The organism is Ruminococcus sp. Marseille-P328 (assembly GCF_964249465.1).
In the GTDB taxonomy this organism is placed as follows: Bacteria; Bacillota; Clostridia; order Lachnospirales; family Lachnospiraceae; genus Blautia_A; species Blautia_A faecis.
In genome coordinates this window covers 57,672-115,342 of sequence record NZ_CAXUBQ010000003.1, presented here as the reverse complement: position 1 = coordinate 115,342, position 57,671 = coordinate 57,672, and the positions used below count along the sequence as shown (strand labels likewise).

Below are 57,671 nucleotides of genomic sequence, written 5' to 3'. Positions count from 1 at the left end.
CCGCTTTCCGGACCAGGCCTTTTCCTCAATGGAAGCCTATGGAATGCTGGTCATGCAGGTTTGTCAGGCAAACCACCTTGACTATTATTATGGTCCTGGAAAGATTGCGTATACCAGCTGTTATTTATTAAAGTGAAACTGGGAAGATGAAATGCAGGTGGTTAGATATTTCGCAAAGAAAAGTTGTATATGTGTCAAGTGAAGGAGTGTAAGCACAAAGAAATGAAAGTTTATATAGTATTTTACGATGCTTTGCTCTGAAATCCTGCATATGCATTAAGCTGTGAAATTATTCACAGTAAGATAGTATAATCGAATGAGAAAATAACAGAAGAGGAATTTCCCCCAATTGATATAAAATGAATTTGTAAAAAGCAAGTCCTTTTAGCGGAGGACTTGCAGCGGAGAGAACGAAACTGTTACAGCTTGCGGAGAAGATTGTGACAGAAAATTACAAGTTACTGGTCACGGAGTGAACAGTAGCAATTACAATTTCATATTGGAGGGAAAATGCCATGATTATTATTGGTGAGAAGCTGAACGGATCCATTCCGTCAGTTGCAAAAGCCATTGCTGAGAAGGATGCGGACCTGATCAGAGAAAGAGCCAGAATGCAGGCAGAAGCGGGAGCCACATTTCTGGACGTATGTGCCTCAGTAGAAGAGGCTGTAGAAGTAGAAACCTTGAAATGGATGATCGACCTTGTACAGGAAGTGACAGATACACCAATCTGTGTGGACAGTCCAAGTGCAAGATCCTGTGTGGCAGCCATTCCATTTTGTAAAAGACCGGGACTTATTAACTCTGTTTCCCTTGAAGGAGACAAAATTGACACGATTTTTCCAGTGATCGCAGACACAGACTGGGAGTGCGTAGCCCTTCTCTGCGATAACGATGGAATTCCGGATTCCGTAGAGCGTCGTATGAAAATTTTCTTCGGAATTATGGAAAAAGCGAAACAGTACGGCATTGCACCAAGCCGTTTACATATTGACCCACTGGTTGTAACCCTGGGAACAGACCAGACTGCGCTGACTGTATTTGCAGACTGCTGCAGAAGAATCAAATACGAATATCCGGAAATCCATATCACCAGTGGACTTTCCAACATTTCCTTCGGACTTCCGGTGAGAAAAAATATTAACCAGGCATTTATGGTTCTTGCTATGAATGCTGGTATGGATAGTGCCATCGTAGATCCGACCAACAAAAACATGATTGGTATGATCTATGCAACAAACGCACTTCTGGAGCGTGATGAATACTGCCTGCAGTATATTGATAAATTCGGAAACAAAGCATCCGAGGAAGCCGCTCAGCCGGCTCCTGCATCTCCGCTTGATGAGAAAATGCAGAAGGTTTTCAAATTAACCCAGGATGGAAAAAATAAAGAAATCGGACAGGCTGTCCAGGAGGCACTTGATGCAGGATGTGATCCAACTGCAATCCTCAACGACGCCATGATCGGCGCCATGGCAGTTGTTGGCGATAACTTTAAGAAAGAGATTATTTTTGTACCACAGATGCTGGCTGCAGCCAGAGCCATGAAGGCTGGTGTGGAAGTACTGAAGCCATATCTTGCAACCGGAGAGGCCGGAAGCGCAGGAACCATCATTCTTGGAACGGTTGCCGGAGATCTTCATGACATTGGTAAAAATCTGGTTGGAATGATGTTCGAAAGTGCAGGCTTCGAAGTAATTGACCTTGGTGTTGATGTGCCGATCCAGACTTTTATTGATGAGGTAAATAAGCACAAAGAAGCAAGCATTGTAGCACTTTCCGCTCTTCTTACCACTACAATGCCGTCACTTCGTGACACAGTAGCGGCACTTCTGGAACAGCCATTCAGAAGCAGGATTAAGATCATGGTTGGCGGTGCGCCGATCAGCCAGGAGTTTGCAGATGAGATCGGAGCAGACGCATACACAGAGGATGCAGCTTCTGCAGCAGAGTGTGCAAAAAAATATGCGGAATCCGGATTCTGTGCAAAGGCAGCAGCCGGGGAATTTGACCAGGTTTCAGTAAAGGGCGAGGAAAGCGTAACTGTAGGTGCGGAAGACAAGGAGAAAAATATTGCGATGACTGATGCGCAGACAAAGTCAGAGCCGGATGCAGAAGAAACTTCGGAAAATGATTACTACGAAACATCCGAAACTAATGGTACCTGGGTACGCAGACCGCTTCATGAGGCACCTCATTTTGTGAAGGATAAAGTGGATCTGAGCAAAATTCAGCTTCCAAAACCTGGTGAAGGCTACAAAGTAAATATGGAAGCTGCCAAAGAGAAATTCCGCAACTACTGGGCGCATAAGAACACGGGAAGACCGCTTATGTGCGTAATCGCAAGAAGACCTGAGGTGGAGCAGTACTCCGACGGAACACCTGTAGAGGGCGGTTATCTGGATCAGATTTGTCAGGGAAAATACTATAATATGCCGGAAGAACTGAAGTGGAAAGATATGGAGGACAAATACCAGAACCCTCAGAGAATTGTTGACCGCTATCGTTACTTCTGCCAGACACATGCATTCCTTGGAGAGAGCTTTCCGAATCTGAATATTGATTTTGGACCAGGCTCACTTGCTTCTTATCTTGGTTCTGAAATTGGGTTTAAAGAAGATACAGTATGGTTTAACAAATGTCTGGACGGTTGGGACGGTGTGCCGAAGCTGACCTTTGATCCGGAGAATAAATGGTTTAAGAAACATCTTCAGCTTGCAAAGGATTGTCAGGCACTTGCCGGAGATGACTTCTATGTGGATATGCCGGATCTTATGGAAAACATTGATGTTCTTGCCTCTCTTCGCGGAGCGCAGGATATTCTGTTTGATCTTCTGGATGAGCCGGAAATGATCGGGGAAAGAATCCAGGAGGTAACGGACATTTATTATGAATATTATGACCGTTTTTATGATGTTATCAAAGATGAAGAAGGCGGAAATGCATACACCGTATTCCAGATCTGGGGACCAGGCAGAACGGTGAAGCTTCAGTGCGATTTCTCAGCAATGATGTCACCGGAAGATTTCCGTAAATATATCCAGCCGTCCTTACGCAGTCAGTCTGAAAATGTAGATCATGTACTTTATCATCTGGATGGTCCGGCTGCAATTAAGCACATGGATGCGCTTATGGAAATTGAGGGAATTGATGCTCTTCAGTGGACCAGCGGTGATGCCGGTCCGGACGGAACCCTTCCGGATTGGGATGTGATCTATGATAAAGCAATTGCAGCAGGCAAATCCATCTGGGTAAAGGTATATTCCGGTGAGTTTGAAGACTGGATTCGCAACGTAGACCGAATTGTAAATAAATACGGCTCCCACAGCCTTTTCCTTCTTTTCCCGGAAATGTCCATGGAGCAGGCTGCATATCTTCTTGATTATGCAGACCGCAACTGGAGCGATGTGAAGGGAACTTTTGTAGAGTCTCTGGGACGCTGAAACATATGCAATCCTATTGACGGAAGCAAACTCATATTCAAATTAAGTTTATTTTGTTAACTCCATAATAAAAACCACAAAGCGCCGGCAGGTAAATCTGTCGGCGCTTTGCGTTGTCTGTATGAGATATACAACGTGCAATAATTCATATAAAACTAATAGGAATAATTATAATATTTGTGTAATTAGTACAAAAAACAATAAGAAAGTATAAAGTAACAGGAAGAAAATAGAAGAAAAAGTTTTTTTAAAAGATATAATTGAAATTAATACGCGGGGGAAACACAAAAATTGAATGGGGAAAAGAGGTATTTCAAACTATGAAACAGAAAGCTATGGATGTAAAACTTGTTGTAAGACCATTGATCGGTTGTCTGACACATACTCATTTCTGGGAGGGACCGTGCCGTGCCGGACGAAAAGAAGACATGACTGTAGAGGCAGAGACAAAGGTTGCTGATGAAACCTTCAAAAGCTCTGTAGAGTCCCTGAAGGACGTGATTAGCGAGGTTGAATTTAAAGAGGCATTGGATGTAAGATATAATGAATCCTTTGTTGTAGAAAAAGAAATGTTCGACAAGATCGGTGAAGATGTAGATGAAATTGACTGCTTCCTTTGCATGGGATGGAGAATTCCGAAGCTGGAACGCTACAGAAAACCGGTCATTATCTGGCAGAATGGAAATGAGGGCATTGATTTTGCAGCATATTGCCGCTCAATTGGCGTGGAAGCATATGTGGCAATGGATCTTCAGGATGTAAATGAAATCGCACATATTCTCTGGGTAAGAAAAGCAGTTCGCAATACAAGAGCACTTGTGCTGACCGCAGGTTCCCAGCCTACATTTGGAATTCAGAGCCTTATCCGTGATCCGGAGGTTCTTCGTCAGCGTTATGGATTTGAAGTGATCAAGCTTCCATTCACATCTATTTTCAAATATATGGATGAGATTACGGATGAAGAGGCAAAGCCAATTGCGGATAAGCTGATTGCTGGTTCTACAGATACTCAGGTAAATACCGACTGGTTTATCAATGACATTAAATATTATCTTGCAGCAAAGAAAATGATGGATATTTATGACTGCAATGCATTTTCCACAGCCTGTCATGAGCTTTGTACGACGGAAATTCCACAGAACCGTAAATTTACACCATGCATGTGTCATTCAATTATGAAGGATGAGGGAATTCCAAGTGGATGCGAGGAAGACTTGAATGCACTTATGGCAATGCTGATCATGCAATACGCTGCAAACCGTCCGGCCTTTATGGGAAATCCAAATCATGAGACAGATGAGCTGCTCAGGATCCATCATGCAGTTCCGGCACTTTGTATGAACGGATACGGAACAAAACCGCTGGAATACAAGCTGTGGGCATTTACCGGACAGGGCTTCGGCGGTAAGCTTCAGGTTGATTTTACACAGAACGAAGACGATTATATTACACTTGGTCGTTTCAATCCGGCAGGTGATACCATGTGCATTAAGAAAGGAAAAGTAATCCGTTCGGAATATGCCGAGACCTATTGCAGCCCGTATTACTATATCCAGATGGATGATGCAAGGGAGTTTATGCACAATCTGGCTGGCTTTGGACATCATCAGGTTCTGATTTTTGGTGATTATACCAGGCTGATCAAAAAAATTGCAAAGGTTATGGATTTCAATATCCTGGAAGGATGAGTTAGATGATCTATCTGAACAATGCGGCCACTTCCTGGCCTAAGCCTTCCTCTGTATGTGAAGCTGTACAGGCGTGTCTTATGGACACGCCTGCTTCGCAATTCCGGGGAGGAAGCGATATATTAAAAAAAGATGCAGAAGAGCTGTGCAGGGAGAAGCTTGGAAAGCTTTTAAATATCAGTGACTATCATCGGATTTTTTTTACCTCAGGCGCAACGGAGAGTATGAATACATTGCTTTGCGGCCTGAATTTCGGGGAAGAAGGTCAGGCTGTTCTTGCAACACAGACAGAGCATAACAGTGTACTTCGGCCGCTGATGAATCAGACAGTGAAAGACACACATCCTGTATGGATCGTTCCCTGTGGGAAAGATGGGGCAATAACAGAACAGGCTCTTGAGAATACATTGAAGAAAGCAACAAAAACAACTGGAAAAAAGCCATCTGCCATGATCATCAATCATTGCTCCAATGTGACCGGATATATACAGGATATGAAAATGGCAGCTGATTTTGCCAGAAAAAACAACCTGCTTTTAATTACAGACATTTCCCAGAGTGCAGGATGTATTCCTGTGGATATAGATGGCTGGAATGCAGATGCCGTTGTTTTTACAGGGCACAAAAGTCTTCTTGGAATCCAGGGAACAGGCGGGTTTTATATCAGAGAGGGCATTTCCCTGAAACCATTAAAATACGGAGGTACAGGGCGAAACAGTCAGCAGCTCACCTATGAAAATGGTGATTACGAATATGAAGTGGGAACACAGAATATTCCGGGAATTACAGGGCTTCTTGCAGGGACTGAGTATATACTCCAAACAGGGCTGGACTGGATACAGAAAAAAGAAGAAATGCTTATGGAGCTATTGTATGAGGGACTGAAAAAAATAGATGGCATTCAAATTTACGGCAGTCCAAAAGGGCGCAGAGGGCCTGTTTTGAGTATGAATTTCGATGGCTTAAAGGCTTCTGATGCAGCTTATATACTGGAAAGCGGATATGGGATCACAGTCCGCGCTGGACTGCACTGCTCGCCGCTGATCCATCAGGCAATGGGGACAGAAAACGGTGGAACTGTGAGAGTCAGCATCTCCTGGTTTACCGGGGAAAAAGATATTCAGGCTTTTCTGACAGCTGCCGGACAGATTGCAGCTTCCTTAAAAAGGTAGCTGAATCTGATGAAATCGTGTGGAAAAATTATCTGAAGGGAACAAAAGTGAAAATGAAAATTCTTGGGAAACAGCCTTCAAGGGAGAAATGCGCAGAATCCGGATGGTTTGCAACGGATTATCTGCTGGATCAGCCAATAGACAGAGAGTTTATACTGAGTCTGAAACCTCTTGGAAGCTTTGTATATCTGGATATGCTTAAAGAGCCTTTTTTCAAAATAGAAAGTGATTATTATATGATAAAAGGTGTCCAGGGAAAGGATTATTTCAGAATCGCAGTTCACGGAAAGCATGAGGAAGAACTGGAAAAACTGGAAAGATTTCTGGGATAAGGAGTCCGGAAGGGAGATTGCAGGTCAGCAGGAATTCTGCTATACTGTGCATATGACACAGCTACAGGAGGCAGAAGATGAAACTGGAACGTGACAGCATTCCTCTTGATAAGGAGTTTCCTTTTCAGATATCAGAGGTAGAATTAAATCAGGCTAACAGCCGCCCGGGAACCTGGCACTGGCATAGTTATTTTGAGATCACCTGGGTTCTGGAAGGCAAGGGGAATTATTTTGTCAACGGCCAGGAATACACAATGGAGAAGGATGATATTATCATTTTTAACAATGTGGAGCCTCATGGATGGAAGCTGCTTGGCGGTAATATGAAGCTTCTGGTAATGATTTTTTCTCCGGAATTTGTAGCTGAGAAGATCAGTGTGTTTGATGCAGAATATCTGAAGCCGTTTGTGGAGCGAGGAAGTAATTTCAAGAACAGAGTTGGGCGGGAAGAGAAGGTAAATGAGGAAATCCGGATCAGTATCCGCGAAATCCACCAGGAGTGGAATGAGCGTAAAGAGGGCTATCCGCTGATGATCAAGGCTAATGTTCTTCGAATCCTTACCATGCTGATCCGCGCATATCAGGATGAGACCAAGTCAGGGGAAATGCTTAAGGAAAAGAAAAACGCAATGAAACGCCTTGAGCAGGCTTTCACATACATAAATGATCATTATTGTGAGAAGATCACCCTGGAGGAAGTGGCAGCCTCTGTTTATATGAGCTCCAATTATTTTTCCTCCTATTTTCGCAGGGTGGCCAATATCAGCTTCAGCGATTACGTAACACGGCTGCGGGTTAACAGGGCGCGTGAAATGCTTCGGGAAAACGGGGCGAATGTAACGGAAATTGCCATGGAATGCGGTTTTAATAATATTTCAAATTTTTACAGACTGTACAAAAAACATATGGGAAAAACTCCTGGAGATGAGAAGAGTAAAAATAATTAAAATTCAGGAGCGGATATGACATAGACCGATCAAAGGCTGGCATGTTAGGATGAAAGTAGGAAAGTTTGTCCTGATATGGCGGCCTTTTTAACTGATTTAAGGAGGAAAAGAAAAAATGATAAAAACGGAAAGCTATGTGCAGGAAGCAGCCGGGGGAATGGTTTATCGTCTTATTCCGGTGACAGAGGAAATTATCCGCTGCGTGATCGGAAAAGAAGAGATCAGAGAACCGGAGTCGCTTATAATTGAAAAAAAGGATTATCCTGAAGTTGCTTTTGAAGCAGAAGAAAAAGAAGGCAGGCTGAATGTAAGAACAAAAAAGGTTCTGGTTTCTTTAAATCTGTCTGAGGGATGTGTGGAATGGAAGCATGCGGATGGCAGCAAATGGTGCACCCAGAATAAGGCAGATCTGACGAAAATTGATGTGGTACGTTACACGACCGGTGGAGAGAAGCCGATTATCAATCGCGTGAAAACTGTAGATGGAGAGCGTAATTTTATTCAAAATCTGAAGCCGGAAAAGGTACGCGAGGGCTATCGCGCCAGAGTTTTCTTTGACTGGAATGAGGAGGAAGAGATTCACGGCCTTGGACAGGCTGAGGAGGGAATTTATAATTACCGCGGTCATAATCAGTATCTCTACCAGCATAATATGAGAATTCCCATGCCTCTTTTTGTTTCCACAGAAGGATATGGAATCCTGTTTGACTGCTGTTCTCTTATGACCTTTAACGATGAGGGGCGGGAGTCCTACCTGTTCCTGGATACAGTGGAGCAGATTGATTATTACTTTATGGGCGGCGGCTCTATGGATGGAATTATCCGCGATTATCGTTATCTGACGGGAAAAGCGCAGATGCTGCCGAAGTGGGCTTACGGATATATTCAGTCAAAGGAGCAGTATTATACAGCGAAAGAGCTGGAGGAAATCGTCCGTCATTACAGAGAACTTAATGTTCCGCTGGACTGTGTGGTCCAGGACTGGAACACCTGGGATCCGGGAAACTGGGGCGAGAAAATTCTGGATCAGTCCCGTTATGGGGATAACAAGGAATGTATAAACCGGATCCATGAAATGCATGCACACACCATGGTTTCCGTATGGCCAAATATGAATGCCGGCGGTAAAAATCACCAGGAATTTTTCGATGCAGGTTATCTGCTTTATGATTACGCAACTTATGATGCATTTAATGAAAAGGCCAGGGAAATGTACTGGAAGCAGGCAAAAGAAGGATTGTTTGACCAGGGCTTTGATTCCTGGTGGTGTGATTCCACAGAACCTTTTTCCGGTCCTGACTGGGGCGGCGCAGTAAAAAGAGAGCCCTGGGAGCGCTTTTTGATGGTTGGAGGCGAGCATAAGAAATATCTGGATCCGGCTGTGGCAAATGTTTTTGCGCTGGAGCATGCAAAGGGAATTTACGAAAATCAGAGAAAAGACCGTGAGGATATGCGTGTATTAAATCTTACACGTTCCGGTTATGCTTCCGGACAGAAATATGCAGCCATGTTGTGGTCCGGGGATACCTGTGCTGACTGGGAAAACCTGAAGATCCAGATTGTGGAAGGCCTGAATATGGGACTGAGTGGTTATCCGTACTGGACTCTGGATATCGGAGCATTTTTCACTGTGGCAGATAAATGGCAGAATCGCGGCTGCGGATGTAATACAGATCCTGAGCCTAAATGGTTCTGGCAGGGGAAATATAATGAGGGAGTGAAGGATAAGGGATACTGTGAGCTTTACACCAGATGGCTACAGATGGGCACTTTTCTCCCTATGTTCCGTTCTCATGGAACAGACACACCAAGGGAAATCTGGAATTTCGGGGAAAAGGGAACCATGTTCTACGACGCCATTGAGAAGTTTATTAAGCTGAGGTATCATCTGATGCCGTATATTTATTCCCTTGCAGGGGCTGTGCATTTTGAGGATTATACCATTATGCGAAGTCTGCTGTTTGATTTTCCAGAAGACAGGGAAGCCAGAAAGGTGGAAAATGAGTTTATGTTTGGTCCGTCCCTGCTTGTTTGTGCAGTCACAGAGCCCATGTATTATGGACCTGAGAGTACGCCTGTTGACCGTGAAAAAACATGGAAGTGTTATCTTCCGGCAGGAACCGGCTGGTATGATTACTGGACAAATGAAAAATATAAGGGCGGCCAGTATGTAACAGTGGAAGCACCTATCGACAGGATTCCGGTTTTTGTAAAAGCAGGAGCGGTAATCCCTGTTGCAGACGGGCTGGTTTATGCTCAGCAGGAGCCCAAAAAGCCGATTCAGCTTATGGTTTATCCTGGGGCAGATGGTGAGTTTGTACTGTATGAGGATGAAGGAAATAATTACAATTTTGAAAATGGCGCGTATGCAATTACAAAGCTTGTATGGGATGAAAGCGCCGGCAGGCTGAACATTGGAGAAAGAGAAGGAAGTTTCCCGGGAATGAGGGAAGCAGTGTACCAGACTGTGATTGTAAAATAATCGGGGGGTTTATATTATATGATAGCAGAACGAAATAAAGCGGTATTTACCCAGCCTCCGGAATCAGTGCCGGATGGCAATGTGGATGTATCCGGCGGTGGAAGATGGAAAATCTGGCAGAATGCCGGAACGAAGATTGATGCTCCCATTCTTGGAAATGGAGATTTGCTGGCTGCTGTGGCAGGAAATGCAAGGTATCCGCAGTTCTGGTTTACTACAAATGATTTCTGGCAGATGGAAAGTGCAGCGAACTGGGAGTTTTTTCATGATAACAATTCTGCCAAATGTGATCCTGCTGTAAGTGGGGGCAGTCCAAGACCTGTTGGCCGTATGGTGTTTGACATTCCAGCTATGGAGGATGCGAAGTGGTATACGGAACAGAATTTTGCAACGGCAGAAACTATAACAATATTAACAAATCCTAAAGGCGAGAAATGTGCTCTGAAAAGCTGGATGGCAGCAGATGAGAATGTTCTTGTGGTGGAGTTTGAAACGGAGACAGACCTGGATCTGGAATTTGATTTTTATTTTCCGGATGAAACGGGGAAAGGCTGTGATAAAGCAGTTGATATCTGGGGAAGCGGTGAGTCAGAGAAAATTCAAAATGGAATGTTTGTAGGGCTTGTGACAGGACGGCCGCTGCAGGTGAAGAAAACCGGAGGTGGTATTGTAAGTGGCTACAGGCAGTTTTCCGATCATGTGGACATGCCGACGAAGGTTGGATTCGCAGGGGGATTTCTGAAAAAAGAAAAGGCAGAAAACAATGTGTCCGCTGAAAAATCCAGAGAATTCGGAAATGCTTATGACTTACGTGACAGAAGCACCAGAAGAAGAATAAAAGCCGGTGAGAGGGCAACTTTTATTTTGGCAGTGCGTTCCTGGGCGAAATGCAGCAGACCTTATGAATATGCTTTTTCAAGAACAAGGTGGATAACTGCAGAAGATGTGGAAAATCTCCGCACCCGTCATCTGGCATGGTGGAAAAGATTCTGGAGCATGTCGGAAATCTCTCTGGACGATCCGGTGATCGAGCAGAGATATTATCTGTCAAAGTATATGCTGGCAAGTTTGTCACGGGATCCGGATTATCCGCCGAATATTCTTGGAATCAGTACTTTTGACCGCCCTGCGTGGAATGGAAATTACAAGATCAATTATAACCATCAGTCACCTTACCTGAACCTGATGGTTTCCGGGCACTTTGAACAGTCCGATCCACATGATGCACCTTATCTGAAATTAATGGAGATTTCAGACGAGATGTGTAAGCGCCTTCTTCATCATGAAGGGCTTTATTATCCGCTTGGACTTGGTCCTGATGGGGTGGTCAGTGAGGCATTGCTCCTGCATATGAAATCACCGGCACTTCACGGTGCACTAAATATGATCTATCGCTATGAAATCAGTCAGGATACAAGGTATGCCTGGAAGGTTTACCCATATCTCAGAGGAGTGGCTGAGTTCTGGGAAAAGGATCTGGTTCTTCGGGATGGCGTTTACCATGTGGTTGGAGATGGCATGCATGAGCGTACAGATGGAAATATCAGGGAAAATGGTGTGCCGGAGGATCCTGTAAATACTCTGGGGTATCTGAAAACATTTTTTACTAGGCTTCCAAAAATCAGTGAGGCATTGGAACTGGATGAAGAAAAACGAACGAAGTGGCAGGAAATTGCCGAAAATCTGGCACCATATCCAAAGGGAACCATTCGGGAAATTCAGGACAATCCTACATTGTGGAAAGAAGTGGATGTGAAGCTGGAGGATTTGCTTCCCCAGGAAATGCTGGATAAAGAAATTTATTATGATGAGGGTGTTGGCGGAAAGTGGTCCTTCCATTTTCCTGGAAATATAATGCATATTTATCCAGGGAATGCAGTGGGTCTTGGAAGTGATCAAAAAGAGCTGGAAGTGGCGAGAAACACAGTGCATATTCACAGCCTGGTGGAGAACAAGCTGGGCGAGCTGGAGTATAAAAAGGCTCTTGAGAGAGCTGCTGATGAGAAAAAAGAAACAGTTGTAAAGCATGCCCATTTTTATAAAGCAGGGGCATTTAATGCGTCTAATCTGAGCTGCCTGTTTTTTACTGCAGCTGTCCGTACAGGCTACGACCCGGATATTATCTGGAATGAAATGAGGGATATGATTATTCATCGTGGAATTCCAAACGGCTTTCTGAAAGAAAATCCGCATGGAATTGAGCAGTTGAACACTATTCCGGATGCAATTCAGGAAATGATGCTTCAAAGCTATGAAGACGTCATCCGCATTTTTCCTGTATGGCCAAGAAAAAAACATCCAAATGCTTCTTTCAGGAATTTTCGCGCATGGGGTGGCTTTGAGGTAAGTGCATCCCTTAAGGATGGGGAGATAGAAAAGGTCACTGTGCTAAGCCACAAAGGGAATACCTGCCGCGTGGAAAACCCCTGGCCCGAAAAAAGTGTTATAGTGAAATACGGTTACAGTGGACGGGAAGAGGTGTGTTTTGGGGAATACCTGAGTATTGAATTACAGAAAGAGGAACAGGTTTTGCTGTTCGTATTGTAATAAGCAGGCTGTCGGGATACTATGATTTTTATCCCGACAGCCTGTTTTATCCCCGGAATTCCAGAGGACTTTTCCCTGTGTATTTTTTAAAAATTCTGCTGAAATATCCCTGGTCATGGTAGCCGCACATTTCTCCGATCTGTTTAATGGACAGCCCCGGTTCGTGGAGCAGAAGTCTCTGGGCGTGGCTCATTCGCAGGTTGATCAGATACCTGGAAGGTGTACAGTCGTAGACCTGGCAGAAAATTTTGGTCAGGTAGCTGGGACTGTAGTTCATATTATCTGCGATCAGGTTCAGATTAATGTCCTCGCTGTAGTTTTTTACAATGAAATCTTTCAGTAATGTGGCAATCTGAGTTGGCGTCATGGCAGCAGTCCGGGCATTAAACACCTCTTCGTAATCATTTCCGGCAATCTGAAATTCCTGTTTGATCTTGGAGAGAGCTTCTTTAAGCTCCTCTGAATCAACTGGCTTCAGCAGATAATCAGAAACCTTTAAAGTGATGGCCTTTTTTGCATATTCGAAATCTGAAAATCCACTGGTGATAATAAATTTAGTAAATGGAAACTGCTCCCTTACTTTTGTGAGCAGGGTGATTCCATCCATCACAGGCATACGGATATCCGTAACTACAAGATCAGGGCTGAGCTTTTCTACCAGAGCCAGAGCCTGATCGCCTGTTTGTGCAGTTCCTGCCACCTGAAAATCCGGATCCGCTTTCTGGATTTTCTGGACAAGATTTGTGAGCAGAAGTTCTTCATCATCCGCAACGATGACAGTGTACGTCATACTGTTTTGATTCCTCCTTGCTTATTCACTTATGCAGTCAGTTTCATCTGCTGATTTAGCTGTCTTGGAAAAATACCGTCCAATAGACACGATTCCGTGCCCATCAGCGGTATTTCCATATCTGAAAATAATGTCTCCTTTACAGAATATTTTCCATCTGAGATACACATTTATAGTTCCCAGCCCATTTATTTTTAGTTCCGGAAGTCCCGGATTCTGAATGGCTTTCATAATGTTGGCAGTGATCCTCTCTTTGGCTTCCTCTGTAAAGCCAGGACCGGAATCCGTTACTTCAATCTGCCAGCTTCCTTCCGTGACCATGCTGGTGATCGAAATGTTCCATGGCGGTGCACAGTTCGAACCATAGCGAATGGCATTTTCCACAATAGGCTGGATGATCAGCTTGGGGACTGGTTGGGAAAGAAGGCTTTCATCTACATGGATGCTGTAATTCAGGCTGGACTGATAACGGACCTTCATACAATACAGATATTTCTGTACATAATCCAGTTCATCCTTTAAAGTGACCGTTGTCTCTGTGGTATTGGTAATATAACGCATGATCCGGGAAAGATTCCGGCACATTTTTACCACGGTCTCAGAATCTCCGTTCTCTGCCAGAACTATAATGCTGGACAAGGTATTGTAGTAAAAATGAGGATTGATCTGTGTCTGCAAAGCCATGCTTCTGGCTTTCATTTCCTGCTCCTTAGCCTGATTCAGCTGCTCCATGGAATCCTTCAGATTGTCGCTCATCAGCTGAAAGGCCTGGTAGAGCTCTTCCAGTTCATTAACGGAAACCGGATATGCAGTTACCTTTTCCTGTCCAAGTGTATCAAGCTCCATGCGCTGAATAATATGCTTCAGATGCTTTACCGGTTTTACGACTGAACGGGAAAGCCGGTAGGAAATAAAGATGGAGATTGTCAGAAACAGCGCAACAATTGCCGCAAGAATACGAAGCAGATTGTAAACCGGAGCCAGAACTACAGATTCCGGCTGAATTGTAAGATAGGTATAGCCGGTATAAGAGGATACGGCCTCTGCTGCATACTCTGTTTTTCCTGTAAGAGGACTGATAAAAGTGAGGGCTGAATCATCTCCCTTGGTAAGTTCATAGTAGGGCTGAAGTGCTGCTTTGTATTCCTGGGAAATATCGTAGGGATAGATCAGATCGCCATTGCTGTCAAAAACATAGATGCTGGCAGCATCTTCATGGTTCTTTTTTTTATAAGTGATGATACTTTTAAAAACAGATTTGCACTGCTTGGCTGTTTCAATCACACCCACGCCACGTTTATATTGATTATTAAAGGATCGGTACAGGGAAATAAACCACTGGTCATAGGTGGCTGTTTTTGTATATTCTCTGGTACAGTAGGGTGGAGTAAGGACTTTTTTTCCCTCCAGTTCACGGGCGACCTCAATCCACTCATCCTTTGAGCCATCCGTCTTTTTGACTATAGTTGAGATGCCGGCTTCCAGAACATATCCGGAAAAATCATAGAGATTTACCTGATCTGCCTTCAGCTCGGTTCCGGAAAGGGAAATAAACAAATCAGACATGGCAGAAAGCATGTTGCTGGAAATATTTAAGTTGAAGGAATTGTCCAGAATGGTTTTTGACTGATTGCTGTAGTTAATGTTTACAGATACTGCATCCAGATTGCGGATCGCGGAATCTACCTGAGTCTGAAAGCTGGAATTGAGAGTGTTCATGGCACTGATCTGACTTTGCTTGAGCTGTCTGGAAACAAAAGCATAGAAAAAAACAGCAAAAGAAAAAAGAATCAGGCAGGCCAGACTGATATAGGCAAAAAAAAGCTTGGATTGTAAACTGCGTGATTTCATCTGGCGATACCTCCTGTAATTGTTTTGCCCGCGCTGCTGACTATATTATGAAAGCAGATGCAGAAATCCATGTGTGAAACATTAAAAATCAGTATATCATATTTGTTTAAAAAGTACAAATAAATGCTCGAAAACAGAGAAAATATATATAAGAATTTCGGGTGACTTTTCGAAGAAACATAAGCTTATGTGAAAAAAGTATAATATGTGGTGAAAAAAGTACAAATTGAAAGTAAGAATATCCATGGATTAAAAAGCATCTGGCTGATAAAATAATATCATCAAAAGAACAGAGGAATCAGCGGAGATTCCTGAATGAGGTAAATGCCATTTTATTAAAAGGAGGATATGTAAATGAAAAGAAAGAGTTTTGTGGCAGTGGCTTGTGCAGCAGCAATGATCGCGTCCATGACAAGCGGACTTACCGTATTTGCAGAGGAGACTGCAGATTTTTCCGGTGAGGAGCTGAGTATTCTGGTATCAGCAGGCTGGATGGATAACAGATATGATGCAACAATCGAGCGTTTTGAAGATACTTATGGTGTAACAGTTGACCTTCAGACTATTCCGGCTGACCAGTATTCTGACCTGCTTCAGTCCAAACTGGCTACTGATTCCTGTGCAGATATTTTCTGGATTCAGTCCAACCCATTTGCAATCGAGTCTACAATCGTTGATCCAGAGAAATACTGTATTGATTTCACAGGAGCTTCCTGGGAAGATCTTATGCCGGAAGCAAGAAAAACATCCTGTGTATACAATGATAAATTATACGGACTTCAGATCTGGCACAATTCACCAGAATATGTAATGGTTTATAACAAAACATTGTTCGAAGAGAATGGTTGGGAGATACCATCTACTTATGCAGAGCTGAAAGACCTTTGCGCTAAGATCGCAGAACAGGGAATTACTCCATGGTTTATGCCAGGTGCAGATGGATGGCAGCATCAGCTGGCATTCTTCCAGATCGGTGGTGTTTACGAAGAAGCTACACCAGGACTTTACGATGCTTTGAATACAAATCAGGCTACATTTGCTGACAATGAGAAAATGCTTGAGGTTCTGAACGAGTTCAAAGAGCTTTCCGATGCAGGATATTTCGGAGAGGACTGGATTGGAACTGACAGCACCAACCTGACAAATGAATTTGGCGACAGAAACATTGCAATGGCTATGGCAAACTCCAGTTACATTCAGCAGATCAAAGATGACACAGGCACAGAGGATGAGTTTGGTATGTTCCTGATCCCACTTGGCGATAACACCTGGTATCCGACCAACCCGGCTGGACCTACCATGTTTGGTTACAAGGGAACAGAGCATGAGGATCTTGTAAAAGAATTCTTCAATTTTGTTACAACCACAGAGAGTCTTCAGGAAATCCTTGACAACTCTCCTGCATACACAAACGTTGATATGAACGATGATGCAATTGAGCAACACTGGCTGCCAGAGGAAGAAGAGTTCCTTGCAACAGTAGATGACAGCAAGAAGAGCGTATCTGTTCTTCAGACTGGTACCAAATATACAAACGACTACTGGATGCAGTTCGGTCAGGATATGGTTGCGTTCTGCCAGGGCGAAATGGAAGCAAATGACGTTCTTGCAAATATGGACACCAACCGTGCAGAGGCTGCCAAGACAGTTGGCGATGCAAACTGGAACTAAATAAAGTTTTTCGGTAAGAAATTGACATAATTATTTAAGCATAAGATATTTAATAAGGGTATATCTTCAGTGCGAAGGAGTGATTCCTTCGCACTGTTTGATAAAGGGGAGGTATCGCCTTTGAATAAGAAGAAAATTTATCCACAGTGGTTTCTGATACTGCCGCTGGCTTTGTACATTATCTTTTTCCTGCTTCCCAGTATAATGGGTGTTGCATATTCATTCACTGACTGGAATTCAAGAAGTGTATTAAATGGTATTCATTTTGTCGGACTTGACAATTTTAAAGAGATTTTCACATCAAACAAAGATTACTTAAGCGGTATTGGAAATACATTGAAATTTACCATTATTTCCAATATTGTGAAGCTGATTCCGGCACTTCTGATTGCCATCATGCTTCAGGAAGGACTGAAAGGAAAGGGACTTTACAGAACACTTTTGTATCTGCCGTCTATCCTTCCTTTTGTTATCATTGGTCTTGTTTTCAAGTCCATTCTCAACTATAACAATGGTCTTTTAAATGCAATTCTGGATGGTCTGCATCTTGGAATCCTGAAACAGAAATGGCTTTCGGATCTTGGCGTTGTGTGGAAATCCATTTATGGTGTGGATGCATGGAGAGGTATTGGTTATGTAATGACGATTTTCCTTGCCGGTCTTAATACCATTCCGAGATCCTACTATGAGGCAGCTGAGATCGATGGGGCAAACTTCTGGCAGAGGCTTCGGTATGTGACACTTCCAATGCTCAGCGGCGCCATTATGATCAACCTGGTATTTGGTATTACCTATGGCCTGAAGGTATTTGATATTGTTTACGTTCTCACAAACGGTGGCCCTGGACATGCAACAGAGGTTCTTACCACCTATGCATTCCAGCTTTATTCCAGAGGTCAGTACGGTATGTCTTCTGCTTTGAACAGTATTCTGCTTCTGATCACAGCAATTGCTGGTGTTGTAATTGTTAAAACTTTAGGAAAACAGGAGGTACAGCAATGACAAAGAAAAAAGTTCAGAATCTGCTGAAACATCTGGTCTGCATCCTGCTGTGCCTGACCGTTATCCTGCCTTTTTATATGGTAGTTATAAACTCTTTCAAGAGTAAAGGCGAGGCTTCCCGAATGAGTCTTGCCCTGCCGAAGGAATGGCTGTTTTCCAATTATACCGAGGTTATTGACAAAGGAAACCTGATCCAGGGATTTTCAAACAGTTTACTTTACGCACTGGTCGCAACCACTCTTGGTGTTGTGCTCTGTGCAATGGCTGCCTTTGTAATGTGCCGCAAGCGTACCAGATTAAATGTATTTTTATATTATTTCGTACTTTGCGGACTGTTTTTCCCGGTTAACTATGTAACATTGGTGAGAGTATTAAGCACCCTTCATCTGAACGATACACGACAGGGAATTATTATGGTGTTTACAAGCGCCATGATTCCGTTCTGTGTGTTTACTATCCGCAACTTTGTGGTTTCCGTTCCGGTGGAACTGGATGAGGCAGCTGTCATTGACGGCGCAGGCCCTATCAGCCTGTTTTTTAAGATTATCATGCCTCTTCTGAAGCCAACTATGGTGACCTGTTTTATCCTGCAGTTCATGGGTGTGTGGAGCGATTTCCTGACTCCATTGTATCTGTCAAGCAAGAGTAAAATGTTCCCGATGACTATGGCTGTTTATCAGTTCTTTGGAAAAAATAAAAGCTACTGGAACTATATTTTTGCTGATATTGTACTTACCTGTATTCCGGTTGTAATCGTGTATATGATCGGACAGAAATATATTGTGGGCGGTATGACATCTGGAGCAGTGAAAGAGTGATAAGTTTTTTCTGACAAATAATAAATTCCTTCAGGAGCGTGCGAAAAATCAGGCTCCAGGCCGGAAGTATTTCTTTGAGTTATCAAAAGAAATATTTCCGGCTATTTTTATGTAATAGGAAATTCCGTTGGAATCTCCTATTACATAAAAAGCCCTGCCGGGTAGGATCGCACTGCGGCGGAGAGGCAGATGTCGCATGAAGCGACCCGCCGCAGGCGGAGAATCCTGCAAAGCAGGATTCTTTCATATGTAATAGAAAATTACAAAAATTTGACGGAAAGAGGTATTTAAAATATAATAAACAATAAATGGGTACGGTGCCTGTCAGCTTGGCTGGCGGGTGAAAGAGGAAGAAATTTGTGATGGAAGTGGGGCGGAGTTTTTATGCTAAAATTCAAGGAATTATTAAGGGTTGCAATTGTAGAGGATGATGATTCCTATGCAGAAACCCTGCAGGAGTATCTGAATAAATATGAGCAGGAGAATGAGGTAAGATTTCAGGTTGTCCGCTATGAGGATGGAGCAGACCTGGTGGAAAAGTATCATGGGGATTTTGACATCCTGATCATGGATATTGAGCTGAAGTTTATGGATGGAATGACGGCAGCCCAGCATATCCGTAAGATGGATTCCAATGTTATCATTATTTTTGTGACAAATATGCCCCAGTTTGCCTTGAAGGGCTATCAGGTTGACGCATTGGATTATGTGCTGAAGCCAATTTCCTATTATGCTTTTTCCCAGAGGCTGGAACGGGCATTGGAGCGTATGGAGAGAAGAAGTGCGAAAAAATATATCACACTTCATCTGAAGGGAAGGGTTCAGAAGGTCAATATTTTAAATATTATGTATATCGAAGCCTTGCAGCATGACCTGATCTATCATATGGATAAGGACGGCGTTACCTATACGGTACGTGGAATCATAAAAGATCTGGAAGCTACCTTGAAGGACTATTATTTCTTCCGGTGTCATAAAGGGTATCTGGTGAATCTGGCCTATGTGGAAAGCGTAGGAGAGGCAACTGTGCAGATCGGAGAAGAGCAGATTCCGGTGGCGAAACTACGCAAGAAGGAATTGCTGAATGAATTTAACCGGTATATCAGTGAGGTGAGCAAATAATGACAACGACAGATGGAACCCCAGGACTTTATTATGCATTTGCATATGCGCTATATTCTGCACTGGTAATGTTGCTTCTAAATAAAGACAGAAAATGGAAAAAAGAGATTCCAGGAACTATCCTGATGACGTTCCTTATCTTCTGGATCATTATCGTAACGGATGGTTATCAGAATATCAGCCAGGCCTTGTATGTGCCCATCAGTGGATTTATTGTTCTGGTGCGTTTCTTCTATTTGAAATTTGCATGTGAAAGAAGCTGGATGGAAACCTGGTATTATACTGCGTGGGCGCTTATGCTGTCAGAATGCTGTGCCGCGATCCAGTGGCAGCTGTACTACTTCTTTGTGGATGGAGATGTAAAGTCGCAGACACTTTTGACACAAATTCTGATGTTGCTGGTTATTCATGGCATTCTTCTGGTGATCTGCTGTGTGGCAGGACGCGAAATCCTATATAAATGGGAACAGCCTGAGATCCGTCTGCATGAAGTTTTCAGTACCGGATTTATTGTACTTCTGGTGCATCTTGCCAGCAACATCAGCTGCTTTTGGTCCAACACCCCGTTGTCAGCGGCGACATCCAGGGAATTTTTTCTGCTGCGTATGGTAATAAATCTCTGTGGCGTGGCGGCTCTTTATGTGATACATATGCGGATGATGGATGAAAAATGGCGCTATGAAGTGCAGATTCTGGAGAAGACATTGCAGTTCCAGAAGGATAACTATCAGACAATGGAAAACAGCACTAATCTGGTAAATCAGAAATATCATGACCTGAAACATTATCTCAATGTATTAAAGTCAGAGGCTGGTGAAGAAACGGTACGGCAGCGTCTGTTGGAAATGGAAAATGAAATAAAAATATATGAGGCACAGAATAAAACAGGAAATAAGGTTCTGGATACAATTTTAACTGCGAAAAGTATTGAATGTCAGAGTAAGAAAATTCAGATGAACTGCATTGCAGATGGCAAGATCCTGTCGTTTATGGATCCTTTTGATATCAGCATTTTGATCGGAAATGCCCTGGATAATGCAGTGGAAGCAGTTATGAAATTCCAGGATCCGGATAAACGTCTGATCTATATTACCATTGAACAGGTGAAGCATTTCGTGAGAATCCGTATCGAAAATACAGTTGCCGAGGTTCCGGCATTTGACCACGGCATTCCTCTGACAACCAAAAAAGATAAAGAAAATCACGGATTTGGAATGAAAAGCATGGAGACCATCGTAAATAAATATGACGGTTCCATTATGGGAAAAGTAAATGGGGAATGGTTTGAACTGCAGCTGCTTTTGCAGATGCAGGAAAGGATGTCCGTAAATTAAAATCAGAAAAAGACCAATAAAAAGTAAGCGGTTTGTACAGCAGGCAGACCGCTTACTTTTTTCGTATCTGGAGTAAAAAATGTGAATCTCTTCGCAACAGAATTATTTGTGTCAAAAAAAGGCGATTATATGACAAAGCCGGAAATATCTGACTTTTATAGTGTATGCTTGAAAAAAAGGAGGAGGAAGAGATGTACCATAGTTTTAAACCAGGGAAGAAGTGGCTGGATACTGAAGGAAAAGCAATCCAGGCTCATGGCTTTTCGGTTTTTTACAGTGAAGAAGATGGAACGTATTACTGGTATGGCGAAAACAAGGAATATACCAAGGGCGGCCCTTCTAATACGATCTGGCACTGGGGTGTAAGAGCCTATTCATCGAAAGATCTGTATAACTGGAAAGACCTTGGCCTTATCATTCACCCGGATCCGGATGATCTGAACAGTCCACTGCACCCTACCTACTGTATGGACCGTCCGCATATTGTGTATTGCAAAAAGAGCGGAAAATATGTGGCATGGCTCAAGATCATGGCCGGTGTGACAAGCCAGTTTATGTGTGTGTTGCAGGCAGATGATTTCATGGGACCCTATGAATATGTCCATAAGGTGTACAAGCCGCTGAAAATGGACACCGGGGATTTTACCATCGCAGTAGACAAAAACACAGGAAAAGGGTATCTGATTTTTGACAGACCACACTTTCAGCTTGTAACGGCTACACTTTCGGAGAATTTCACAGAGGTGACCGGAGAGTATTCCGTTCATTATGACGGGCTGCATCCGCCATATACCAGAGAAGCCCCCACTTATTTTGAAAAAGATGGAAATTATTATCTTTACACAAGTGGAACTACTGGTTATTATCCAAACCCAAGTAAGGTGTGCCGGATCACAGACTGGCATGGGAAATATGAGGAATTAGGGGATCCATGTATAAAGGATACTACGAAAAGCTCATTTTTCAGCCAATTTACCAGTGTGTTAAAGGTACCGGGGACAGAATTGTATATCGCAATGGCTGACCGCTGGATGCCTACATTTCTGGGAAAGGCAATCACAAGGCTGTCCTATCCGTTTGCAGAGCGGACCTTGAAAGCGAGCGGAGCATGGACGGTGGACACTTCGGAGAAAGAAGCGGTTGAATTGCCGGGTGTAGAAATCAAACATAAAGAAAATACAAGCATTTCCACATACGTATGGCTGCCGGTAGAATGGATCGACGGTAAGCCAATGATCCGCTGGTATGATGAATGGAAATGGGAAGACTTTGGAGGGGGAAAGAAATGAAACATTTGAAAAAGCAGGCAATGCAGGGACTTGCAACCGTATCGGCGTCTGTATTAGTGCTGTCAATGGGCGTAGAGACGCTTGCAAACAGCAGAGCACAGTTTATCAACGGTAGATTGGGAACGACCAATTACCAGGTAATCCAGACAGACAGTGAATCAGATGGAATTTATTATAAATCTGAGTTTAACAGTCTGGAAGAAGTATTAAATGCAAAGAAAGAGCTGGCAACACAGTTAAGTGCAGAAGGTTCCGTATTATTAAAAAATGACGGAGCACTTCCGGTGAAAAAGGACAGCGAAAATATTACTTTATGGGGATTAAACTCCATCAATCCTACTTTAGGTGGAATGATCGGTTCCTCTGTCGCTGTTGATGAAGAGAATGGACAGACTGCATATTCCCTGCAGCAGGCACTGGAAGAAAAGCAGTTTACCCTGAATCAGACTATGCTGGATCTCTACAGCAGTGAAGAAGTAAATGGAACTTATGGAAGAGCAGGAGGACATTCCTCCATGCCAAGCTTTGGAATGACATACGAAAATACACCAATGTACAAGGTTGGTGAAGCTCCGGCATCTGTTTATACAGACGAAGCGTTAAAGTCCGCAGATGATACAGCAGCTGTTGTCGTACTTTCCCGTGACAGTTCAGAAGCAACGGATTACAATCCAAATATGGTAAGCGGAGATGAAAGTGACAGCTTTGAGCGTCCGCTGGCATTGTCTGACAATGAGAAGGCTATGATCGAGCTTGCGAAAGCACATAGTACAAAGGTTATCGTACTGATCAATTCAGACAACCCTATGGAACTTGGTGATCTGGAAAATGACGCAGAAATCGATGCGATCCTCTGGGTAGGTGAGCCTGGAATGAACGGCTTCCTTGGAGTAGCAGATGTGCTTTGCGGAGATGCCAATCCGTCTGGTCATCTTTCTGACACTTATCCGGCTAACACTGCTTCTTCCCCATCTATGGTAAACTGGGGCGTTTATCTTTACACAAACAGCACACAGGCTGGAAAAGATGCTGTCCTGACAGAAGCAAATAAAGCAGACTGGTATCTGGTGGAATCCGAAGGTATCTACAGTGGATACAAGTATTATGAAACAAGATACGAGGATCAGATCCTGGGACAGGGTAATGCAGATACCAAAGAAGGTTCTTCCACTGGTGACGGATGGGATTATGCAAATGAAATGGTATATCCATTTGGCTATGGACTTTCCTATACTACTTTTGAACAGAAATTAAAATCTGTAGATGTAGCCATCGGCGGCGAAGGAACTGCTGTGGTAGATGTAACCAATACAGGTGATGTAGCCGGAAGCAGTGCTGTAGAGCTTTATGTGCAGGCTCCATATACAGAAGGCGGAATTGAGAAAGCGGCTGTTCAGCTGTTAGACTTCGGAAAAACCAAAGTACTGGAGCCAGGTGAAACAGAAACCGTTACCATTACCTTTGATCCACAGTATATGGCAAGCTATGATGAGGATGCTGTAAAAGAAAATGGAACACAGGGTGCATGGGTACTGGATGCAGGTGATTATTATTTTGCAGTTGGAAATGGTGCACATGAAGCATTGAACAACATTCTTGCCAAAAAGACAGGAAGCACAGATAATCTGATCGCTATCAATGAAGATGAGAATATCACAGCAGATAACGCAATTGTATGGAATCTGGGCGAGAAGAACCAGGAAACCTATTCTGTAGGTGTTGAAAATGCCCTTCAGGATGCAGATATCAATAACTTCATTGAGAACACAGTAGAATATACCACACGTTCTGACTGGAGCAAGGGCTGGACACCTGTAGAAGCAATCACTCCTACTGAGGAAATGATGGTTGGTCTGACCAATAATACTTATTCATTAACTGAAAATAGTGATTATAACGAAGTATGGGGAGCTGACAATGGATTACAGCTTGCTGACTTCATTCTTACAGATGAAAATGGAAACACTACCGGAGTTCTGGCATACGATGATCCACAGTGGGATCAGCTTCTGGACCAGGTGACACTGGATGAGGCGATTAATTTTGTGGAAGCTGGCGGTGATGATTTCGAGAATATTGACAGCATCGGATATCCAAGAACTTACGCAAATGATGGACCAATTGGTTTTGTAAGAGACCAGGTTCCAGGGTATTTTGTAAAATGGAATAAGACAAATTCAGATGAGCCTACTTATGTAGCAGAAGAGGATGAATATTCCGGATATGGAATGGCAGGAATGCCTACAGAGCCGGTAGTAGCAGCTACATTTAATAAAGAGCTGGTACAGCGTGAAGGTGAGATCTTTGGCGAAGACAGTTTATGGAGCAATATTGCATCAATCTTAGGTCCTGGCTTAAATAACCATAGAACTCCGTATTGCGGAAGAAACCATGAGTATTATTCTGAGGATTCCATGCTTACCAACTTAATGGGAGTTGCAGTCTGCACAGGTGGAACTTCAAAGGGACTGATGATGACTCCGAAGCATTTTGCATTTAACAATATGGAATTAAACCGTTCCGGATTATCTACCTTTATGACAGAGCAGGCCGGAAGAGAGATGGAATTAAGAGGATTCCAGGGCGCAATGCAGAAGAACGTTGCAAAAGGAATCATGACGGCATTTAACCGTGTTGGTACTGTTTTTGCAGGTGCAGATGAAGGTGTTCAGACACAGATCGCAAGAAATGAGTGGGGATACACTGGCTGGATCGTTACCGATATGATCAATGGTGCCGATTATATGAACTGGAAGGATTCCCTGCTGGGCGGTGGTGGAACGATGCTGTCCAACCCGACTACTTATGAAGATACAGAATGGGGTGCTATGACTTCTGATAAGAATATGAAGAAGATCAAAGCAGATTCCCTCTTCCAGCACAAAATGAAAGAAATACTTAAGACTTATGTCTATACAACTGCCCAGAGTAACGCCATGAACGGCATTTCTGCAGGTACCCAGATCGTCTATGTAAATACCTGGTGGCAGAATCTGATCGTAGGTATCAAATATGCATTTGGTGCACTTACAGTTATTTTGGTAGTACTTTATCTTGTAAGTCTGAAAAAGAACGGAAAGGAAAAGGAGTAAACAGTTATGAAGGAGACGAAAAAGCTTTCAACCAGTAGCTGGCTGACTCTGGCAGCAGCGGTACTTGGGATTATCGGACTGGTAGCATATTCCACTTCAGAGGTTGCAGTAAAACAGATTGGAATCATTGCAGCAATTGCTATTGTATTAAATATTATTACCATTGTAGTTAACATGAAATATTCTTTTGGTATTTTGAATCTTTCCTCCACTGTAAGTGCAATCCTGTTTTCCGTTGCATTTGTATATGGCTTCGCATCACAGCTTGATCCGCTTGGATGGGCTGTCTCCGGGCTGTATACATGGGGACAGGTAGCCGGATTCCTGATATTCGCGGTACTGACCTTTGCAGCCCTGATCTTAGAATTTGTAGTGTCATTTAAGGGATTGGTAAAATAGCTTATGTTAAAAAAAGATTCTGTTTCGTTGCCGGAAATGGCGCTTGGATATTTTTTAGGACCATTTGGTGTACTCATCGTGAATGCAGTATTCACCTGCTTCCTGAACCGTTTCTACACAGATGCCCTGGGCTTGTCTGGAAAATTTATTACGGCATTACCTCTGGTGTGCACGATTTTTGTAACAATTGCAAACATCATTCTGGGAATCCTTATTGACAGGACCAGAACGAAAATGGGAAAGGCAAGACCTTACCTGCTAGTTGCGGCTCCGCTGATGGTTGTTTCATGTGTACTGATGTTTTCTGTTCCTACAGGAAACATCAGACTGGAGCTGGTCTGGATCACAGTGTCCTATAATCTGTACTTTGCAGTTGCTTACCCGATTTATTTCCTGTCGCACAGTATGATGGTTCCGCTGTCTACCAGAGACAGTGCTGCAAGAGGAAAGCTTTCTGTTATCAGTAATGCTGCCAATATGGGGGCTGCCGGATTATTTGCATCCATTCTGTTTCCGATGCTGATTTATCCCAGACTGAAAAACCAGAGGGCATGGCTGATCTGCATGAGTATCATGGGAGCAGTGGCGCTGGCAGGAGCACTTGTGGAATTCTGCTTTACCCGGGAACGTATTACAGAAGAGCTGTATCTCAAAAAACAGGAAGATCTTTCCGGTGAAAAAGCTTCAAAAGAAGAGCTTCCCCTGAAACAGCAGCTGAAAGGTGTTGTAACAGATAAATACTGGTGGCTGATCATTGTATTTTACCTGTTGTTTAATTTATCAGGTGGAATGAAAAATCTTTCCATGAGTTATTACTGTGATTACATCGTTGGAAAATATCAGGATGGTATTACCCAGACGCTTTTGGCTGTCTTTTCCGGTATTCCTATGGTTCTTGGAATGTTTACCGCATGGCCGCTGGCAAAGAAATTCGGTAAGAAAAATTGTACAGTTGCCGGTTTATGGCTGGCAGTTGCCGGGGGAGTGATCAGTTTTATCAACCCTACCAATTTTATAATGGTTGCCATCGGGGTTACTATTAAAACACTGGGAACGATTCCTGCCTGCTATGTTATGATGGCATTGTTTGCAGATGTACTGGATCATCTGGAAAGAAAAAATGGTTACAGAAGTGATGGACTTTCCATGTCACTTTATAGTATTATCACAGTATCTGCTGGTGGAATCATGACTGCAGTATTTAACGGACTGATCTCTCTTAGCGGATATCAGCCGCCACAGCTGGTAAACGGTGTTATGGAAGCTGCTGTACAGAATGATGCTACGAAATGGGTGATCATTATGGGCTTCCTTGGGGCAGAAATGATCGCGTATGCGATTCTGGCAGTGACCACATCATTTTTGAAGGTTGAGGAAGAACAAAAGGAAGTACAGAAATAGATAAGCTATTTCCGGAAATTTGAGAAAATTAAAAATCCGTGCCAGATGCCTTTTCAAATAGGCTCTAAGCACGGTGTGAGAGGGAGGTAAATAAGACGATTATTTACCTCCCTTTTAAGCTGCCGCTTTTGCGAGTATGCGGGTACTTTATTTCTGGCTTGTGCCGGAAATCTGATTCCGGAAGTCTGCCGGTGTGATTTTGTATTCCTTATGAAAGGTACTGGAAAAATAGGACGGTGAATTAAAGCCGGTGGTCAGGGCAATCTCACTGATGGAAAGCTCAGTGTTTTTCAGCAGATGTTTTGCATAATTGAGACGTTCCTGACGGATATAATCAGAAAGATTCATTCCGGCTTTTTTCTTAAAAATTCTTGTAAGATAATCTGGATTCAAATGCACGTAATCTGCAATTTCCTGTCTTGAAATCTCACTGGCAAGGTGTCTTCTCACATAGGTGGAAACGCTGTTTAGAAGACTGGTGCTGGAAAGAATGTCATATTGTTCAGAAAGCTGGGCTGAGGAATCTACCAGGAAAAAGCCAGGGGTATTATCTGTCAGCTGGTCGAAAAATTTCTGGAAAACGGCGGACATTTTTATAAGCTCACCGATGGATGTGTAATGGTTCATACAGCCATAAAGATCCAGCTGGTTCATATGCAGCTCTGTGGTTATTTTCTTCATCTGGGCATAAAGATAAGGAATGCTCTCAGAATCCTGCGCAGAAGAATTCCAGCCTACAATATGATAGTTCTGTGGGGCATTGGAAAAAATGGAAAAGTCCATTTTTAAGTATGAAAAAGCCGGAATTACCTGTTGCTCCAAAAGGGCAATAATGTCGTGGGCCTGAAGCGTCTGACTGGTTGCGATATGCCGGAAAGAGATAAGCAGAAATCCGGCATCAGAAGGAATCCCGAGCTCATTCATTTTTTCTGGTGTGTAAGAACCGGAAAAACGGAAATAATCCTGCCAGAAGGCACGAATCGTGGAATCCAGATGCTTTTTCCACAGCTGTCCGTCCTGTATCTGCTGCTGGTCGGAATAAAGCTTTTCGTATTCTTTTACAGCATTTTTCAGAACCTGTGTCAATTCCGGATAAGCGATGGGCTTTACCAGGTAATCATATACACCCAGCTGAATCCCGGCTTTCGCATAATTGAAATCGTCGTGGCAGGTGAGAAGAAGAGAAACTGTACTGCCGGAAATATTTTCTTTTACCCATTTCAAAAAGTCCAGGCCATTTTCCCCTGGCATTTCAATGTCACAAACCAGGAGCTGAATGGAAAAGGTCTGAAGCAGCTGCCTTGCAAAACGTGTGTCATTGGCAGTATATACCTGATCAATTCCAATCTCCTGCCAGGGGATTTTTTTCTGAAGCATTTGAAGGGTCAGTGGTTCATCGTCTATAAGCAGAATGTTCATTTAAACTCTCCTTTTGGAATCAATAAAGTAATCAGTGCGCCGTGGGGCCGTTGGTTTTCAAAAGAAATACGTGCCTGGCCCTTATAGAAAATCCTGAGGCGCTTGATGGTATTGGAGATACCAATATGATCGCCGGAGTCACTGGAAAGTGCTTCCGGGTGGCACAGCATGTCCAGAACATCCGAAGGGAAGCCAGGACCGGTATCTGCTATTTGAATCTGAATATATTTTTCGTCAAGTAGTGTTGCAGAGATAGAAAACTGGATTGGGCCAGAGGAGGCTGCGTGCTTCACCACATTTTCTGCAAAAACGTGAAGCACCAGAGGCGGAATCTGTATGTTTTTCAATTCAGTATGAAGGGAAAAATCAATAAAAAACCGTCCTGGATAGCGCAGCTGCTGAATATGCAGATAATTTTTTATATGGGCGATCTCATCCTTCAGAGATACTGTGGAAAATGAAGATTTCAGCATATAGCGGAAATACTTGGCCTGAGCCATACAAAGCTCCTGAATCAGCTCGTATTCGGCACCTTCTGCAAGATTATATATAATGTTCAGGCAATTGAGATAAAAGTGAGGCTTTACCTGTTGCTGCAGCTTTTCCAGTTCAAGCTGCTGGTTAAAGATTTTCTGCTCATAATTGTCTATTTTTAAATGCCGTATTTCGGAGACCATGGTATTAAAGGTCTGGGATACATTCTGAAATTCTTCTGCACTGTCCGGGAGATCAATTGTGACAGAAAGATTTCCGTCCTGTACTTTTTCCATAGCGCCTGTGAGAACTTGCATGGGGCGCAGAATCATCAGTGTAAGGTAATAAAGCAGTATGGGGATGCACAAAACAATGAATAAAAGCAGGAAAACCTCCACGATCCGGATCATATTTAACTTCGCAAAAATAGTACTGTAAGGAATGCTGAGAGTAAGGTACAAATCAGGTACGGAGGCAATTCCTACAGATAGAACCAGGTTTGTTTTGGAATTAAGCAGGTCATCTGGTGAAAATGAATCCTGATCCTGACTGAGGTAAGTGAGAATATCCGTATTGGAGTCTGTGAAAAATAAGGTACTCTGCTCTGCAAAATTATTTCCTGCATAAAGCTGGAGCGCGTTGGAAAGAGAAATCCACGCACCGAGATACTGGTTATTTACATTATAATAGCAAGTCAGAAAGGCAAGGGAATCCCTTTGGATGATTTGCCAGGAGGAAGAGGCTGCTGTGTCATTTAAATCATAGAAATACCGGGAAAAGCTCTGGCGCTCTTTGAGGGTAATGTTAGATGCTGTCTGAAAAATATAATTCTGACTGGCCGGATCACTGTAATAAAAAGAAAACTTGTTATTGTAAAGAAGGATGTCCTTCTCCAGCTCCTGTGTCAGACTGCCCAGATCAAGGGCGTCAGGGGAAAAGTTAGTGTTAATGGTTTTTTCTGCAAGACAGCGGTTTACATCTGTGCACAAAGTGTTTAACTGGTCTGCGTAGAGATTCAGCATATTCTGGTTGGTTGTCTGTATTTCAGAAATCAGAAGCTTTCTGGTAAAATTCGCATAAAAGCTGATCGTAATGAAAAGCAGTACCCAGATTGCGAAAATGACTGCAAAAATCCGGAAACGCAGAGAGTTGGATTTCAATTTGGTAGATAACATGGCGCTAGAAGTTCCTTTATTGTTTTATAATGACCAGATATTGACTTTATCTGGAAGGCTACGGTATAGTTAAAGTCTAATAAATGAAGTTAGTGTCAAAAGGTCTTTTGACACTAACCGGATATCACGGATTGCTCCGCAGCTACGCTGCTCCCACAATCCTTCAAATATTATAAGCAAAGACAATTTTATTTTCAATGGAAAAATAGCTGGTGGGAAAAATGAAAAAATGGAAGCTGATACTTTGTCTGGCTGCAATTACCGTAATCGTGGTTGTATGCAGCGTTTATTTTCAGACAGGCATATCTGAAGAAAAAACAAAAAAATACGAGGAAATTACCATGGTATTGCCTACATACGGTTACATTCCGGATGACATGGATCTGGTTACCGGTAAAATGAATGAAATTACTATGGATAAATGTGGTGTGAAGGTAAACTACATATACACAAATGTTGCCGAAATGTATCTGAACTGCGCAGTACGTCTGAAAGCAGGGGAAAAGATCGATCTGATGCCAGGTATGAATGAAAATGAACTGAATTCTTACATTGCAGATGGAATGATCACCCCTCTGGATGCTTATGTGGAAAAGGATGGAGAAGTGCTAAGGGGAGCTTATCCGGAAAAATTGTGGAACATGACAGAAAAGAACCAGAAACATTACAGCGTATGTGCATTGGATCATGGCGCGGTCAAAGAAGGTCTGCTGATCCGAAGGGAAGTACTTAAGGCGATTGATGTTGATGAAGAAGAAATCTTACATGCGTGGAATTTAAAGGAAAAGCATGATTATGAAGCTCTGGATGAAATATTTGCCCCCATATTTGAAAAAATAAAAAACTCAGATGCAGTTCTGGAGGATGGGACGAAAGTAAAGGACATGTATCTGGGAATCGGTTATGACGGTATTTTTTCACAGTTTCAGTTACTGGAATTTGACGGATTCGGAAATCCTTTTGGCGGAACACTAGGGGATGATGAAGGGCTTGTGAATCTGTTTGGTTCAAAAGAATATAAAAGTATGCTGAAGGTAATCCGGAAATGGGTTGAAAATGGATACGTGCATCCAGTTGACGCGCAGATAAATGAGAGCACTGTACTCTGGTATGAAACCGGCTCCTGTTTTGGAATGTTTACAGATACTTCCGCCGAAAACCAGGCGCGTATTTCTGAGAAAGCAGGTGTGGAAACGACAGGAATTACTCTGTTGGAGGGAAAACTCAATACAAGCCAGCTGCAGGTAGGAAACTGGGTGATTCCTGCCAATTCAGAACATAAAGATGGGGCAGCGAAGATCCTGGAACTGATGTATACAGATCCGGAGTTTGTTACACTGTATATTTATGGCATTGAAGGTGTACATTATAAAGTACTGGAAAACGGTGAAAAAGAAATTATTTCAGATCGTTACAGGCAGGATCTGACATGGGTGTTTGGAAATATAAAGCTGGCAGATGAGGGAACGGCTGCAATTGATGAGGTAAAGGAGCTGTATGAAAATGCCAGCTATTCCGCATTCAATGGATTCCAATATGATGACCGAAATTATCATACGGAAATTGAGAACATGAATAACTGTCTGCAGAAGACGGTTTCAAAGCTGGAGGCAGGAGAAATTCCCAATATAGATGCAGCCTTAGGAAATCTGAACAGAGAACTTTATGAACAGGGGCTGCCTGAGGTAATGGTGGATAAACAGAAACAGTTAGAAGAATGGATTTCGGAACAATAAAGACATTACAGGAAAAGTGGTCGGTATTTTTGAATTTGTGGTCAGCAGATTTAATGCCGGCCACTTTTTTTATTTATATAATGGTTCTATCAAAAGATACCAGAGCGTGTAAATCGAAGGAATGCTTTTTTACAGACTCTGGGATATCAATATTATAAAACAGGAGGAACGGTATGAAGTTTAAAAAATTAGCAGCACTGATGGCAGTAATGACTATGGTAGCATCTTTTTCTGTAGTAAATGTAAGTGCGGAAACGGAAACCGCGGAAAATGAGACCGCAGCAGAAGAGACTACAAACGGAGCAGTGCAGAAAATTGTTGCAAACTGTGAATCTGATTCTTACGGAAAAGCAATCCATTCTTTTACTTTTTATGTAGATTCCGTAGAAAATATTCTTGGATTAACAGCAGATGATTTTGAAACTTCCGGTATGGTTTATGATGGAAATGAAACCCATACATATAAATCCGGAAAAGCATTAAATGTTACTTTTACCGCAAATACAATGACGGTAGAAATTGATCCATTTTATCCAGGAAGCAGTTTCAGCAGCGAAGGCTTCTGGACAATGACATGTACAAATCCGGATTTTTCCGTAGATGCGGAATCCACAATTGAGTTTTCAGATCCGGTTGTAGAATCCTTTGAGCAGCTTACGCTTACCTCAGGAAGTTCTACCATGGAAAGTTATCTGTATTCCCCGGAAGATGCAGAGGGACCACTCCCGATTGTGATCTTTAATTCCGGCGGAACTGGAATTTCCGTTTCAGGAGATTTATATGGAGCAAACTATGCGGTATCCTATGCAAAAGAAGATGCGCAGAGGGTTATGCCGTGCTATGTTTTGTATCCACAAAGAACAGAGGGAAGTGTAGAAGAATTCTGTGATGCGATCAAAGCAGAAGTAGACGAGCTGGTCGCAGCAGGAAAAGTTGATGAAAACAAGATTTATATGTGCGGCGAATCTGCTGGTTCTCTGTTCACTATGAATTTCTGTGCAAGATATCCAGGCTACAACAGTGCCATTGTAATTTTCGATGGCGGCGGAGCTTATGAAGGAACCACCTTAGAAGAAACCATAAAAGAGGATGCGGATTCCCCATTCTCAGATGCTGATACAAAGACACTGGCAGAATCCGGTACAAAGGTAATGCTGGTACAGAGCATTGGAGATACCACATCACAGCCAATCAAGTATGCAACTACATATGAGAAACTGGTAGCGGATGGTATGAAACCAGGCGTGGATGTTCTGTATCATACATATACAGCAGAGCAGTTTAATGCATTGCTTGAAGATGATACAAAGTGGCTGCCAATGGCAGATTCAGAGTATGTTACAGATCCGGAAACCGGAATTGTGACATACAATTATCAGGAAGGAAAACTTCATAATAGTTCTTATCCGGCAGCACAGGATGAGTATATTAAATTGTGGCTGTTAATGCAGTCCAAGGGTGAGTATGAGGTTGAATTCCAGGAAGCATATTCTGCAGCACATGGAAGTGATATTGATTATTCTGTAATTCCAGACCGCTATACAAAAGTTGCAGTTCTTGAGGATGCACCTGGAGTGCCTGCTGGCAGCAAAACTACATTGACTGTGTATACTGATGATGATGAGAGATTCTATTATATTGAATTTAAGACACCATTTAAAGAAGAAATGCAGTATGTAGAGGCAATTGCAGTAGCTGGTGAAGGCCATACTGTTATGGATTGCTCCGGTTCCTGGTGGACTGGTGATATCAATGGTTCTGTTATGCCATATATCTTATCTCTGGATAATATTGACTGGCAGCCATACGAGAGATAATAAAAAGAAATAGGCCGCTTAATTTGTGAAAGGATTGATGATAAAATGAAAAAAGAAATACTGACTGTAATTGGAGCTTGTGTGATTCTTGGAGTATCTGCCTGGGGAGGAAGCCGTGAGGTAAAGGCTTCCGAAGCCCCGGAAGGCGTATCCTTTGTTCAAAATATTTCATATATGAATGATGAGAATGAAGATCATATGCTGGATGTTTATACGCCGGCAGATTCCGGAAAAGCCAATCCGGTTATCATTGAGGTTCACGGCGGCGGATATATTGGTGGTAATAAAGAAATAAACAGTGAACACAGTGAATTTTATGCTGAAAATGGTTTTTCTGTTGTGAATGTAAATTATACACATCTTCCGGAAGGCAATTTCAAAACAGTCGTTCAGGAACTGTTTACTGTTCTGAACTGGGTCGAGGAAAATCAGGAAGCATATAATTTTGATCTGGATAACGTATTTATGAGTGGCGACAGTGCCGGAGGATTTTTTGTAAATCTTATGGCTGCAGTGCTTACTAATGAGGAAGAACAGCAGTATTATGAGGTTTCTCCGGCAGATTATGAAATTAAAGGATATGTATTGTCCTGCCCGGGTACGGATATTATGGCACTGAGAGACGGGCTGAATGAAGAAGGCCCGGCTGGATTCACTGCGAAATCCATAGGAGAGGAAATCCTGATGGATGACGAGATCATGGGACATGCTGATTTATATTCCATTATTAATAAAGAAACATTTCCGGAAGTGTACATTCTTACCACACCAACGGATTCCCTGCTTTACAATGAGGCAGTGAAATATGACCAGTTTTTAAGTGAAAACAATATCGCCCATGTGTATAAGGAATATGTTGGAAAAGAAAATGAAATCGGACATGTTTTCAATATTAAAAATATGGATTATGCAGAGAGTATAGAAGCAAATCAGGATATTGTAAGTTATCTGCAGGAAAAAATAGGGCAGTAATTACAAAGACCTGAAAATGGAGAAGAATATGAAAAAAAGAATTGCCATGCTGCTGATTATGGCAGGCGTTATAGCAGGGGGAACCTGTGTATCGGCAGAAGCACAGGAGAATGAGACCTGGAATATCTGGGAAGGAAAGGCAGCAGTAGAGAGCGCTGCTTCCGGATATGATTTTTCCGACGCATTTGATGATGGTGATTTTCAGCCAGGTATGATTCCATACCTGGTTGAAGATCAAAGCCAGGTAAAAGGAAATATCATTGTCTGCTCTGGCGGCGGTGACCGGGCAAGAAGTAATGACTACGAGGGTGTTCCGGCCTGTGAATATTATAACAGCATCGGATATAATGCCTTTTTACTTAATTATCGTGTGGCACCTTACGAAACGGTGGATGCAACTCTGGATCTGCAAAGAGCTATCCGTTACCTGAAGCATTATGGAGAACAGCAGGGAATTGGTTCCCTGGACAAAATTGCAACAATGGGATTTTCAGCAGGGGCAATGCATTGTTATGCACAGGCTCTGGCTTTCGGCGGGGCTATTACACCAGATCAGATATACGAAGACTATACCTGTGACGAAGTGGATGAGGAAAATGCAGATGTTGCAGCTGTAATGGCGATTTATGCGGCTGGTATGCCCCATGATGCCAGCGGAAATGCCATAGATGTGAAGGAGCCTGTACTGGTGCCGAAAATGGCAGAGGATGGTGAGGAACAGCTGCCAGCTTTCTTCTTTGCAGGTGCTTCCGGACATTTTGCTTCAGGATTCTGTGTAAAGGCATATGAGGCGCTGAATGACCTGACAACATGTGAACTGCATATGTATGGCGGAATCTCAAAGCCGTTTGGGATGGGATACGAATTTGCGGGCTCAGACGAAATGACTTCACAGATAGAGACATTTCTGGATGTGCAATTCGGATACCGTCCACTGGAAAATGAAGTGGAGTAGTTGAAATTTGCAAAAAAATGCATGACAGATATGCTACACCGACGAAATGGGTAACATTTTGGAGGGTGGCTCTGAATAATTACAAAAATATAAAGGAGAATTCATCATGAAAAAAAGATTCGTTACAATGTTACTTGCAGTAAGTGTTATGGCATCTATGGGAAGCAGCTATGCTGTTTTTGCAGAAGAAGCAGCTACAGAGGCAGCAGACACAAAAGATGATGCCGCAGAAACTGAAGCAGCAGATGAGAAAAAAGAGGATGCAAAGGAAGATGCTGCAGATGAAAAGAAAGATGATGCTGCAGACAAAGCGGAAACAGATGGTGAGAAAAAAGGCGTAACAGAAGATAAACTGCCGCAAAAACCAGAATTTGAGCCAAATAAAGACTATGATAAATATACAGTTGTGGAATATACAATTGAGGATATCCAGGCAGATCTTGTGTGCACAGTATCTGCAAAAGAGGATAACAGCGAATTTTATCTGGAATGTAATTTCTACGGCGATGATCAGATGGTAAAAGCAACCTATGATGGAAAAGAATTTAAGGTTGAGGAAGATAAAACTGGATTTATGGGTACAGATGCACCGATAATTCTTCAGAAGGCAATTGACCAGGATCTCTGGGTATACGAAGATGGTGCTGCAGCTGCACCGGCAGACGGAGAACTGGTGACAGCAGATGCGCTTCCTGCTGAGGCACAGTTCGATCCAAACAAGGATTATGATAAATACACAGTTGTAGAATATACAATTGAAGATATTCAGGCAGATCTTGTATGCACAGTATCCGCAAAAGAGGATAACAGTGAGTTCTATCTGGAATGCAATTTCTATGGAGATGACCAGATGACAAAAACAACCTATGACGGAAAAGAATTCAAGATAGAAGAAGATAAGACTGGATTTATGGCAACCGATACTCCGGCAATTCTGGAAAAAGCGCTGGAGCAGAATCTTTGGGTTGCAATTGAAAAATAATAACTATAGCGGATGCTGACGCTATTGTTATAAATTTACCGTGCTTTTTGATAGGTATAAAACTGAAAACGCGGGAAACAAGTGCTAAAATTCACAACTTATTCATGAAGATAGCAGTGTATGGATAAGTTGTGAAAAATCAGTTGAAAGTTAATATAATCAATGGAGGGTGCAGGCAAATGAAAAGACTACTTACAATTTTTGCTGTTACTCTTATTATAGGTTTTCTGTTGCCAAATTCAGCCTTAGCCGAAGAAGTGTCTCCAGAGCATCAGGAGGGATATGTACAGCAGGGCGATGGCTGCTACTATGTAGTATCATGGTGCAAAGGGCATGAAGAAAACAATAGCCGCAGTATATATGGCGAGTTTTGCTTTCCTGATTCTTATGAAGAGGGGAAAACATATCCGATTGTAATTTTCTGCCATCAAAATATGGGCTCTTATAAAAGCTTTAAAAATCCAGGATGGCTTCAGGATCTGGCAGCAAAAGGTTATATTGGATATTGTTTTGATTTTAGCGGTGGAACAAAAGCTCCCAATTGTTTAAGCAATGATCTGGATTATGAGGAATCTACAGATGAAACGCAGGTGGCTGATCTGGATGCACTGATTTCATTTGTAAAAGAGCAGCCTTTCTGCGATCCTGATAATATATATCTTTTGGGAGGAAGTCGTGGAGGAAGAGATATTGCATTAGCTGCACCTTCTCATAATGAAGATCTGGCAGGGATTATTATTTTATATGGTGCAGTTACAGATGATGAATCTGTTGAAAAAGCCAGTGGGTACGAAGGGGATGCATTATTGATTCACGGCTTAAATGATCAGGCAGTTCCATATACTGCTTCTGTAGAAGCGTTAGCCAATCTGTATGGTGAATCCAACTCAGAACTTGTACTTCTTTCTGGAAAAAAAGCGGTTCATAGCTTTGATGGTGTCCAGCCGGAGTTAAAGTCAATTGCAGTTGATGCAGTTTTGGATTTTTTAGACAGACACGTTGAGAGTTCTAAAACAGAAAAGGACAATTAAATACGGATTAAATTTAAGTATAAAAGAGTTGCTGGTTTGACGAATTTTTATTGTCAAGGTGGCAGCTCTTTTTGTTTGTGCCTGAAATCGGGTTATATTTGCCAGTGTAATACAAAAGTGGAATTCGGTGAGATATAATACAATATACGTTGTAGAGGATGCAGAATGCGAATTTTATAAAAAATAATTTGTAAAATCTGTTAAACTGATTCCAATAGGGGGAGTGAAAATGAAAAAAGAACTTGAAGAAGAAAAGAATATAAAAGAAGAGGCTGATGGAAAGGAAGAAAATAGTTGGAAAGATACTTGTTTCATACCGGCTGTTGTCCTTGTATTGCTGTCTTGTATTGATATCCTTCGGTTCGCGATTCTGGGAGATAAAACTGCATTTATTACATTTGCCCTGATTGCGGTAGTGTTTATATTTGTGGCATATACAGCCTGGAAAAGCAGGATGCCGGTTTTGTATCTGGTGATTGCTGTGGCGGCATTTGTTCTGTATTTTAATACAAACTTCTCGACCAGCACGTATTATTTCAACTGGCTGTTTCTGGTAGAAGCTGTTGTGGCAGCGATTAGTGGAATTCTGGGGATTGCAGCAATAATCAGGATGAAGATAGTGGCAGGAATGATTTCTAAGGGAAAGACTTTAGAAGGAAAAACATCGGCAGAGAAGGTATTGACGAATAAAAAAACGGAAGAGAAAGTTCTTTCTGCGAGAATGTTATCGGAGAAAAAGCCAGAAGAGAAACGGTTAAAACGAAACACACCCCTAATGGTATATTTCCCGGCGATGGTGGCAGTCGTTATCCTTGCAGGTTTTCTGGGATTCTGGAAAGTGAGATACGAAGCAGCACACAATGCCCAGGGACAGGCAAGAGACGAGCTGTGGGCAGTTCCTGCCAAATATGACGAAACAGAACCAACACAGCCTGGAACAGTAGAAGAAGTAGTTTATAATACAAAGGCTTATGCAACAGACGAGCGGGATGTAAAAAAGACTGCTTATGTTTATCTTCCCTATGGCTATGACAGCGAAAAAGAGTATAATATTCTTTATCTGATGCATGGAACCGGGGATGATGAGAAATACTGGCTGAAAACCAATCCATATAATAAGATCATGCTTGACAATATGATTGCGGATGGAGATATACAGCCCTTGATCGTCGTGACACCGACTTTTTATGTGGAAGATGACTGCGCGGATGATCTGGATCAGCTGACCTATTCTTTTGCGAAAGAGCTTCGCAATGATCTGATGCCGGAAATTGAGTCTTCTTATTCAACTTATGCGAAATCAGCAGATGATAAGGGCTTTTCCGAGAGCAGGGATCACAGAGCGTTTGCAGGCTTATCAAGAGGCGCGGTGACGACTTATCACTCTGCAATCTGTCAGAGCCTGGATTATTTTTCCTGGTTCGGTACATTCAGCGGCAGCAGAACAGATGCACAGCAGTTTCAAGATACCATTCAGTCAGGCACGTTTGCAGATTTGCCAATCCATTATCTGTATGTGGCAAGCGGCAACTTTGATTTTGCATTGCCAGGACAGGTGCAGGACTATCAGGCACTTCTTGACATAGAGCCAAGACTCCGGGCAGGAGTGAATACTTGCTTTGATGTATTTCCTATGAGATATCATTCTATGGGAAACTGGCATCTGGCGTTGTATAATTATTTGCAGAAGATATTTTGAAAATAATAAGTGCATTTGCGAAAAAAGTAATTAAAAATTTAAATAGTAATTTAGTAAAAAGCTAACAGGGAGGGTGTTGATATGGACAAAATCATAGGAACCAATCTTGGCAACTGGCTGGTACTGGAGAAATGGATGCAGCCATTTATCTTCCAGGGAACAGGTGCGGAGGATGAAACCTGGCTGAACCGTAATGTGCCAAAGGAGAAACTCTGGCCGATGGTGAAGCAGCACAGGGATACTTATGTGACAGAAGAGGATTTCCATAATATTGCTTCTCACGGACTTAACACAGTCCGCATTCCGGTTCCGTATTTTATTTTCGGAGACAGAGAACCATATAGTGGCTGTATCGAATATCTGGACAAAGCTTTTGACTGGGCAGAAAAGTATGGCCTGAAGGTTCTTGTAGATCTGCATACGGCACCTGGCTGTCAGAACAGTTATGACAATGGCGGCTTGATGGGAGTTTGTAAATGGAGCCAGATGCCGGATGAGGTGGAATTTGTATTGACTGTACTGGAAAGACTGGCAGAAAGATATAAGGACAGAGAAGGCCTGTTTGGAATCGAGGTTTTGAATGAGCCAATCAGTTTCAGTGTTTATATGACTGCGCCAAGCAGGAAAATGGCTGCGGACAAAGACGAGGCGAAGGGTTCCCATCATGTTTCTACAAGATTTCTGAAAAAGTTTTATGTGGATGCTTACAAGAGATTGCGCCGGATTTTGCCGGAGGAGAAAGTAATCGTATTTCACGATGGCTTCCGCCTTGGTGTATGGAAAGACTTCTTTGTAAAGCAGCATATGAAAAACGTAATGCTGGATACTCATATTTATATTCAGGCAATGGAGGATGTGACGCACATCCACAAATTCTGGGCATATCGGGCATTTATTGCATATCAGCATCATCTGTTGAAAAAAGCACAGAAATATACACCAGTTTTCGTCGGGGAATGGTGTGTGTGCAATGAGCTTGCAGATAAGAAAAAAGGACATGAAGTAATCCTTGACAGCTACGAGGCTTACCGTAAAAAATGGTATAAAAAGGCTGCTGTGCTTCAAATGAATGCATGGAAGGATACCGCCGGATTTTTCTATTGGAATTATCAGTTGTACAGAGACAAAGAGGTTTCCATGTATGCCAGCAGACTTGATTCCTGGGATCTTTGCAGATGTTGGAAGAAGGGCTGGATGCCTGCAAGACTGGACAAATATATGGAGAAATTGTAACAGTTTGCGTGTATTTTATAGCAGGTTGCGCTTTGAATAGTGCAGCCTGCTATTTGTTTGGTAAAATCCAGGTATAAATTATGTGAAATATTGTAACTGTTCAGAGACTGTCTCCGAAATGGTTTACATTTTGTTGGTGCGGTGAATCCACCAAATGGATTGAAAATAGCAATTTAGCTGTTAAAAAGAAATATATGAATTTCAGGAGGTAATTATGAAGCTGTCATTTAACGAGAATTGGATATGCTATAAAACAGGGGAAAAAGAAGATGCTTTTGCGGTTACACTTCCCCATGATGCCATGCAGCTGGATGAGAGAAGAGAGACAAGCGCAGGCGGAGTAAATACCGGATGGTACGAGGCGCAGGATTATACCTATGAGAAAACTTTTACACTTCCGGAAGAAGCAAAAGAAGAAAAAGTAATCCTGGAATTTGAAGGCGTTTATCGTAAAGCAACTGTATATATCAATGACGAGAAAGTAGCTTATCATTCCTATGGATATCTTGGATTTTATGTAGATGCAACAAAGCATGTGAAGTTTGGTGAGGAAAATGTGATTCGTGTAGAAGTGATCAATCATGACCAGCCAAATAGCCGCTGGTATTCTGGTACCGGAATTTACCGTCCGGTATGGCTTTACACAGTACCGAAAAAGCATCTTCGTTTTGACAGTGTGAAGATTACAACCCTTGATTATAAAGAGCCGAAGATCCGTGTGGAAGCATGGCCAAATGAAGCCGGTGAAGTGAAGGTTGAGATTCTGGAAAGAAAAGTAAATCAGGGTGTTTCTAAGACAGAAAATGAAGTGGATCTGGCAGATAATATCGTAGCTATGGAAATCCTCCAGGCAGACGGCAAATGTTCCTGTGAGCTCGCACTTCCTGGAGCCAAATTATGGAGCCCGGAAGCTCCAAATCTTTATACCTGTCGTGTAACCTTCGGGGATGATGTCCAGGAAGAAGCTTTCGGAATCCGTATGGTAAGCTGTACTCCTGAAAAAGGACTTCAGATCAATGGGAAAAATGTCCTCTTAAAAGGCGGCTGTATCCACCACGACAATGGACTTCTCGGAGCATGTGCATATGAATTTGCAGAGCGTCGTAAGATCCGCATTCTTCTGGACGCTGGTTATAATGCAATCCGCTCCGCGCACAATCCTTGTTCCAAAGCACTTCTTCGTGCCTGCGATGAAATGGGAATGTTGGTAATGGACGAGTATATTGACGGCTGGTATATTCACAAGACCAAATACGATTATGCAGATGAGATCCTGGATAATTATAGAAAAGACTTAAAGGACATGGTGGATAAGGATTACAATCATCCATCAATCATCATGTACTCTACAGGAAACGAAGTATCCGAGACTGCCCAGAAGAAGGGAATCGCTCTTACGAAATCTCTGACAGACCGGCTTCACGAGCTGGATTCCACCCGTCCGGTAAGCTGCGGAATTAATATTTTCTTTAACTTCTTAAGTTCTATGGGCTTTGGTGTTTACAGCGACAAAAAAGCAGATGAAGCAGCTGAAAATGCGAAAAAGAAAAAAGCTGTAGGAAGTGAGTTTTATAATACGGTTGCCGGAATTTTCGGCGCCGGATTTATGAAAACAGGAGCAACTCTTTACCCATGTGATGTGAAAACAAGAGATGCTTATGCAAATATGGATGTTGCAGGATATAACTATGGAATCAAGCGTTACCGTCATGACCTGAAAAAATATCCGAAGAGAATTATTCTTGGAAGTGAGACTTTCTGTGCAGATGCGTATCAGTTTATGCAGGAGGCAAAAAGAGATAAACGTATCATCGGAGATTTTGTCTGGGCTGCACAGGATTATCTGGGCGAAGTAGGAATTGGTGCATGGGAATACAAGGATTATGCACCACGTTTTGACGGTGGCTGCGGCTGGGTAAGTGCAGGCTCCGGAAGAATTGACCTGACTGGAAAGCCGCTTGGAGAGATGGCTTATACCAGGGTCGCATTTGAACTGGAAGACCTGGCAATCGCAGTTATGCCGGTAGATCATACAAAAGATGTCCATTCCCCATCTGCATGGAAAATGACCAATGCCATGGAAAGCTGGTCCTGGGACGGATGTGATGGAAATGCAGCTAAGGTCGAAGTTTATACCCGCGCAGATCATGTAAAGCTTTATGTAAATGGAGATTGTGTAGGCACCAAAAAGCCGAAAAACGACTGCAAGGTATTTTTTGACACTACTTATCATAATGGTGAGATCAAAGCAGTTGCATATGACGCAAATGGCAATGTGATCGCTGAGAAATCACTGAAAACAGCTGGAAAAGAGACAGTACTTCGTGCAGAACCGGAACTTACAAAAGTGAATGCAGACAGTGATCTTTGCTATGTAAGAATGCGTTATACAGATGAAAACGGCGAGACGAAGCCACTGGCACGAGGCCGGATCAAGCTGGAGGTAGAAGGCGGAGAGCTTCTTGCATTCGGAAGTGCATGCCCATATTATCCGGAGAGATACCAGAGCGATGAGACGAACACCTATTATGGCGAGGCTTTGGCAATCATCCGTCCACAGGCTGGCGCTGAAAAAGTGGTTGTGAAGGCACAGGCCAAGGTGGGTGAAGCTGCGGCAGAAGTGGAAATTCTGGGCTAAGAACGTACATTGCCAGGGAAAGAAAAATAAAGACGGCACTATTATAAAAAAGTAAGATATATCGAAAGATAAATGTAAAGTGGCGTGTTATGCAATCGGTTCATTCCAGGCATAACATGCCATTTTAATTTCCCGTATTACTATCATGTACTATTGGCATCCCGAAAAATAGGTTGCTACATACAAAAAATAGAATTAAAATCATAAGTAAAAGATATAGATAGTGTTAAAAAAAGTGCAGAAAGCCTTTTTCAAATATACCCGGGTAAAGTGGAGAATTGGTTTTATCTTAGAAACAGGAGGAGTCAAGTTATATGCTCACAATTGCAATCGTAGAAGATGATCTGGAATATCAGAAGCAGCTTCAGAAATACATAGAACAGTACGGAAAAGAACACGAACTGCAATATAAGATCACAGTATTTCAAAATGGATTGAACTTTCTGGAGGATTACAAAGGCGACTGTGATCTGATCTTTATGGATATTGCAATGCCTCATATGGACGGTATGGAAACAGCAGCCAAGTTGCGCAAAAGAGGGGATGAGACCTGTCTTATTTTCATTACAAGTATGGCGCAATATGCGCTGAAGGGATACGAGGTGAACGCTTTTGATTTCCTTGTCAAACCGCTGGTTTATGAACTATTCTGTATCAAATTTGAAAAAGCACTGTCACATATAGACAAAAAAGAAGCTTACTACATTAAAATACCAAATGGCGCCAAAAAGGTTTCTCCCGGGCAGATCGCATATATAGAAAGTAATAAACATTATCTGGAATTTCATGTCCATGGAGATGTTTACAAAATGCGTGGGACAATGAAAGAGATACAGGAGTATTTTCTGGCAAGCCATTTTGCATTGATAAACAGCTCAGTTCTGGTGAATCTTTCTATGGTGGATGAATGGAAGGGAAATGAGATCAAAGTGGCAGAGCAGATGTTTGTGATTTCCCAGAAGTATAAGCGGGAATTCCTGGACAGGCTGACAGTATATATGGGGCAATAAAATGGGAAAATTGGATTTATTTAAAATTACGCAGGCACACGGATATATTTTTCAGATCCTGGCTGCTGAAGCATTGTGTATAGGACATTTGCCCAAACGAAAAAATTATTTGCTGCGTGTACTTGCGGGAGGAACTATCTTCCTTTTGCTTGCTGTTATTTTGCCGAATATCATAACCTATTATGTGTCAGGACTGTTTTCCGCTACAGTATTTTTTCTGAGTCTTGGATTCTGGCATTTTTGCTGCCAGGCAGATACCCGGGAAATTTTGTATAGCGGCATGCTGGCACTATTTATCCAGAATCTGTCGTCCAATGTGTATAACCTAGTTTTTTACTCTATGTTCAGAGATATTTCTATAATGAGTCAGTTCCTTCTTTCTGTATTTCTGATGGTGCTGATATATGGAATTTTTTATTTCCAGATCGTAAAATGGCTTGCTCGGGAAAGTCTGGAAAATATGCTGAGTAACGTAGCGTGGATCTGGCTGATTGCAGTGGGAATCTTTGTGTTTTTTCTGCATTATTTATTCTGGGTTTATGGAATTAGGGAGGTATGGGTGGTATATCCACCGCTGATCTTGTGTGATATTCTGGGGCTTGGTGTTGCCCTTGGATTTGTGGAGCTACGGACGAGAAATGCAGATAATGAAAAGCTGCGGCAGCTTCTGGAACTGGAAAAAAAGCAGTTTGAAATGACCAAAACCAATGTGGAATTTGTGAACCGGAATGCCCACGACCTGAAACATTATATCCATAAGTTGCAACGTCTGGAAAATCCTGAAAATCAGGAACTGGAGGAAGTTCTGACACAGGTGGAGGCGTATGAAAGTGCATTTCAGACTGGAAATGCAGCGCTGGATATTGTATTGACGCAGAAGAAAATGGTATGTCAGCAGGAGAAGATTTCTTTTACCTGTATGGCAGATGGCACAGCACTTCATTTTATGAAAACATTGGATATTGCTTCTTTGTTTGGAAATGCGTTGGATAATGCCATTGAACATGAGAAAAAAGAAAAGGCAGAGAACAGATATATCTTCTTAAAAATTCTTCGAAAAGGGAAAATGGTAAGCATAAGAATTGAGAATTACTGTGAGACTTTTCCGGAACTTTCCGAAGCAGGACTACCGGTCCACTCTTCAAAAAAAGATTCTGAACTGCATGGCTATGGAACAAAAAGCATGCAGTATATTGCAGAAAAATATGGAGCAAATTTCAGGATCTTTTCGGAGAAAAATCTGTTTGTGGTGAGTATGCTGTTTCCTATAGAGTAATATATCTCTTGATAAAGCTATAGTGTAAGGAGTAGAAGAATCCATTTTATAGATGAACGATAGTCCAGTAAATTAGATTGATAAAAATGATAGCCTGGTTTTGATATGTACCCCTTTTGTTGGACAGCAGTGAAATGGGAACAATATCATTTGAGGGAACGGGGCGATTATTTCGGTGGCGCTTCACAGGGATGAGACAATAATTTTGCCAGAAATCCATGTGAATTTGCCACCTTTTTCGATACAGGCTCTTTTCGTGATAATGTAGAGACAAATATGCGGGAAACGCAAAGAAAAGGAGAAGAGCCAATGAAAAGAAAGGCAGTTATTATGGCAATGATAATGTGTATGATGGGTACCACAGTTGGGGGAGCAGGTACAGTTCTGGCGCAGGCCGAAGCGGCAGACACAACAAATGCGGTCGAAGAAGGCCAGGTACTTCTTCCGGCAGCAGATGCTACATTCACAGAAGGGGAAGGCGTTGGCCCGGATAACGAAAAAGAGCCAACCTCTTATGACGAAGAAACCGGTATGATCCGGGCAGCAGCACAGGGCACCGAGATTGTATACACGGTACCAGAAGGTACAGAGGGAACTTTTGATCTGTATCTTACAGTATCTAAGGTTCTGGCAGCATTCAGTTCCCAGCCATTTACATTTACGATCAACGACGGGGAAACCTTCTCCGTACCGGTAGATCTTCAGGTTCCGGCAGATTCACCAGCTTCTTATAAAGACGACGGAGAGTATGATGAAGGAAGCCTTACAGATTCCGGAAGATTTCTTATTAAACAGAATTTGGAATTAAAGGCAGGGGATACCATTAAAGTGACTTGTGCATTTGGCTGCAAAGCGCCGACCTTAAAGGGAATGGTTTTCCCATATGTAGGAGATGTGCTTCTTGCACCAGCTGGAAGTGAAGTAGCAACCGGATATGATAATACGGTAAAAACGATTCCAGAGGCAGACCCATCCGATCCACTTGCCGGACTTGACATTATCTGGCTTGGCTCTTCCGTAACTTATGGAGCACAGGCTGGCGGACATTACTCCATGGTAGATGCGATTCAGGACAACCATCCGGGAACTGTGTGTGAGAAATATGCGATCAGTGCTACTACACTGGTAAATGAAAAAGAAGATTCTTATGTTTCCAGAATGAAGCTGATCAGCAAAGACGAAACACCAGATCTGTTTGTGGTTCAGTTATCTACCAATGACGCAACTACAGGCAAACCTATGGGTGAAGTGACAGACAGTACAGATCCGGCTGACTTTGACGATACCACAATCGCAGGCGCTATTGAGACCATCATTTCCTATGTACAGGAGACCTTTGGATGCCCGGTCGTATTCTACACCGGAACCTATGCAGAGAAGGAAAACTATGAGAAAATGGTAGATCTGCTTCTTAAGATTCAGGAAAAATGGGGAATCGGAGTTGTAGATATGTTCCATAATGAAGAAATGACAGCAGTTTATGGTACAGATCTTTATAACGAATACATGCATGACGAGGTTCATCCATTCCGCAAAGGATATGTGGAGTGGTGGACTCCGGTAATTGAAGAGTATCTGACGGAGTTTCTTGGAAAATAAAAGAGGATTATGAGAAGTACTTTTGTGCTAAATGTGCAAAAACATGGTGAAATAGCAGAAAAACAAAATAAAACATACAATAATTACAAAAGAATAACCGAACAACAACCGATAATGACGTTAAAATGACGGTTCATGCCAAGAATATTGTCCTAAAAATATCATTTGTTATAATTGGACTATCCGGAATGATTTTAACAAATGAGATCTGTACAGAGAATCCAAAAATGGGGGACAATGGTATGAAGAAAAGAATGTTATTTGGCGTGCTGGCATTAAGTCTTATTATGGGAGGGACTTGCAGTGTCTATGCACAGGAAGAGGATGCAACAGGGCAGGAGTTTTTGGTAGAACAGGGAGATGCTGCTACCTATATTAATCCGCTTCCTCTGGATTATGCACGTTCTTCCTCTGAAGGAAAGGGACAGATTTCTGACAATCCATTCATGATTGGACAGATGATCGGAAATGAAGCAATTCCAAATGATCCTGTTGAACAGATCACACATGCGCGTTTTCAGGATATGTTCAGAGGAACATCTACCTATATCAGTGAAAATGATACAAGAGCTTCTGCAGATCCATCAGCATTTTACTACAATGATACTTGGTATTTATATGGAACAAATGGTTCATTATGGGTTTCAGATGATTTTGTAAACTGGCGTTTTGTTCAGCTGCAAGATGATAAAGGAGAGGATTTAAAATTTACAGCACCAACAATTGCTGTGAGAAAAGATGAATCTGGAAAAGAAAAATTCTATCTTGCCTGGAACAGTTCTGACTTATATGAAGCAGATTCACCGGAAGGTCCATTTACAGATTTAGGTGATTTTACTTATAATGAAAAATCCTTTAGTGATAATATTGAAGATGGAAATGTAATTGCAGCTCATAATGACGTCAATATTTTTGTTGATGATGATCAGAGAATGTACTTATATTGGGGAATGGGACCATATATAAGCGGTGCTGAGCTGAATCCGGAAAATCCTACAGAACTGATTACTGAACCTAAGATACTTATTGAATACGACAATAAATGCAAATGGCAGAATTTTGGACAGAATCATCAGGATTATGAGAATGGTTTCCCAGAAGGTTCCTGGATGGTAAAAATTGATGGTAAATATTATCTGACATGGGCTACAGCAGGAACACAGTATGACTCATATACAATGGGATGTTATCAGTCAACTACTGGACCACTGGACGGATTTGAACTTCAGGAAAAAGAAATTATTAATCAGACAGATGCTGTAACAGGAACTGTCAGAGGTGGAGGACATGGTTCTATTGTTCAGGGACCAGATGCTACCCTGTGGTGCTTCTATACGGTAAATGTAGGATACGAGGGAGATATGGAGAGACGGATTGGATGTGATCCGGCTAAAATAGATCAGGACGGAAATCTGGTTGTACCACATCTTTCAGAATCTCCTCAGTATGTTCCGGGTGTACTGGCGAATCCGGCTGACGGGAATGAAACTGGTTCTGATGTATTGTCAGTGAAACAGGGATATGCAGTTTCAAGCTATTCAGAAGGAAGACATCCGATATACGCAAACGATGAATCGATGATAACCTGGTGGCAGCCGTCAGATGAAGATGAACAGCCTTGGTATCTTGTGTCCTTTAAGGGAAATTACAATATTGATTCTTTACGTGTAATATGGAAAGAAATCAATGCGGATCGATCTGCAGTCTTAACTGATAAATGCTGTATAGATTACAAAATCGAAGTATTTAATGGTACTGAGAATCCGTTAGATGAAGCAAATTCTGACAAATGGACGACTGTTTATGAAAGACAGGGAAAAGATACGATTATTGATTATGTAACTTTGGATGAGCCGGTGTTAGGACAGTTTGCACGCATCACTATTACAGGCTGGCCTGAGGAAATTCATCCGGGACTTGTTGAATTTACAGTATTTGGAAACAGTGTAGCAAAGCCAGCAAATAAATAAAAGATAAGGTTGAGGTTCGGATAAATGAAGAAAAAAATGCTATTAGGCGTGATGGCATTAAGCCTCACATTGGCAGCACCATGTGGAGTATATGCTCAGGATACAAATGCAGCACCTGCAACTTCAGAAGGCCTTGAGGCAGAGGGCACAATTGAAATACCAGAGTATGAAACTGCGGATTATGCAGAAGATTTTATTTATTCCAAGAAAGATGAGGGATTAGATAAATTAAAAAAGAATGCATGTGACGAGCAGGGAACTGTAGAGACATTGGAATACGATACTCCGGCCTATGCAGTAAATGAGATCCTGGGAACAGATGAAACAATTCACAAGAGTCTGCATGTATATTTACCATACAACTATGACGAGACAAAGCAGTACAACATTCTTTATCTGATGCATGGCGGCGGAGACAATCAGGAGTTCTGGCTCGGGGATGATAACGGCGGAAGACCTGTATTTGGAGAAACTACAAGAAACGTGCTGGATAATATGATCAAAGAGGGAATCTGTGATCCGGTAATCGTGGTAACTCCAACCTTCTACAGTCCGGTTGAAGGCAAAGAGATCACAGAAGAACAGGCAAAAGAATATGGTGCTTCTATTGGAGAAGAGAATATTGGAAGTGAAGCGGATCTGTTCACCGTATTTTTCCAGGACGAGCTTCGCAATGATATTATTCCAATGATCGAATCGAAATATTCCACTTATGCCGGAGGAGATACCTCAGAGGAAAATCTGATTGCAACAAGAGACCATCGTGCTTACGCAGGATTATCCATGGGATCCATAACATCTGTACGTTCCATATTAATGGGATGCACAGACCTGTTTTCCTATGTGGGATCTTATTCCGGAATTAAATCCAATTTTGATTTATTCAAATCAACAATGGATGAAAAATATTCAGACTATGACATTAAATACTGGTTTAATGGAGAGGGTGTGGAAGACATCGCAGTTGCAGAGCATGTGGCATTTTATAATGATGTAAAAGAGCAGATGTCTGATAAATTTGTAGATGGTGAGAACCTTGCAATGGTAATGCTGGAGGACGGCAACCATGCATGGACAAGCTGGATCACCGACCTTTACAATTCATTACTTGTATTTTTCAAGAAATAATATGTACAGTAAATGCATTGCAGGGCATCCAGATAGTCCCCTCTCGCAACATGTCATTATTGAATAGAAATCCGTCACGATTGGACAACATTACCAATGCTTTTTGTGCTATACTACCAAAAAATAAGCGAACTTTTTAGCAAAATAGACAAAAGCGGTTGCAATTTGCGCATGAAAATTGACAGTTTGCGCAAGAAATGTACCGTGAACGGTAAAATCTGTTATAGTACTACCATAAAAGATAAGCTTACGCAACACCCAGGCATAAATGGAAAGGACGGCTGTCCAAATATGCCGAGGTGGTGCAAATGATAAAAGGAGGGAGCTTATGAGCAACAAGAAAAAGTCCGCAGGTCTGTGGAGAGGACTTACATCTGTATCAGCCAGTCTTCTTGCAGTGACCGTGGGCGCATCGGCTATCGTGGATGCCAATGCGGCATTCATCAATACACGTCTTGGAGTTTCCAGCTACAAGGTCGTAGATACCAGTAACGGAGAGAAAACAGATTCCACTTATTTCAAATCTGAGTTCTCAAGCCTTGATGAGGTAATCGCAGCAAAAGATGCTCTCGCAGCAGAGATCGCATCTGAAGGAACTGTATTATTCAAAAATGAAGATACAACCCTTCCTCTTGATACTTCTTCTGACAAGGTCACCCTTTGGGGATTAAACTCCATTAATCCTACTCTGGGTGGTATGATCGGATCCTCTGTTTCCATCGATGCGGAAGCAGGTCAGAAGCAGTACGATATCCAGACCGCACTGACCGAGAAGGGCTTCTCACTGAATCAGGATATGCTGGATCTGTACAGCAGCGAAGATGTAAACGGTACATATGGCAGAAAGAATGGACATTCCTTACAGCCATCTTTTGGAACCATGTATGAGAATCCGGCAGCTTATAACGTTGGCGAAGCACCGGAGAGCATTTATGATGATGACGTTCTGAAATCAGCAGACGACACAGTTGCACTGGTTGTGATTTCCCGTGATAGTTCAGAGGCTTCTGACTATAACCCGAACATGACAAGCGCAAATGAGGAAGACAGCTACGAGCGTCCTCTGGCACTTTCCGATAATGAGAAAGCTATGATCGAGCTTGCGAAACAGCACAGCACAAAGGTTGTAGTTCTTCTTAACACAAACAACCCGGTTGAGATCGACGACCTGAAGAACGATGATGGAATCGGTGCAATCGTATGGGCTGGCGAGCCAGGTGCAAACGGATTCCTTGGTGTAGCAGATGTTCTTTCCGGTGAGGTGAACCCATCTGGTCACATCTCTGACACATATGCAGTAAATTCCACATCTGCTCCGGCAATGGTAAATTATGGTGTATATCTTTACACTAACAATTCCCAGGCTGGCTCTGATGCAGTTCTTACAGAGGAAAACAAAGGTGACTGGTATCTGGTAGAATCCGAAGGAATCTACAACGGTTACAAATACTATGAGACAAGATACGAAGACGAAGTTCTGGGACAGGGAAATGCAGACACCACAGAAGGTTCTTCAAGCGGTGATGCATGGAACTATGCAGAGGAAGTAAGCTATCCATTTGGATATGGACTTTCCTATACCACATTTGAGCAGAAGCTTGAATCTGTAGATGTACAGGTTGGTGGAACTGCAACAGCTAAGGTTAACGTAACCAACACAGGTGACGTTGCTGGTAAATCTGTAGTTCAGCTGTATGTACAGTCTCCATATACAGAGGGCGGTCTTGAGAAATCTGCTATCCAGCTGATCGGATATGGAAAAACACAGGTTCTTGAGCCAGGTGCTTCCGAAGAAGTAACCATCGAATTTGATCCTCTTTACATGGCAAGCTATGATGAGGAAGCTGTGAAAGCAGACGGAACACAGGGTGCATGGTCACTGGAAGCCGGCGATTATTATTTCGCAATTGGTAACGGTGCACATGAGGCTCTGAACAATGTTCTGGCAAACAAGAACGGAAATGAAGATGGACTTGTAAAAATTGCTGAGACAGACGAGATTAATGCAGACAATGCAATCAAATGGAATCTTGCAGATACAGATATTGAGACCTATTCCACTGGCGTTCAGAATGAGCTGCAGGATATGAACATCAACAATCTGATTGAGAACACAGTTGAATATACTACAAGATCTGACTGGTCCAAGGGATGGGAGTCTGTAGAGGCTATCACACCTACAGATGCCATGATGGTTGGTCTTACCGATCAGCTGTATGAGCTTACTGAAAATGACGGCGATGGAAATGGCATTACCTGGGGCGCAGACAACGGTCTGAAACTGATCGATATGATGAAGCTTGATGAGAACGGCAACTATGCCGGAGCAATCGACTTCGACGATCCGATGTGGGATCAGCTTCTGGATGAGGTTACTCTGGATGAGGCAATCCAGTTTATTGAAAAAGCAGGTGATGACTTCGAGAACATCGATTCCATCCAGCTTGCAAGAGTTTACGCAAACGATGGTCCTCTGGGATACACCGGTGACCAGGTTGGCGGTTACTTCGTAAGATGGTCCAAAGACCTTTCTGACGAAGACTACTACACAGAAGAAACAGACGATAAGGCTACTTACCGTATGGCAACCATGCCGACAGAGCCGATCGTTGCAGCAACCTTCAACAAAGAGCTTGTTGAAAGAGAAGGTGAGCTTCTTGGAGAAGACGGTCTGTGGGCAAATGAGAGCTCTATCTTTGCACCAGGTCTGAACCTTCACAGAACAGTTTATTGCGGACGTAACCATGAGTATTATTCAGAGGATTCCGTCCTTACAGCTAACATGGGAAATGCTTTTGCAATCGGATGCAAGAACAAAGGAACCATGTCAGAGCCGAAGCATTTCGCATTTAACCATCAGGAAGCAAACCGTTCCGGTCTGTCTACTTTCATGACAGAGCAGGCAGCCCGTGAGAATGAGCTTCGTGGATTTATGATGTGCATGAGCAGCAACAATGCACAGGGTGTTATGACAGCCTTCAACCGTGCGGGTACTTCTTTCGTAGGTGCTTACAAGAATCTTGTTGACAACATTGCAAGAGACGAGTGGGGTTATCAGGGATGGTTTGTAACCGATATGATCAACGGTGCAGACTACATGAACTGGAGAGACGTTACAGCAGCAGGCGGCGGTGGAACACTGACATCTTCCGCATATGATACTTCTACAATCGGTGCTATGGCAGATTCCAAGAAAGCAATCGAGAAGGATGTAAACTTCCAGCAGATGATGAAGAAGAATCTGAAATACTTCCTGTATCAGCTGGTACAGAGTAATGCAATGAACGGAATCAGTTCCACAACTGAGATCCAGGCTGTAAGAACCTGGTATCAGAATGCACTGGTTGGCGCAGAAGCAGCATTCGCTGTACTGACAATCCTGTTCCTGATCATGACGATCCTGAAAACCATTAAACCTAAAAAAGAAGCGTAATCGGAGGTGCGGATGATGAATAAGACAAAAAAATCAATCGGACTGTATCTGACGCTTGTAGCAGGCATTATCGCCATTGTAGAAGCAATTTACTATGGCAAAGTAATGTATACTTTCCAGCCAGTATATTATTTCCTGGCAGCAGCAATCGTCCTTGCGGTACTTTCCTTTGTACTGGTTGGTTTCAACAAAGTGATCACCGGATTTATCCCGGTTGTAAATGCAGTATTAATGGCAAGCGCAGCAGTATGGAGCGCTTCCGTAATGGTAAACCAGATCGGTTATGTAGTATCCGGACTGGACGGAATTGACACAATCATGAGCTTTATTATCTTCTGCAGCCTGGCAGTAGTTGGTATGATCATTAATATCGTAGCATCTTTCCTGCCGGTAGCTAAAGAAGCAGAATAAGAAATATCTGGAAATAAAAGTTTAGCTACAGTCACTGGGAACAGGCGCGTAGGCGACCTGTTTCCAGGATGAAGATGTAAGAAGTTAACTGCGCGGCATGCAGTTACAATAGAAAAGGAGAGAAAATCATGAAGAAAAAAGTTTTAGCACTTGTACTTGCAGCATCTATGGCAGCATCTATGGCAGCAACCGTTTCTGTATTCGCAGAGGCAGCTACTGCAACAGAGGCAGATCTTCCGGCAGAGGCACAGTTCGAGCCAAACAAAGACTACGACAAATACACAGTAGTTGAGTACACAATCGAAGACATCCAGGCTGATCTTGTTTGCACAGTATCTGCAAAAGAAGACAACAGCGAGTTCTATCTTGAGTGCAACTTCTATGGTGACGACCAGATGACAAGAACTACTTATGATGGAAAAGAGTTCAAAGTAGAAGAGGATAAGACAGGCTTCATGGCTGGAGATACACCTGCAATCCTTCAGAAAGCAATCGACCAGAACGTATGGGTAGCAATGGGTGATGGCGCAGCAGCTGACGATGCAGCAGCAGACGACGCTAAGGCAGACGACACAAAAGAAATCAAAGGTGTAACAGAGGACAAGCTTCCGGCTGAGCCACAGTTCGAGGCTAACAAAGACTACGACAAATGGACAGTAGTAGAGTACACAATCGAAGACATCCAGGCAGACCTTGTTTGCACAGTATCCGCAAAAGAAGATGACAGCGAGTTCTATCTTGAGTGCAACTTCTATGGCGATGACCAGATGACAAAGACAACCTATGACGGAAAAGAGTACAAAGTAGAAGAAGATAAGACAGGCTTCATGGCTGTAGATACACCTGCAATTCTTGACAAAGCTCTTGAGCAGGATCTTTGGGTATACTTCGATAATGGAGCAGACGCAGCTGATGATGCAGCAGCTACAGATGCAGCAGCTACAGCAGCAGACCTTCCGGCAGAAGCACAGTTCGAGCCAAACAAAGACTATGACGAGTACACAGTAGTAGAGTATACAATCGAAGACATCCAGGCAGACCTTGTTTGCACAGTATCTACAAACAAAGATCACACAGAGTTTTATCTTGAGTGTAACTTCTACGGTGATGACCAGATGACAAAGACAACCTATGATGGAAAAGAGTACAAGGTAGAAGAGGATAAGACAGGCTTCATGGCTGTAGATACACCTGCAATCCTTGACAAAGCAATCGAGCAGAACATCTGGGTTCCGATTGAGAAATAATTATCTGATTTAAAGATAAGCTTACACTTAAAATTTTATATACAGCATTTCGGTAACTGAGGTGCTGCAGCGAAAAGGGTGCCTTTGCCATGGGGCACCTTTTTTCTTGCTGTTTTGAAGATAAAATGTTATCTTATGATAAGAAACAATAAAGGGTCTGATGAAAATTTGCTCTTGCTGTATGTGAGTAAAAAAGAAATACTATGGGGGATTTGCTATGTTGAGGGTGGCAATTGCAGAGGATAATCCAAAGGATCGGGAACGTCTTCAATCCTTTTTAAAACAATATGAAACAGAAAAGAATACACAGATAGAAATAGCAGAATATACAGATGGAAGTAAGCTCCTGGAACAGTACCGCCCGTGCTATGATGTAATTTTTCTGGATGTGGAAATGCCTGAAATGGATGGAATGAAAGCAGCCGAGAAAATCCGGGAGATGGATGAAGAAGTCATTCTGATCTTCATAACAAATATGGCGAAATACGCCATCCGGGGCTATCAGGTCCAGGCTCTTGACTATGTGCTGAAACCAGTGAAATACGAAGCCTTTTCTGTAAAAATGGATAAGGTGAAACGTCTTGCGGAAAAGAAAAAAGATAAGAGCATTACCATTAAAACAGGTACTGCAACTCGCCGCCTTTTGCTTTCCCATATCCAGTATGTGGAAGTGGTACAGCATCTGCTGATCTTTCACACAGAGGATGGGGATTTCACTACAAGAGGGGTGTTAAAAGATGTGGAAGCAATTCTTGAAGAAAATGGTTTTTACAAGTGTAATAAATGCTATCTGGTAAATCTGCGTCATGTGCGGAGTGTGCATGATGGGATGGCACTTGTGGGAAATGACCAGCTGCAGGTAAGCAGAGCCAGAAAGAAGGCATTTGCAGAGGCTGTGGCGGATTATATCGGAGATGTGCAGAGTATTTGAAGGAGAAAAAATGGACTATATAAAGCTTGCTTTAGAAGGATTTTCATATTGTCTGGAAATGTTTGGGGGAGCATTTTGTTTCCTGGTTTTTCTGGAAAAAAGAAAGAAATTTATCTTTCGTATTGGATTTAGCCTGGCAATTTTGTTCTTATGCAGTCTGTTGTTTTATCCACATTTTGCAGATATAAGAAATCGATATAATTGGTTATGGTATATAGGAATTTATACTTGCATTATAGGACTAAATATGCTTTGTTGTAATATCAATGCACGCGAATCTGTTTTGGCAGCATCCTGTGGTTCGCTTTTGCAGCACGCTGTTTCATCACTGTATATTCTGATTCATTATCGGGGAATTATTCCGGAATTTCTGACTTTAGATTACTGGTGTCTATTTGGAATCATTTATTTTGGATTTGCAGTAGTGATTGCAAGAAATCTTTCTGATGGCGGTCATTATCATGTCAGTTGGGTGAATGCAGGCGTAACGGCAGTTATTGATATTGCAATTGTTCTGGTTTTGAGTGTACTGGTAAAAAGTACTACGATAGATGTGATTGGAAGTGGAACTGCAAATGCAGAATACATTAAACTATTTCGGATCAATCAGATCTATGCACTGGGAGCCTGCATCTTAGTTTTGATTTTACAGGCTATTTTGCAGCGCGAGCTTCGTGTGCAAAGAAACCTAGCCGAGAACAAAAACCTGTGGACACAGCGTCAGCTTCAGTACGAAATGTCCCGTGAAAATATCGCTATGATTACCCGTAAATGTCATGACATGAAGCATCAGATCGAGGCATTGATCCAGACCGAAAGCCATTCCCGGAGACGCAGAAATTTTATAGAAGAAGTTCAGGATATGATCCAGGTTTATGACAGTGATGTACATACCGGAAATGAGGCACTGGATACAATATTAATGGAAAAAGGCCTGTATTGTAAGGTACATCATATTGACTGGACCTGTGTGGCAGATGGAAAACTCTTGGAATTTATGGATGTAGTTGATCTGTTTACGGTTATGGGAAATGCTCTCGATAATGCTGTAGAAAGCGTGGAAAAACGTGACAAGAATCAGTACAAAAGCATCGGTGTACGGGTGTGGAAAAAAGATCTTTTTGCAGTAATTCAGGTGGAAAACTCCTTTGATGG

At 42.5% G+C, this 57,671-nt stretch carries 40 protein-coding genes and 1 pseudogene (2 of these 41 cut by a window edge); 37 read left to right on the top strand and 4 right to left on the bottom strand.

All coding sequences use genetic code 11. From position 1 onward, the window contains the following. The 9 genes and pseudogenes from ACESTK_RS03390 to ACESTK_RS03350 all read left to right on the top strand — a co-directional run. Positions 1-136, top strand: the final stretch of a protein-coding gene (locus ACESTK_RS03390; RefSeq protein WP_118577585.1) for a DUF2284 domain-containing protein. Its footprint begins 401 nt before the window's first position; the window shows 136 of its 537 coding nt (coding positions 402-537); the start codon falls outside the window, past its left edge; it ends in the stop codon at positions 134-136. 379 nt (positions 137-515) lie between these two features. After that, positions 516-1,298: pseudogene (locus ACESTK_RS03385) on the top strand (methyltetrahydrofolate cobalamin methyltransferase); the annotation flags it as partial. A 51-nt stretch (positions 1,299-1,349) separates the two neighbouring features. Then, on the top strand, positions 1,350-3,443 hold the full coding sequence (locus ACESTK_RS03380; RefSeq protein WP_373118753.1) for a corrinoid protein: 2,094 nt from the start codon (positions 1,350-1,352) through the stop codon (positions 3,441-3,443). 320 nt (positions 3,444-3,763) lie between these two features. Next, entirely contained in the window at positions 3,764-5,131 is a 1,368-nt protein-coding gene (locus tag ACESTK_RS03375; protein ID WP_373118682.1) for a hypothetical protein, read from the top strand. A 5-nt stretch (positions 5,132-5,136) separates the two neighbouring features. Next, complete coding sequence (locus tag ACESTK_RS03370) at positions 5,137-6,303, top strand: aminotransferase class V-fold PLP-dependent enzyme (RefSeq protein WP_118577583.1); 1,167 nt, start codon at positions 5,137-5,139, stop codon at positions 6,301-6,303. Positions 6,304-6,356: 53 nt separating this feature from the next. Continuing rightward, on the top strand, positions 6,357-6,635 hold the full coding sequence (locus ACESTK_RS03365; protein WP_118577797.1) for a hypothetical protein: 279 nt from the start codon (positions 6,357-6,359) through the stop codon (positions 6,633-6,635). 77 nt (positions 6,636-6,712) lie between these two features. Next, complete coding sequence (locus ACESTK_RS03360; protein WP_118577582.1) at positions 6,713-7,582, top strand: AraC family transcriptional regulator; 870 nt, start codon at positions 6,713-6,715, stop codon at positions 7,580-7,582. Positions 7,583-7,697: 115 nt separating this feature from the next. Beyond that, positions 7,698-10,064, top strand: coding sequence for a TIM-barrel domain-containing protein (locus ACESTK_RS03355; protein ID WP_373118679.1), 2,367 nt, complete (start codon positions 7,698-7,700; stop codon positions 10,062-10,064). Positions 10,065-10,082: 18 nt separating this feature from the next. Continuing rightward, entirely contained in the window at positions 10,083-12,611 is a 2,529-nt protein-coding gene (locus tag ACESTK_RS03350; RefSeq protein ID WP_373118676.1) for a glycoside hydrolase family 95-like protein, read from the top strand. Positions 12,612-12,657: 46 nt separating this feature from the next. On the opposite strand, the gene ACESTK_RS03345 is transcribed toward ACESTK_RS03350, so the two are convergent. Both ACESTK_RS03345 and ACESTK_RS03340 read right to left on the bottom strand, forming a co-directional pair. Beyond that, positions 12,658-13,401: a response regulator gene (locus ACESTK_RS03345; RefSeq protein WP_373118673.1), complete on the bottom strand. Its 744-nt coding sequence runs from the start codon at positions 13,399-13,401 to the stop codon at positions 12,658-12,660. Between the two features lie 21 nt (positions 13,402-13,422). Next, positions 13,423-15,252, bottom strand: coding sequence for a histidine kinase (locus ACESTK_RS03340; RefSeq protein ID WP_148461551.1), 1,830 nt, complete (start codon positions 15,250-15,252; stop codon positions 13,423-13,425). Positions 15,253-15,606: 354 nt separating this feature from the next. Between ACESTK_RS03340 and ACESTK_RS03335 the strand changes: the two genes are divergently transcribed. From ACESTK_RS03335 to ACESTK_RS03295, 9 genes are all read left to right on the top strand, one after another. After that, on the top strand, positions 15,607-16,923 hold the full coding sequence (locus ACESTK_RS03335) for an ABC transporter substrate-binding protein (protein WP_118577574.1): 1,317 nt from the start codon (positions 15,607-15,609) through the stop codon (positions 16,921-16,923). Between the two features lie 120 nt (positions 16,924-17,043). Next, a complete protein-coding gene (locus ACESTK_RS03330) occupies positions 17,044-17,925 on the top strand; it encodes a carbohydrate ABC transporter permease (RefSeq protein WP_226854495.1) in 882 nt (293 codons plus the stop codon). Beyond that, on the top strand, positions 17,922-18,743 hold the full coding sequence (locus tag ACESTK_RS03325; protein WP_173718072.1) for a carbohydrate ABC transporter permease: 822 nt from the start codon (positions 17,922-17,924) through the stop codon (positions 18,741-18,743). Before ACESTK_RS03330 ends, ACESTK_RS03325 begins: the two co-directional genes overlap by 4 nt. 384 nt (positions 18,744-19,127) lie before the next feature. Then, positions 19,128-19,865 carry a LytR/AlgR family response regulator transcription factor gene (locus tag ACESTK_RS03320; protein ID WP_373118669.1) on the top strand — a complete coding sequence of 246 codons (738 nt, stop codon included), beginning with the start codon at positions 19,128-19,130 and terminating at the stop codon, positions 19,863-19,865. Then, positions 19,865-21,199, top strand: a complete 1,335-nt coding sequence (locus ACESTK_RS03315) for a sensor histidine kinase (RefSeq protein ID WP_187565213.1) — start codon at positions 19,865-19,867, stop codon at positions 21,197-21,199. Before ACESTK_RS03320 ends, ACESTK_RS03315 begins: the two co-directional genes overlap by 1 nt. Before the next feature lie 191 nt (positions 21,200-21,390). Then, positions 21,391-22,488 (top strand): family 43 glycosylhydrolase, encoded by a 1,098-nt coding sequence (locus tag ACESTK_RS03310; RefSeq protein ID WP_187565212.1) that lies wholly within the window; start codon positions 21,391-21,393, stop codon positions 22,486-22,488. Then, positions 22,485-25,580, top strand: coding sequence for a glycoside hydrolase family 3 C-terminal domain-containing protein (locus ACESTK_RS03305; RefSeq protein WP_187565211.1), 3,096 nt, complete (start codon positions 22,485-22,487; stop codon positions 25,578-25,580). The genes ACESTK_RS03310 and ACESTK_RS03305 overlap by 4 nt, the downstream gene beginning before the upstream one ends. A gap of 6 nt (positions 25,581-25,586) precedes the next feature. After that, positions 25,587-25,979 (top strand): hypothetical protein, encoded by a 393-nt coding sequence (locus ACESTK_RS03300; RefSeq protein WP_294432796.1) that lies wholly within the window; start codon positions 25,587-25,589, stop codon positions 25,977-25,979. 3 nt (positions 25,980-25,982) lie between these two features. Next, positions 25,983-27,380 (top strand): MFS transporter, encoded by a 1,398-nt coding sequence (locus ACESTK_RS03295; RefSeq protein WP_373118665.1) that lies wholly within the window; start codon positions 25,983-25,985, stop codon positions 27,378-27,380. Between the two features lie 147 nt (positions 27,381-27,527). Here the strand turns inward: ACESTK_RS03295 and ACESTK_RS03290 are convergent, their stop codons facing one another. Together ACESTK_RS03290 and ACESTK_RS03285 are read right to left on the bottom strand one after the other, a co-directional pair. Then, positions 27,528-28,799 carry a helix-turn-helix domain-containing protein gene (locus ACESTK_RS03290; RefSeq protein WP_187565208.1) on the bottom strand — a complete coding sequence of 424 codons (1,272 nt, stop codon included), beginning with the start codon at positions 28,797-28,799 and terminating at the stop codon, positions 27,528-27,530. Beyond that, positions 28,796-30,448 (bottom strand): sensor histidine kinase, encoded by a 1,653-nt coding sequence (locus tag ACESTK_RS03285; protein ID WP_187565207.1) that lies wholly within the window; start codon positions 30,446-30,448, stop codon positions 28,796-28,798. The genes ACESTK_RS03290 and ACESTK_RS03285 overlap by 4 nt, the downstream gene beginning before the upstream one ends. Positions 30,449-30,669: 221 nt before the next feature. Between ACESTK_RS03285 and ACESTK_RS03280 the strand changes: the two genes are divergently transcribed. The 19 genes from ACESTK_RS03280 to ACESTK_RS03190 form a co-directional block, all read left to right on the top strand. Further along, complete coding sequence (locus ACESTK_RS03280) at positions 30,670-32,184, top strand: extracellular solute-binding protein (RefSeq protein ID WP_187565206.1); 1,515 nt, start codon at positions 30,670-30,672, stop codon at positions 32,182-32,184. Between the two features lie 173 nt (positions 32,185-32,357). Next, the gene (locus ACESTK_RS03275; RefSeq protein WP_187565205.1) at positions 32,358-34,001 is read left to right on the top strand and encodes a hypothetical protein; all 1,644 of its coding nucleotides are present in this window, start codon (positions 32,358-32,360) and stop codon (positions 33,999-34,001) included. A gap of 45 nt (positions 34,002-34,046) precedes the next feature. Beyond that, entirely contained in the window at positions 34,047-34,973 is a 927-nt protein-coding gene (locus ACESTK_RS03270) for an alpha/beta hydrolase (RefSeq protein ID WP_187565204.1), read from the top strand. A gap of 28 nt (positions 34,974-35,001) precedes the next feature. Further along, on the top strand, positions 35,002-35,928 hold the full coding sequence (locus ACESTK_RS03265; protein ID WP_187565203.1) for an alpha/beta hydrolase: 927 nt from the start codon (positions 35,002-35,004) through the stop codon (positions 35,926-35,928). Positions 35,929-36,034: 106 nt separating this feature from the next. Continuing rightward, on the top strand, positions 36,035-36,910 hold the full coding sequence (locus tag ACESTK_RS03260) for a hypothetical protein (RefSeq protein ID WP_187565202.1): 876 nt from the start codon (positions 36,035-36,037) through the stop codon (positions 36,908-36,910). Positions 36,911-37,041: 131 nt separating this feature from the next. Then, positions 37,042-37,941, top strand: a complete 900-nt coding sequence (locus tag ACESTK_RS03255) for an alpha/beta fold hydrolase (protein ID WP_187565201.1) — start codon at positions 37,042-37,044, stop codon at positions 37,939-37,941. A 229-nt stretch (positions 37,942-38,170) separates the two neighbouring features. Beyond that, positions 38,171-39,640 (top strand): alpha/beta hydrolase-fold protein, encoded by a 1,470-nt coding sequence (locus ACESTK_RS03250; protein ID WP_373118661.1) that lies wholly within the window; start codon positions 38,171-38,173, stop codon positions 39,638-39,640. A gap of 81 nt (positions 39,641-39,721) precedes the next feature. After that, the gene (locus ACESTK_RS03245) at positions 39,722-40,873 is read left to right on the top strand and encodes a glycoside hydrolase family 5 protein (RefSeq protein WP_294432803.1); all 1,152 of its coding nucleotides are present in this window, start codon (positions 39,722-39,724) and stop codon (positions 40,871-40,873) included. Positions 40,874-41,087: 214 nt separating this feature from the next. Continuing rightward, positions 41,088-43,511 (top strand): glycoside hydrolase family 2 TIM barrel-domain containing protein, encoded by a 2,424-nt coding sequence (locus ACESTK_RS03240; RefSeq protein ID WP_373118658.1) that lies wholly within the window; start codon positions 41,088-41,090, stop codon positions 43,509-43,511. 314 nt (positions 43,512-43,825) lie between these two features. Beyond that, a complete protein-coding gene (locus tag ACESTK_RS03235; protein ID WP_187565197.1) occupies positions 43,826-44,521 on the top strand; it encodes a LytTR family DNA-binding domain-containing protein in 696 nt (231 codons plus the stop codon). Position 44,522: 1 nt separating this feature from the next. Next, positions 44,523-45,797 (top strand): ATP-binding protein, encoded by a 1,275-nt coding sequence (locus ACESTK_RS03230; RefSeq protein ID WP_187565196.1) that lies wholly within the window; start codon positions 44,523-44,525, stop codon positions 45,795-45,797. Positions 45,798-46,106: 309 nt separating this feature from the next. Continuing rightward, on the top strand, positions 46,107-47,396 hold the full coding sequence (locus ACESTK_RS03225) for an SGNH/GDSL hydrolase family protein (protein ID WP_187565195.1): 1,290 nt from the start codon (positions 46,107-46,109) through the stop codon (positions 47,394-47,396). Between the two features lie 242 nt (positions 47,397-47,638). Then, positions 47,639-49,366: a family 43 glycosylhydrolase gene (locus tag ACESTK_RS03220; protein WP_373118654.1), complete on the top strand. Its 1,728-nt coding sequence runs from the start codon at positions 47,639-47,641 to the stop codon at positions 49,364-49,366. Between the two features lie 24 nt (positions 49,367-49,390). Then, complete coding sequence (locus ACESTK_RS03215; protein WP_187565193.1) at positions 49,391-50,494, top strand: esterase family protein; 1,104 nt, start codon at positions 49,391-49,393, stop codon at positions 50,492-50,494. A gap of 328 nt (positions 50,495-50,822) precedes the next feature. Next, a complete protein-coding gene (locus tag ACESTK_RS03210; RefSeq protein WP_187565192.1) occupies positions 50,823-53,927 on the top strand; it encodes a glycoside hydrolase family 3 C-terminal domain-containing protein in 3,105 nt (1,034 codons plus the stop codon). A gap of 12 nt (positions 53,928-53,939) precedes the next feature. Next, positions 53,940-54,338 carry a hypothetical protein gene (locus tag ACESTK_RS03205; RefSeq protein WP_187565191.1) on the top strand — a complete coding sequence of 133 codons (399 nt, stop codon included), beginning with the start codon at positions 53,940-53,942 and terminating at the stop codon, positions 54,336-54,338. A 128-nt stretch (positions 54,339-54,466) separates the two neighbouring features. Next, on the top strand, positions 54,467-55,585 hold the full coding sequence (locus ACESTK_RS03200; RefSeq protein WP_373118649.1) for a hypothetical protein: 1,119 nt from the start codon (positions 54,467-54,469) through the stop codon (positions 55,583-55,585). A 217-nt stretch (positions 55,586-55,802) separates the two neighbouring features. Further along, a complete protein-coding gene (locus tag ACESTK_RS03195) occupies positions 55,803-56,516 on the top strand; it encodes a LytTR family DNA-binding domain-containing protein (protein ID WP_187565189.1) in 714 nt (237 codons plus the stop codon). A 283-nt stretch (positions 56,517-56,799) separates the two neighbouring features. Continuing rightward, positions 56,800-57,671 carry the 5' portion of an ATP-binding protein gene (locus ACESTK_RS03190; protein ID WP_373118646.1) on the top strand. The gene runs 172 nt beyond the window's last position, so the window shows 872 of its 1,044 coding nt (coding positions 1-872); its start codon is at positions 56,800-56,802; the stop codon falls past the right edge of the window.

Excerpts from the sequence above, each read along its gene's own strand:
- ACESTK_RS03370 (WP_118577583.1), top strand. The coding sequence starts at position 5,137 with ATGATCTATCTGAACAATGCGGCCACTTCCTGGCCTAAGCCTTCCTCT.
- ACESTK_RS03335 (WP_118577574.1), top strand. The coding sequence starts at position 15,607 with ATGAAAAGAAAGAGTTTTGTGGCAGTGGCTTGTGCAGCAGCAATGATC.
- ACESTK_RS03235 (WP_187565197.1), top strand. The coding sequence starts at position 43,826 with ATGCTCACAATTGCAATCGTAGAAGATGATCTGGAATATCAGAAGCAG.
- ACESTK_RS03210 (WP_187565192.1), top strand. The coding sequence starts at position 50,823 with ATGAGCAACAAGAAAAAGTCCGCAGGTCTGTGGAGAGGACTTACATCT.
- ACESTK_RS03205 (WP_187565191.1), top strand. The coding sequence starts at position 53,940 with ATGATGAATAAGACAAAAAAATCAATCGGACTGTATCTGACGCTTGTA.
- ACESTK_RS03355 (WP_373118679.1), top strand. The coding sequence starts at position 7,698 with ATGATAAAAACGGAAAGCTATGTGCAGGAAGCAGCCGGGGGAATGGTT.
- ACESTK_RS03300 (WP_294432796.1), top strand. The coding sequence starts at position 25,587 with ATGAAGGAGACGAAAAAGCTTTCAACCAGTAGCTGGCTGACTCTGGCA.
- ACESTK_RS03380 (WP_373118753.1), top strand. The coding sequence starts at position 1,350 with ATGCAGAAGGTTTTCAAATTAACCCAGGATGGAAAAAATAAAGAAATC.
- ACESTK_RS03360 (WP_118577582.1), top strand. The coding sequence starts at position 6,713 with ATGAAACTGGAACGTGACAGCATTCCTCTTGATAAGGAGTTTCCTTTT.
- ACESTK_RS03345 (WP_373118673.1), bottom strand. The coding sequence starts at position 13,401 with ATGACGTACACTGTCATCGTTGCGGATGATGAAGAACTTCTGCTCACA.
- ACESTK_RS03290 (WP_187565208.1), bottom strand. The coding sequence starts at position 28,799 with ATGAACATTCTGCTTATAGACGATGAACCACTGACCCTTCAAATGCTT.
- ACESTK_RS03220 (WP_373118654.1), top strand. The coding sequence starts at position 47,639 with ATGAAGAAAAGAATGTTATTTGGCGTGCTGGCATTAAGTCTTATTATG.
- ACESTK_RS03285 (WP_187565207.1), bottom strand. The coding sequence starts at position 30,448 with ATGTTATCTACCAAATTGAAATCCAACTCTCTGCGTTTCCGGATTTTT.
- ACESTK_RS03195 (WP_187565189.1), top strand. The coding sequence starts at position 55,803 with ATGTTGAGGGTGGCAATTGCAGAGGATAATCCAAAGGATCGGGAACGT.
- ACESTK_RS03320 (WP_373118669.1), top strand. The coding sequence starts at position 19,128 with ATGCTAAAATTCAAGGAATTATTAAGGGTTGCAATTGTAGAGGATGAT.
- ACESTK_RS03270 (WP_187565204.1), top strand. The coding sequence starts at position 34,047 with ATGAAAAAAGAAATACTGACTGTAATTGGAGCTTGTGTGATTCTTGGA.
- ACESTK_RS03260 (WP_187565202.1), top strand. The coding sequence starts at position 36,035 with ATGAAAAAAAGATTCGTTACAATGTTACTTGCAGTAAGTGTTATGGCA.
- ACESTK_RS03350 (WP_373118676.1), top strand. The coding sequence starts at position 10,083 with ATGATAGCAGAACGAAATAAAGCGGTATTTACCCAGCCTCCGGAATCA.
- ACESTK_RS03375 (WP_373118682.1), top strand. The coding sequence starts at position 3,764 with ATGAAACAGAAAGCTATGGATGTAAAACTTGTTGTAAGACCATTGATC.
- ACESTK_RS03200 (WP_373118649.1), top strand. The coding sequence starts at position 54,467 with ATGAAGAAAAAAGTTTTAGCACTTGTACTTGCAGCATCTATGGCAGCA.
- ACESTK_RS03230 (WP_187565196.1), top strand. The coding sequence starts at position 44,523 with ATGGGAAAATTGGATTTATTTAAAATTACGCAGGCACACGGATATATT.
- ACESTK_RS03240 (WP_373118658.1), top strand. The coding sequence starts at position 41,088 with ATGAAGCTGTCATTTAACGAGAATTGGATATGCTATAAAACAGGGGAA.
- ACESTK_RS03265 (WP_187565203.1), top strand. The coding sequence starts at position 35,002 with ATGAAAAAAAGAATTGCCATGCTGCTGATTATGGCAGGCGTTATAGCA.
- ACESTK_RS03325 (WP_173718072.1), top strand. The coding sequence starts at position 17,922 with ATGACAAAGAAAAAAGTTCAGAATCTGCTGAAACATCTGGTCTGCATC.
- ACESTK_RS03340 (WP_148461551.1), bottom strand. The coding sequence starts at position 15,252 with ATGAAATCACGCAGTTTACAATCCAAGCTTTTTTTTGCCTATATCAGT.
- ACESTK_RS03310 (WP_187565212.1), top strand. The coding sequence starts at position 21,391 with ATGTACCATAGTTTTAAACCAGGGAAGAAGTGGCTGGATACTGAAGGA.
- ACESTK_RS03305 (WP_187565211.1), top strand. The coding sequence starts at position 22,485 with ATGAAACATTTGAAAAAGCAGGCAATGCAGGGACTTGCAACCGTATCG.
- ACESTK_RS03215 (WP_187565193.1), top strand. The coding sequence starts at position 49,391 with ATGAAGAAAAAAATGCTATTAGGCGTGATGGCATTAAGCCTCACATTG.
- ACESTK_RS03280 (WP_187565206.1), top strand. The coding sequence starts at position 30,670 with ATGAAAAAATGGAAGCTGATACTTTGTCTGGCTGCAATTACCGTAATC.
- ACESTK_RS03295 (WP_373118665.1), top strand. The coding sequence starts at position 25,983 with ATGTTAAAAAAAGATTCTGTTTCGTTGCCGGAAATGGCGCTTGGATAT.
- ACESTK_RS03275 (WP_187565205.1), top strand. The coding sequence starts at position 32,358 with ATGAAGTTTAAAAAATTAGCAGCACTGATGGCAGTAATGACTATGGTA.
- ACESTK_RS03250 (WP_373118661.1), top strand. The coding sequence starts at position 38,171 with ATGAAAAAAGAACTTGAAGAAGAAAAGAATATAAAAGAAGAGGCTGAT.
- ACESTK_RS03245 (WP_294432803.1), top strand. The coding sequence starts at position 39,722 with ATGGACAAAATCATAGGAACCAATCTTGGCAACTGGCTGGTACTGGAG.
- ACESTK_RS03365 (WP_118577797.1), top strand. The coding sequence starts at position 6,357 with ATGAAAATTCTTGGGAAACAGCCTTCAAGGGAGAAATGCGCAGAATCC.
- ACESTK_RS03315 (WP_187565213.1), top strand. The coding sequence starts at position 19,865 with ATGACAACGACAGATGGAACCCCAGGACTTTATTATGCATTTGCATAT.
- ACESTK_RS03225 (WP_187565195.1), top strand. The coding sequence starts at position 46,107 with ATGAAAAGAAAGGCAGTTATTATGGCAATGATAATGTGTATGATGGGT.